Here is a 43867-nt window from a genome sequence, read left to right as displayed (position 1 = left end):
CACACGCCGCAACGACGCGCACAGAAAAGCCGATCACGGCCACTGTCAACCATCAGCTGGGACCGAACTGTCAAGCATCACCCGGGACCGGACAGACGATCAGCGAGGAGCGCGGTACAACTTTCCCTACATCATCAAGGCCCGCGCACGGCGCGGGCGCGCGCCGCCTCTGCGGCGCGGCCTGCCTCCCGTCTTCGCCCCGGCTGGCCGCGCCCGGCGGCGCGCTCGGCGGCTGCGGGCATGAAGTGGGGAGACACCCCCTCTGTGGCTGGGGCGGTCGGCTCCACGGCTTTAGGCAGCCACTTTGGGGCGAGCCTCTAAGATCATGGCCCCAACGTCGTACTTTACCGGGCAGGTCCACAGACTGCCCGACTCGCCATCAGCTTACGGGGCCATGATCACTCGCCCCAAAGCAGCTCCGTAAGTTGTTCGGTGGCCCGGGAGGGCCGGATGTGGCTTCAAAGCAGCTTGCCGACCGTGGCTCGGCTGGAGTGGCCGTCCGGTCCTTCGGGGCGCCCTGGTCGCTGATTGAAATACGCGGAACGCGTCGCTGTTTACGGAGCTGACGACGGGGTGTCCTACGGGCCGACGGAAGCAACTCGGCTGCGGGAGGGACGCGTGAGCAAACAGCGGGCCCGGATATGGGTCGGTATCGACGTGGGCAAGGGCCATCACTGGGCTGCGGTGGTCGATGAGACCGGCGCGACTCTGTGGTCGAAGAAGATCGAAAATGACGAGTCGGCAATCCTGACGGCACTCGGCGAGATCCTGGACCTGGCCGATGAGGTGCACTGGGCGGTGGACATCTCCAGCAGGTCCTCCGCACTGTTGCTAGCGCTGCTGGCCGCCCACGGGCAGCAGCCTGTCTACGTGCCCGGGCGGACAGTCAATCGCATGGCCGACGCCTACCGGGGCGAAGCCAAGACGGATGCCCTCGACGCCTATGTCATCGCAGAAACCGCCCGTCACCGCCGGGACTTCACCACCCTCGACGTTCCCGCGCAGCTGGCCGCCGACCTCGCGCTCCTGACCGCTCACCGCACCGACCTGGTCGCCGACCGGGTGCGGACGGTCAACCGGCTCCGCGACGTGCTCACCGGCATGTTCCCCGCCCTGGAGCGGTCCTTTGACTACTCGGCCCGCAGGGGTGCACTGGTGTTGCTGACCGGCTACCAGACTCCGGCTGCCCTGCGTCGGCGCGGCTCGGCCCGCCTGACCTCTTGGCTGGTCACTCGAGGTGTTCGCGACGCGGACAGCGTGGCCGCCACTGCCATGGAAGCCGCCCAGGCCCAGCAGACCGCGCTGCCCGGCGAGGACGCTGCCGCACAGATCGTCGCCGACCTGGCCACTCAGATCCTGGCCCTGGACGACCGACTCAAGCGCATCGACCGGCAGATCCGCGACACCTTTCGCGCCCACCCACAGGCCGAGATCATCGAGTCGCTGCCCGGCATGGGTCCCATCCTGGGAGCCGAGTTCGTCGTCGCCGCGGGCGACATGACCGCCTACGTTGATGCCGGTCACCTTGCCTCGGCCGCTGGGCTGGTCCCTGTCCCCCGCGATTCCGGCCGCCGCACCGGCAACCTGCACCGCCCCAAGCGCTACAGCGCCGTCTGCGCAGAGTCTTCTACCTCTCCGCGCAGACGAGCATCATCCGCGACGGCCCCAACCGGGAGTACTACCTCAAGAAACGCGGCGAGGGCTGCAAACACGTCCAGGCCGTCATCGCCCTCGCACGACGCCGAACCAGTGTGCTGTGGCCCTCCTGCGCGACGACCGAGCCTTCACCCCCGCCCCGCCCATCACACAGACGGCTTGACTCAGCCCGAGGCCACAAACCCGGCAGCGTGGTGGAGGCCGGTGGGGGTGCAGCGAGGCACACGCGCGCCTGATCGGCCAGCGTGCCCGCCGACGTGGCTGACTTTCGTCGGCACAGGCACAAACGATCTCCGAGTCGAGATGCCGCCCTCACTGGTGGAGGGCGTGCCCAACGGCCTTGACTGGGTCAAACTCCAGGCCAAAGTCGTTCCGCTGACCTAGGCTCTTCGCCGTCGGCGGTGGCCATGCGGGATCGCGCGTCGAGTGGTGCATGATCGGGTGTCGGCGGCGAACCAGGACGGGGGGCGGGGTGTGAGTGTCATGGGTGTGTGGGTCGTCGGGGCAGTGCCTGACGAGCGGATAAAGAATCTACTGTCCGCCGCGGTTCAGACCTCGCCGTGGGCACCGACGTCAACGCACGCTGATGTGACTGGAGGGTTAGCTTGGTGGCGGAGCAAGGCACGGGCGTCTCTGTTCACCTCGTCCAAGACCACTGCTGCCAGTTGGGTGGCTGAAGAGGACGCCTTCCGGCTGAGCGCATTCTTCGACAGCTGCTATGACGACTCCGAGCCGGTGGAGGCGCTGCGCGACGCCGTCATGGACCAGTTCCCGCCCGAGGGAGACGAGGGCCTGTTCGCGGCCGTGGCACGCAAGACCAGCCCGTTCTCGGCCTTGGCGTACGCGCTCGGTCCCGATGCGGTGTTGCGACTACCGGGCTGGTTTGGGGACTTCCTGCTCGACACCGCACAGGTCCGCGCCCAGCTCCCCGCGGCGGAGGAAGCCCTCACCTTGACCGGAACCCAGCGGCGGGACGCGGTCGAGCGAATCCATGCCTGGATGACCGGCTTGGGCGACGATTCCGACCATGACGTCGATGAACTCCTTGACGGCCCACTGCGCGTTCTCCGCCATGCTGCCCGTATCGGGCAGGGTGCGGCTGGCCAGGTCCGCTGGTATTGACGGAGTGGAACGCTCCTTGGACCACGGGGGAATCCTGTAAGGCACCGCAGGTCAGCGGCTTCTCAGGTCAGGCGCCATCCGCGTAGCGATCTTCCAAACTGGTGCTCCCAGACCCGACCACGGGGCGCTTGACTGGTCCATTGAAACTCCAGCCCAAAGCCGCTCCGCCGACCCGTCATTTCCACTACGATCTACCAACACAAGCACGAGCGAGTGGGGGAAACATGACGGGTCACGACGCTGCCAATGACAGCGCCGGGGGCGATTGGCCGGACGTCGATGAAGAAGTTCCTGAAGAGACCAGGGAAGAAGAAAGCGGAAGCGTGCGCCCAGATCTTGGCGCGCCCACAGACCTAGAAAGAATCTGATTCGAAAGCTCGCCAGTTACGAAATCGATTTCAAGCAAATCAAGCATGATCGTCTCATTTTTCAGCCGAACCCGAAGTGGGATGGCAGCACCTCCGATGAAACCCATCTGCCCCGCGACCGAGCCGCAGAACTACTGGAGCAGCTAAACCAGAAGCCACGTATCTCCACACGATGGGCCGGTATCGTAGTCGAGAACCAGGGATACATCGAGGTTCTACTCCGCCCGAACACACAATTCATGATTCGGGATCAGCTTGTGCGCTCATTCAACAAGCTCGTCACAGACGACTTTGACACGTGCCGCAAGCACAGCGAAAGCGATCAAAGCGCCTTTCCTACCCTCGCACTCCCGCGAGTCGGAGGCGACATTGAGGAATTCAGGCTGCATCTTGTCAACGAGCGCTGCTGCATGGAGCTTTCCAGCCCATCTCCACTTTGTCACGTTCTCGCCAATGAAGGCTTTACGGTCCGCCCCAGATACCTCGCAAGCCTGAAGATCGAGTTCGGTCGAGAGATGACCGTGACCGAGATCGAAGACGAAGCCGAACCGATCATCAACTCTCTCATCTACGAGCTTGACGTACGAAACAATGTTAAGGCTCGTATCGCTCGCTGGCCCTCCAAATCAGATCGCCGCCCCTTTCGGCGTGCTCGCCCAAACAGGGTCATACGCTTCCCTCAAACGAAAATCGACCCAGAAGTCTCCGTTCTCTTCGGATTTGCAGGAAGCGCGTCTGGCAATCCACCCTTGTCTTTCCTCTCCTACTATCAAGTGCTAGAGAATTTTTTCCCACTTGCGACACGTCGGAGCGCGATCCGAAAACTGGAACTGGAGCTTTCAGACCCGCGCTTCGATCGCCGCGATGACAAGTTTCTGATGCGACTGCTCACGGTCGGCGAAAATGCGGCAGCAGCATCAGAATCGATTCAACTGAGGACACTCCTGGGAGAGTTCGTTCGCGGAGCGAGCCTTGTCGACTTCTTCACCGAAAGCGACTGGGGGAAGTATTTCACGAAGAATGGACCAATCCAAGGTATTCTCGACAGCGTAAATCCCGAAAATCGAACAAAGCCGCTATCGCATCAAGTCGCCGACCGGGTTTACAGAATCCGAAACCGGATTGTGCACGCCAAGGATGATCCCAAATTCGAGAGCGTTCCGGCACTGCTGCCGCAAAGCGCAGAGGCGGAAGCGCTCTGGCCGGACATCGAGCTCGTTCGGTTCCTGGCATTCGAAGTCATTCTGAGCGCGCAAGCTAGAAGCAAGTAGACCAGGTGTGCGGGCGCCAGGAGCCGGGACATCAACGGCACCGAACAGAGCGCCCCCACACGTCCGACACGGTGAGGGTCCCATATGGCTCCGGGCGGTGCTCACGAATGAGCGCCCTCCCGGGCCGTCCTCGGGCCGTGGAAGGGCGCTCAACGATGACCAACGTCGACAGCTACCGACAGCTCAGCAGCAGGTCAGGACGTTGATCGATAAGGCGGCCGCAGGTCACGGCCGCCAATGATCAGTTGTGGCTGGACTGACGCCGCCAAGCCAGCCCGTGTCTCACGCCCCCTGTTCCTCGACCAGACCGCAGGCGAAGGGGAACGACGACAAGACCTCCCGTCGTCCGGGGTCAGGCTCTGCTTCGGCCATGTCCGCCAGCACCCGCAGGAAACGGCTTCGCTGGTCTGGTGGCAGCTGGAGCAGTACCCAGCCCACGCATTCCATCATCTTCACCGCAGAGTCGGGATCCACCTCGTCGTCCTCGCAGCTCTCCAAGAACCAAACGATGTCGACGACCAGGCCGGCAAGGACGGGAACCAGTGGGTCCATGTCAGTCATCCGTGCAATCTATCCGCCCCCTACGACGGCAGGAGCATCACCTCCAGCAAGCCCGATGGCAGCGACGGCAGCAACGGCCTGGGCCGTCTCCGGGCCGTCCGACACTGACCAACGTCGACAAGCAGCGACAGGAGGTAGGCACATCAGCGCAGGTCAGCCCAACACCCCACAGCATCAGTACACTTAAGCACCCATTGAAACCAGTTCTAGTTATAGTGGGCAATGGCCGTGGGACGGAGGGCAGATGACCAGCAGCCAGGTGCACCCCCCGACGTACGACCACGGCGGCGGCGTCCGCTCCCTCCGGGTCCCCATCCCGGACAACCCCCTGGGCCACACCCTCGTGTACGTCGTCGACACCGACCGCGGCCCGGTCCTGATCGACACCGGCTGGGACGACCCGGCCTCCTGGGACGCCCTGACCGCCGGGCTCGCGGCCTGCGGTACGTCCGTCGCCGAGGTGCACGGTGTCGTCATCACGCACCACCACCCCGACCACCACGGCCTCTCCGGCAGGGTGCGCGAGGCGTCCGGGGCGTGGGTGGCGATGCACGCGGCGGACGCCTCGATCGTGCGGCGGGCCCGCGGGACCCGCCCGGAGCGCTGGTACACGTACATGGCGGACAAGCTCGCGGCCGCCGGCGCCCCCGAGGAGCACGTGGCGCCCCTGCGCGCCGCCCGCCGCCGGCACCTCCCCGGCCTCTCCCCCGCGCTCCCCGACCGCGAGATCATCCCCGGGGAACTCCTCGGCCTCCCCGGCCGCCGGCTGCGCGCGATCTGGACCCCGGGACACACCCCGGGCCACGTCTGCCTGCACCTGGAGGAGGAGCACCCGGCCCGCCTCCCGGGCCGGGGCCGGCTGTTCTCCGGCGACCATCTGCTGCCCGAGATCACCCCGCACATCGGCCTGTACGAGGATCCCGACGACGCCACCGTCACCGACCCCCTCGGCGACTACCTCGACTCGCTGGAGCGCGTCGGTCGCCTCGCCCCGGCCGAGATCCTCCCCGCCCACCAGCACGCCTTCACCGACGCCCCGTCCCGCGTACGGGAGTTGCTCGGCCACCACGAGGACCGCCTGACCGGCCTCCTCGCCCTCCTCGCCACCCCCCTCACGCCCTGGCAGCTCGCCGAGCGCATGGAGTGGAACCGGCCCTGGCAGCAGATTCCGTACGGGTCGAGGAACATCGCCGTGTCGGAGGCCGAGGCGCATCTGCGGCGCCTGGTGAAGCTGGGGCGGGCGGAGGCGGTGACGGGGAGCGAGCCGGTGGCGTACCAGGCGGTGTGAGCCGGTGACGTACGTGGCCGTGTGAGCCGGCGGTGTACGGGACGGTGGGCCGGTGCGTCCCGAGGGTGTGAGCCGACGTCACCACAGCATTGGCCGGAGGTCGCCTTGTCGCGGGGCTCCCCGGGAATGCAGCATGAGGGGGTCGAGTTGCCGAAGCCGCTGCCGGAATACCCAGTACGGGACGACACAGTGCGGGTTCACGGTACTCCGGGGCGCATCACCCGAGGGGAACTGTCATGCACAGCGACGTAGTGAGCCGCGCCGCCGCACACGCAGTGGGTGAAGCCCGTCCCACCGGCAGCCACGCGGAGAGCGAGGTCACCGGGTCCGGGCGCGTGTCCCTGCAGACTCTCAGCCTCCGGAACGAGCGGAGCGTACTGCGGGCCGCCGCGGTCGACGACGACGTGACCGCGGGATTCCAGTCCCACATCTGAGACCGGAGCGGGGACGAGGTGGCGGTGCCGGTGGCGGCACGGCCCTTCCGGCAGTTCGTGGTGAAGGTCCACAGCCGGTGCGATCTGGCCTGCGACCACTGCTACGTCTACCGGCACGCCGACCAGAGCTGGCGCCGGCAGCCCAGGGTCATGGCACCACGCATCGCGCGGGCCACCGCCGAGCGCATCGCCGAACACGCGGCCGCCCACCGGCTGAGGCGGGTCACCGTCGTGCTGCACGGCGGCGAACCGCTGCTCGCCGGACCCGAACGACTGAGCTCCATGGCCCGTGAACTGCGGCGGTCACTGGACGGCGTCGCCGTGCTCGACCTGCGCATGCAGACCAACGGTCTGCTGCTCGACGAGGCGTTCTGCGCGGTGCTGGCACGCGAGCGCATCCGCACCGGAGTCTCCCTGGACGGCGACCGGGCCTCCCACGACCGGCACCGCGTGCGGGCCGACGGCTCCGGCAGCTACGACGACGTCGTCCGGGCGATCCGGCTGCTGGGGCGGCCCGCGCACCGGGCGGCCTTCGCCGGGCTGCTGTGCACGGTGGACGTGTCCAACGATCCGGACGCGGTCTACGAGGCCCTGGCCGAACTGCGGCCCCCACGCGTGGACTTCCTGCTGCCCCACGCCACCTGGGACCATCCGCCGCCCCGCCCGCACGGCGACGCGGACTACGCGGACTGGCTGATCACCGTCTACGACCGGTGGAACGCCGACGACCGGCCGTTCAGCATCCGCATGTTCGAGTCCGTGGAGGCCGCCGCCTCGGGCGAGGCGGGCTTCACCGAGGCGCTCGGGCTGGGCAGCCCCGATCTCGTGGTGATCGAGACCGACGGGTCGATCGAACAGGCCGACTGGCTCAAGACGGTGGGCGAGGGAGCACCGGCGACCGGCTTCCACGTCCTGTCCGACACGTTCGACGAGGCGTCCGCCCACACCGGCTTCCAAGCCCGCACGCTGGGCCTGGACGGTCTGTCCGAGCAGTGCCGTCGGTGCCCCGTGGTGGAGATCTGCGGCGGCGGGCTCTACGGCCACCGGCACCGCTCCGGCAGCGGCTTCGCCAATCCGTCGGTGTACTGCCCCGACCTGCTCCGGCTCATCCGGCACGTCCGGGCCGCGCCGGCCCCGCCGCGGGACACGCTGGAGCCTGCCGACTTCACCGCGCTCACGGCCGGCGGCGAGCGGGAGCGTACGGCCGTGCTGCGGCTGGCCGAGGCGCAACTGAACCTGCGGCGCGCGATGCTGGCCTATCTGCACCAGGGCGGAGCCGGCTCGGCCGGCGCCTGGCAGGCGTTGCTGGGCATGGACGGTCCCGCCCTGGACGCCGTGCTCTCCGACCCGGCGGTGCACGCCTGGGCGGTGGCCGCTTGCGCGGCCATCGCACGCGGGCTCGACGTTCCCGACACCGCGCTGCTCGACGGAGTGGCCCTGGCCACGGCCGTGCACGCCCGGCGGTCCCTCGAACTCCCGGTCCGCGTCGGTCCGTCCGGCGTGGTGACGCTGCCGACGGTGGGCCGGCTGCTGCTGCCCGACCCGGCGTCCCGCCCACCCGCGGGCACCGTCCCGGTGGTCGCCGACGACGGCGGGGTCCGCCGGGCCGACGGCGGCACGGCGGTCTGGGAGCCGGTGCGGCGTCTCGCGGTCGGCGGCATCACGCTACGGCTCGCGCACGCCGACGACCACCGTCCGACGGGCGCCGGGGGCGACCGGCGACCGGCGACCTGGAGGACGGGCACCGGACGGACCGACGCCGGACGGACCGTCGCCGAACGGGCGGGCACCATTCCGACGGACGCCGGGGGGACGGGCACCGGACGGACAGAGGCATGGCAGAGGTCCCTCGAGGCAGCCTGGGGCATCCTGTCCCCTCGGCAGCCGCATCTGGCGGCCGCGCTGGCGGCCGGCGTGAGCACCGTGGTGGCCGTCGACGGCGAACCGGCGGAGGGCGCACCCCGCCCGCCCTTCGGAGCGCTGGCCCTGCCCCTGTCCGCCCCGCCCGAGGACCTCGCGCTGGCCCTGGCCCGCGAGTGGCAGTACGCCAAGTTCGCGGCCCTGCGCGACCTGTACGACCTCGGGGGCGCGGGCCGGGATGCGCTGCGGCGGGCGTACGTGCGGCTGGCCGTGGCCCGGGCATGGCGGGCGCGTCCGGGCGACGCGGACCGGGAGCGGGCGGCGCACTGGCAGCGGGAAGCCATCGCCGCCCTGGGCTCGTTCGCCGACGAGGCGGGCGACCCGGCCGCGGCCGGCCGGCGCCTGGCGGCGGACATCGGGGCGGCGGCCCGCGCGCTCGACGAGGGCGCGTGACGGCGGTGCACACGGCCAAGGCCCTCGCGGACGACCTGCGCGGACTCGGACTGCGGCCGGGTGATGTCGTCCTGGTGCACAGCTCGCTGCGTCGTGTGGGCCCGACGGAACAGGGGGCGGCCACCGTCGTCGAAGGGCTGCGAGCCGCCACGGGAGCCGACGGCACGATCGTCGTGCCCACGTACACGGCGGGCAACTCCCTCTCCTCACCGCTGTACCGCGAGCGGGTGCGCGGCATGTCCGCGGCACAGGTCGCCGCCTTCCGTGAGGCGATGCCGGGGTTCGACCCGGCCACCACTCCCAGCACCGGCATGGGCGCCGTGGCCGAGTGGGTGCGCACCGCGCCGGGGGCCCGGCGCAGCGCGCACCCCCAGACCTCGCTGGCCGCGCTGGGGCCGCTGGCCGGACGGATCACCGGGGGCCACGCCCTCGACTGTCATCTCGGCCAGGCGTCCCCGCTGGGACACCTCTACCGGCTCGACGCGCGCGTGCTGCTGCTCGGCGTCGGCTTCGAGGCGTGCACGGCCTTCCATCTGGCGGAGTACCGTCTGCCCGCTCCGCCCCGGCGGGCCTACGACTGTGTCGTCGCCGACGGTGCGCGGACGGACGGGCGGCCGGGGCGGCGATGGCTGCGCTTCGAGGACGTGGCCCTGGACGACGGCGACTTCGGGCGCCTCGGCTCCTGGCTGGAAGACCGGCGGACGGACACCGGCCGGTACCTGGTCCGGCGGGGTCGCGTGGGCGCGGGAATTGCCCGGCTCCTCCCTATGGCTCTCTCGGTGGACTTGGCTGTGGAATGGTTCAAGGAACACCGCATGACCGGAGGGGGCAGCGCAGGTGACCGATCCGCACTTATCCGGCCGCCCGGCTGACGCCCAGGATCCGTATTTCTTCCACAGCTACGGCCATGTGCCCGCGCAACCCGGGGCACCGCGCGCCCCGGACGAGCGGCAGCAGTCGTTCCACGACCTGCTGTCGCAGTTCGTGATGCAGCTGTCCACGCACCCCGGGACGAGTCCGGTCGGCTTCCTCGACCGGCGCATGCCCCTGGGCGGCGAGTGGCGCAAGCATCTCAAGGAGGCGCTGGCGACCTGCCGGGTCTTCATGCCGGTGTACTCGCAGCGCTACGCCACCAGCCGCTGGTGCGGGATGGAGTGGGACGCCTTCGCGCGGCGGCAGGAGGTGCACCAGCGCTTCGCGCCGTACACCGTGAGCCCGATCGTGCCCGTGCTGTGGACCCCGCCCGCCCGGGTCACCCTGCCGGACGTCGTCCTGCCCTACCAGTACCACCACCAGGACCTCGGCGAGGACTACCGGCGGATGGGGCTGCTCGGCCTCATGGAGGCCGGGAAGTGGCCGAGCTACCGGCGCACCGTGTGGCGGATCGCGGAACGGGTCGTCGACGTCGCGACGACGGCCCGGTGGAGACCCTGCGACGCGAGTCTCTTCGACGATCTGCGCAACGTGTTCGCGCCCGGCGACCAGGAGGACACATGAGCCCCGTGACGGACTCCGGCCCGGTCTTCTTCCTCAGTTACGCCCGCACGCCGGGAGGCCTGTCCGGCCTCGACCTCGACCGGCCGGTCGTCGAGTTCTACGACGACCTGCGGCGGGAGGTGGCCAGACTGACCGGGGAGCGGGAGCCGGACGTCGGGTACATCGAGCGCCGGGACGCCCCCTCCGACGCGTGGCGGCCCGCGCTCGCGGCCAGCCGGGTCTTCGTCCCGCTGTTCGCGCCACGGTATTTCAGCGACCCGGTGTGCGGCCGCCAGTGGACGGCCTTCCGGCACCGGATGGGCCCGGACTACGACCGTGTGGTGGTGCCCGTGGTGTGGATCCCGCGCACCGCCGGCAGCGCGCTGCCCCTGGCCGCCCTGGACGTGCAGACCCAGCTGCCGCGCGAGGACGGTGCCGAGCAGCGGCACGCGCTGGAGCGGTACGCGGAGTCGGGTCTCTACCAGCTGATGGAGCTGGAGGACGACGACCGGCGCGCCTACCGGCACGTCGTGACCCGGCTCGCGGAGAGGATCGTGCGCTCGGCGGCCGAAGCGCCCGCGCGACCGGGCGGCGCCGAGCAGCCGGGCGAGCGCCGTGACCTGGGTGACGCCTTCGCGCCCCGGCCGCCGAAACCGGCGTTGCGGATCACGGTCCTGGCCCCCGTCACCAGCCGGCTGCCGCCCGGTCGTGACGCGGCCCGCTACGGCTCGGACGCCGCGGAGTGGCGGCCGTACGGCTCCGCCACCGGCCCTCTGTCCCAGCAGGCTGTCGCCGTGGCCCGCAACCTCGGCTTCGCGCCCGAGATCGTGCCGTTCGGCAAGGCCCGCGAGAGCCTCGCCACCGACGAGTCGGCGAACGGGCGGCACCGGCCCGTGGCACCCTGGGTCCTGGTGGTCGACGCCTGGGTGCTCGGTGATCTGAAGACCGCAAAGGCCGTGCAGCGCATCGACCGGGCGAACCGCGCGTGGCTGGCCGTGATGGCGGTCCTGGCGGACGACGATCCGCAGACCCGGCAGCACGGGGAGAGGCTGCGCTCCCTGCTGGAGGACACCCTGTCGCGGCACCGCAATCTGCGCGGCGGGCGCCTCACGGCCCGGGGCACCGCTGCCCGGGGCATACCGAACGCCGACGCGTTCGCCTGGCTCTTCGCGGAATTGGCGCAGAGCTGCTATATGCGGTATCTCGATGACATCCAGGATTTTTCTCCGCGCCTGCCGTCCAACAGGGCCCGGAGTCACGGTGGTTCGGAGGCCGACCAGTGACCGTCGAGAACACCAGGGCGCAGGCTTCTTCCCTCCCGGAAGGGGAGGAGGCGCCCGCGGGGAAGATCGTCACCTTCTACTCGTACAAGGGCGGCACCGGCCGGACGATGTCCCTGGCCAATGTCGCCTGGATCCTCGCCTCGGGCGGGAAACGGGTCCTGGTCGTCGACTGGGACCTGGACGCGCCCGGCCTCGACCGGTTCCTCCACCCCTTCCTGGACGCCGACCGGCTGCGCAGCTCGCCGGGGGTGATCGACCTCTTCCTGCACTTCAACCAGACCGTCGCGGAACAGCGCAGACAGCCGGAGAGCGACGCGCACGACGACTGGGAGCTCGCCGAGGCCGAATGGGTGGCCACGCAGGCCCGTTTCAACCACTGCGTCATCCCGGTCGACTGGCAGTTCCCCGGCGGCGGCCGGCTGGACTACGTCTCGCCGGGGACGCAGAACAAGGAGTACCTGTCGGCGTACTCGCAGTTCGACTGGCTGCGCTTCCTGGACCACACCTGGCACGGCCCGGTCTTCGTGGAGGCCCTGAAGCGCGAGCTGACGCAGAACTACGACTACGTGCTGATCGACAGCCGCACCGGGCTGAGTGACGTGTCGGACGTGTGCACGGTGCTGCTGCCGGACGTCCTGGTGGTCGCGTTCACCCCGAGCAGCCAGGGACTCGACGGCGCCCACGCCGTGGCCCAGAAGATCGACAACCTGTACGGCTACCGCGGGATCCGGCTCGTCCCGGTCCCCATGCGCGTGGAGGACGCCAACGGGGAGGCGGACCGTCTGGAGGCGGCCCGCGAACAGGTGCAGGCGAAGTTCGCCGACATCGTGCGCCGGCACTGCGCGGTGGACGCCCATGAGTACTGGGGCAGGGTGGAGATCCCTTACCGGCCCTTCTACGCCTACGAGGAGCTGCTGGCCCCGTTCCGGGACGCTCCCGGCAGCCCCACCTCGATGCTGGCCGCCTGCGAACGCCTGACCGAGGTCATCTCGGAGGGCGAGGTCAGGGCACTGCCCCGCATGGACGACGCGGAACGCAAACGGGTGCTCGCCCTGTACAAGCGGCCCAGGCCGATGGCCGACACCGACATCCACGTCAGCTTCGTGCCGGAGGACCGCACCTGGGCCGACTGGATCGAGTTCACCCTGAAGTCGGCGGGCTTCCGCGTGCATCTGCTGCCGGGCGGCGCTGCCGCGCGCACCGGCACCGAACGGGCGGTGGAGTCGGCCACCCGCACCGTGGCCGTCCTGTCCCACGCCTACCGGCGTTCCCCGGAGGCGCGCGCGGTGTGGGAGACGACCGACTCGCTCGACGGTCTGGGCAGCCGGCGCAGTCTGGTGACGGTCCGCGTGGACGACGTCCGGCTGAGTGCGCCGTTCTCCGATCGCACCGCCGCCGACATGACCCGCTTCGGCCCGGACGAGGACGCCGCCCGCCGGGCGCTGCTGAAGGCCGTCGACGCCCCCACACAGCCGCTGTTCAGCCCGGTCGTCTCGAGCAACGGCGGGCCTCGTTTCCCGGGCGCGGAACCCCCGGTGTGGTCGATGCCGCTGCGCAACACGGCCTTCACCGGGCGGGAGGAGCTGCTGGAGCTGCTGCGTGAACGGTTGCGGGCGGGCAGCGGCACCGTGCTCCTGCGGGGCATGGGCGGGGTCGGCAAGACGATGCTGGCGCAGGAGTTCGCCCACCGGTTCAAGGGCGACTACGACGTCGTCTGGCACATTCAGGCCGACCAGCGCAACCTCGCGGTGGAGCAGTACGCCCAGCTGGCCGGTGAGCTGGAGGTGCCCGAACGCAAGAACCCGACGGCGACGGCGGCCGGTGTGAAGGACGCGCTGCGCATGGGCCGGCCCTACAGCCGCTGGCTGCTGCTCCTCGACAACGTCGAGCACGTGAGCGACCTGTCCGATCTGCTGGTCAGCGGCAAGCAGGGGCACATCCTGGTGACCAGTCAGCGCTCCGAGGGCTGGGAGCGCTACGCGGAGATCATCGACGTCGGCGTGTTCGAGCGCGGTGAGAGCGTGGCGCACCTCCAGCGCAGGCTGACCGACTGCTCCACCGAGGAGGCGGACGAGGTGGCCGGCGCGCTCGGCGACCTGCCGCTGGCCATCGAGCAGGCCGCCGCCGTTCTCAAGGACAGCGGCCTGCAGACGCGCGAGTACGTCGAGCTGCTGCAGCGTCAGCCCGCCGCCGACACCGTCGGCCTGAGCGCCGAGGACCGGCTGCTCGACGTCTCCAAGACCTGGCAGGTGGCCATCGAGCAGCTGAACAAGAACTTTCCGCCCGCCGTGCAGCTCCTCAAGCTGGCCGCGTGGTTCAGCCCCGAGCCGATCTCCATGGACCTGCTGCAGAGCACGCAGATCGCGCAGGCCCTGACCGGCCACGACCGCCCCGCCGAGACGGAGAGGCGCCACCGGGCCTTCGACAGCACCGAGATGATCGCGCGGGCCTTCCAGGAGCTGAACCGGCTCTCGCTCGCCACGGTCGACCGCAAGTCCCGCAGCCTGCGGGTGCACCGCCTGGTGCAGATGTCGGTCCGGCTGAACATGACGGAGAAGGAGCAGGAGGAGACCCGGGACATCGTCTTCCGCACCCTGGTGGCCGCTCGCCCCGAGCAGGACGACCCCGAGGACCACCACACCTGGGAGCGCTACCGCATCATCTGGCCGCACCTGGGCACGCCCTGGGCGCTGACCGCCCCGGACTACGGCATCCGCAAGCTCATCGTGGACCGGGTCCGCCAGTTGCGCCGCCGCGGCGAGCTGAAGCAGGCGTACGACCTGAGCACCCGTGTCCACCAGGGCTGGCTCGAACACAGCGGGCCCGACGAGCGCTGGGTGCTGCACATGGGCTTCCAGATCGCCAACATCCTGCGCGCCCAGGGCCGGTACGAGGAGTCCCTGGCCATGGACCTGCAGGTGCTGGAGCGTCAGGAGGCGACCCTGGACAGCCCCAACGACCTGCACATCCTCATGACGTCCGGGGGCGTCGCCGCCGACCTGCGCGGCCTGGGCCGCTACACCGAGGCCCTGGAACGCGACCAGCTCAACCACGATCGCTTCCTGGAGTACTTCGGCGAGGACCACGAGCGCAGTCTGATGGCCGCCAACAACCTCGCGGTGTGCCTGCGCGTGTCGGGGCAGTACGCGGACGCCCTGCGGCTGGACCGCAGAACGATGGACATGCGGAAGGAGATCTGGCCGGATCACCCCTACACGCTGGAGTCGACCATCAGTTACGCCCGCGACCTGCTCGACTGCGGCGATTACGCGGGCTCCGAACTCCAGTTGCGACGCACCTACGACCGCTGTCTCGCCGGCCGGGAGTTCGGTCCGTCCGCCCCGACCACCATCAAGGCGGGCCGGGCCCTCGCGGGTGCGCTGCGCGGGCTCGGCCGGGCGCAGGAGGCGGAGGAGCTGAGCCGCACCGTGCTGTCCCACCTGCCCGCCGAGGAGGGCCCGGCCTCCCCCGACCGGCTGCTGCTGGAACTGGGGCTGGCGGGGGCGTTGGGCGCGCAGGGCCGTGCCGCGGAGGCCCGTGACCTGGCCTGCCGGATCCTGGACGACTGCCGTCGCCTCTTCCACGACAAGCACCCGTACACGGTGGCGTGTGCCGCGAACCTGGCGGTGCACCTCTACAGCGCCAACGAGGCCGCCTCCTCCCTGGCGTACGCAGAGCAGGCGGCGAAGGCCTTCGCCGAGATCTTCGACGAGGACCACCCGTTCACCCTGATGTGCCGCGTCAATCTGGCCAACGCCCAGGCCGCACTGGGCCGGCACGCGGAGGCCCGTACGGCCTACGAGGAGGTCCTGGACCAGTTGCGTCTGGTGCTCAACGACGATCAGCACCCCGCTCCGCTGGTCTGCGCGGCCAACCTCGCCGTCGTACGGAAGGAACTGGGCGAGACCGCGGCCGCCGAGCGGCTGCGGGAGGAGGTGCTGGGCGCGCTGACGACGAAACTGGGGGCCGACCACCCGCGCACCCTGGCACTGCGGGAGTGGAACCGTTCGGGCTGGGAGTTCGACCCCCACCCCATCTGACCGGCTCCCCGGGAGCGGGGACGGGCCGCGGAACGCCTACACCGCGGCCCCGAAGCGCTCGTGGGCCCGATCGCGGAGCCAGGCGAGGATCTCGGGTACGGCCGGCAGCGCGGCGAAGTGCGCCGCCCGCGGCTTCAGCACGGGCTTGGCCGAGGGGATGCGGTCGGCCAGCCAGCGGAAGTGGCCCACCGGCGAGAAGGTGTCGTGTTCCCCGTGCCACAGCAGCAGGGGGACCTCGACGATCTTGCCCGGGTCGAATCCCCAGTCCTGCCGGAAGGACAGCACGTCGTCGAGCCAACCGAAGGAGGAACGCACGGCGCTGGTCTGGTAGTTGGCGAGCAGCAGGCCCCGGATGCCGCCATGGCCCACCACCATCTTGTCGGCGGCGGGCAGCTCGGGGGTCAGCCAGGTCAGCAGCGATCCGGGGTTGTCACGGATGGCGTCCGCGTTGCTGGCCAGGTTGGCCTTGAGCCGGTCCAGGCATTCCGCCGACCCGTCCCGCATGGCCTCGGAAGCGGCCTTGTAGGCGATGACATTGGAGTTGGCCATGCCCTCGAACCAGTCGAGCCCGTCGGCGTTCGGGGGCGCGATGCTGACCAGGGCGGCGGCGCTGGCCACCCGGTGCGGCAGGAGCGCCGCGCAGGCCATGGCGTGCGGCCCGCCGCCCGAACGGCCGACCACGGAGAACTGCTCGATCTTCAGGTGATCGGCGATGGCCTTCACGTCGGCGGCGGCGTGCTCGACGGCGCGGCCCCTCAGCCGGCCGGACTCGCCGTATCCGGGCCGGTCGTAGGAGATGAGGCGGATCCCCAGTTTGTACAGATCGATGGCGCGCGGGCGCGGTCCGAACCTGCTGCCGGGAGTGCCATGCAGCAAGAACACCGGGTGCCCTTTCGGATCCCCCGACGTCTCGAAGAAGAGCAGCCTGTCACCGCCGCTCTTGACACTGCCCAACACCGGTGTGCCTCCCGTCGCCAGCGCCGCGGCCGCCCGGAGCGGGACCCAGAGAACCAGCATCCCGCCCGACAGGGCGCCCGTCGACACGCAAACCAGCCGTCTGCATGACGGACCGAGGGGCATGACACAACGTCAACAGGTGACGGTTGCGCCCCCTTGGATGCCGCTCACACCGACCAACGCTAGAGGATGTCTGCCCCGCACCGGGGCCATTCCGGCCGGGGTGCGGGCCATTTGGCGCAAAACGCATGTTTAGTTTGACATTACAGTGATCAACGGCGGCCACAGCGGCGAGAAGACGACACCACAGGCCGTAACGCCATGATCGAGCAGTTCACGCCCCCGCGCATCCTGACCTCCCAGTACGTCACCCTTTTCCCCTCGGGACCCTCCCGCGACCGCCATGCCCACGCCGTCGCATCACACGGAGAACGGCAACACAGAGCGACACCCAGGGGCGATTTCCGGCCGAACCGGCGACCAGCCCGATCCGGTGACGGAAACACGGCCCCGGGTTACGCCGTCGGGCGACGCTCCGCGACCTGGGCCAGCGAGCGCACCAACTCCTCCGCCTCGCCCAGGAGTCCCACTTCCTCCACCGTCATCGTCGGATTCGCCGCCCGCCGCCGCAGAGCCTCCGTCAGGCCCTCCCGCGTGAGGTCGGACGGGTCGGTGAGGAGGGCGGCGAGCATCGCGTGGGCCGGTGCGGCGATCGGCTCGGCGGAGACCGCGACCTGGGCGAGGATCACCGCGGACATGCCCCAGTCCAGGCCCGGGTCGCCCTCCTGGGCGGTGGCCCAGTCGATGACCCGCGGACCGTCGGGCATGAGGACGACGTTGTCCGGGTGCAGGTCGAGATGGAGGACGCTGGGGCCGGCGCCGGGCGCGGGGACGGCGTGCAGCGCGCGCAGCAGCCCGGCGAGGGTGGCGCCCGCCTCCGCCGCGTCGAGCGCGCCGGCCGCGAACGCCTGGAGCATCGTCGGCCCGTCCAGCCGTTCCATCACCAGGTCGGTGCGCGAGCCGGAGGGGCGTACGGCGGGCGCGGGGTAGCCGTGGGCCCGGACGTGCGCCATCACCGCCCCCTCGGCGGCCGCGTCGCCCCACCCCTCGCGGTCGCGGCGCAGCACCCACGCCCCGTCGAGCTCGTAGACGTCGGCCGTGCGGCCCGAGCCGAGCAGGCGGCCCGGCTGCCTCCCCGCGATCCCCCCGGTTGTCATGCCCTGAACCTACCGCGCGCAGCCCCACCCACCGGCACCCCTCAGGGCCTTCCCTACGGGCGAGTAGAGTGGCCGAGTCGTCATCACACCCGTACGGGGGGAAGCCGGTGCGAATCCGGCGCTGACCCGCAACCGTGAACCGCCCTCCGGGGCCGGTGAGCCGGACTGCCCCGGACAGGAACCATGACCGGCTCACGTGCGCCGGCAGCCCGCCGCCGCACGGCACCGTCGAGGTTTACGGAGCCGAGCCGCCGGGGTGTCCCGTGCTGCCCGGCTCCCTGACAGGGAGAGGCACCCGCCGATCATGAACGTCCGCCGCAGCGCCGCGGTCCTGGCCGCCACCGCAGTGATCGGCGCCGCCACGCCCGCCGCAGCCGCCGACCCGACCCCGTCCCCGTCGCCGTCCGTGGTGATCCCCTCCGGCCTGTACGGCAGCACGGACCCGACGTACGACGGCGTCTGGCGCCAGTCGCTCGCGCTGCTCGCCCAGGACACGGTCGGGGTGAAGCCGGCCGACAAGGCCGTGGACTGGCTGACCGGGCAGCAGTGCGCCGACGGCGCCTTCGCCGCGTTCCGCGCCGACCCGGCCAAGGCCTGCGACGCCAAGCTCATGGTCGACACCAACAGCACCGCCGCCGCCGTCCAGGCCCTCGCGGCCCTCGGCGGCCACGAGGCCGAAGTGGCGAAGGCGGTGACCTGGCTGAAGTCCGTGCAGAACGCGGACGGCGGCTGGGGATACGCGGCCGGCGGCGCCAGCGACACGAACTCGACGTCCGTCGTGGTCGGGGCGCTCGCGGCGGCGGGCGAAAAGCCCGCGGAGGTCGTGAAGGGCGGGAAGTCGCCGTACGACGCCCTGGTGAAGCTCGCCCTCCCCTGCGACGGCGCCGACGCGGGCGCCTTCGCCTACCAGCCCGACAAGACGGGCAAGCGGGCGGCCAACGCGGACGCGACGGCCGCCGGTGTCCTCGGCGCCCTCGGCAAGGGCCTCGCGCCCGCGGCCGGGACGAAGTCGGACGCCGCCACCTGCGTCGACGCCGGCCCGAACCCGCAGCAGGCCGCCGCCAACGGGGCCGCCTACCTGGCGAGGACCCTGCAGAAGGACGGGTACCTCACGTCGGTGCTCCCCGGCGCCGAGAACCAGCCCGACCACGGCAACACCGCCGACGCGGTCGTCGCGCTCGCCGCACAGGGCGGCGCGGCGAGCGCCGACAAGCCGTTGAAGTGGCTCCAGCAGAACTCCGCCGCCTGGGCGAAGCAGAGCGGCCCGGCCGCGTACGCGCAGCTGATCTTCGCGGCCCACGCGACGGGCACCGACCCGCGCGCGTTCGGCGGCACGGACCTGGTCACCGCCCTCAACGCGACGGGACCGGCACCGCAGTCGACCGGGGAGGCGACCCCGCAGAAGGCCGACGACGCGGACAAGGGCGACTCCGACGACGGCTTCGGCATCTGGTGGACCATCGGCGTCTTCCTCGTCGCCGGCATCGGCATCGGTTTCCTGATCAGCGGCCGCAGGAAGCAGCAGCCGTGATACGCCGCACCGCCGCACTCGTCCTCGCCGCCCTGCTCCCGATCCTGGCCGGTCCCGGCCAGGCCCAGGCCGCCGGCTACCGCTACTGGTCCTTCTGGGAGCGTGAGGGCGACCGCTGGATCTACGCCACCGAGGGCCCCGCGACGGCCCGCCCCTCCGACGGCGCCGTCCAGGGCTTCCGCTTCGCGGTCAGCGAGAACTCCGCGGACGCGTCCCAGCCGCGCGGCATGACGTCCTTCGCCGTGATCTGTGCGAGGACGCCCGCGCAGGAGGGGTCCAAGCGGGTGGCCCTGGTCCTCGACTTCGGCACGGCCGCGGACGCCCCCGCGGGAGAGAACCCGCCCGCCTCCCGCGCATTCTGCGCCCGCGTGCCCGAGGACGCGACGACCGCGGAGGCCCTGGCCTCGGTGGCCGAACCCCTCCGCTACGACACCAACGCCCTGCTGTGCGCGATCTCCGGTTACCCGAAGACGGGCTGCGGGGAGCAGGTGACGGCGGGCGGGAAGCCCACGGCGGGCGAGAAGCCGACGGCGACGGAAGAGCCCGAGAAGGACGGGGGCCCGTCGGTGGGCGTGTACGCGGGTGGCGCCCTGATCGCCGCCCTGGCAGCGGCGGCGGTGTGGCAGGCGCGGCGGCGCGGGCGTGGATAGCCCCGCTGCCGACGCGACGCAGCCCACGGGCAACGGCGCCACGCACCCTGCAGGCAGTCACGCCCAGCAGCCCACGGCCAGTCGCTCCGCGCAGCCCGCGGGCAGGCGTGCCGCTGGGGCGGCACGGGTGGGCGCGGGCGGCACCCGGCAGGCGCCGGTGAGCGCCCCCACCCCCCGGCACCAGCCCCGGCACCACCCCCACCCCACCGTGCACCCGGGAGCCTGGTGGCTCTGGGCCCTGGCCCTCGGCACAGCCGCCACCCGCACCACCAACCCCCTCCTCCTGGCCCTGCTCCTCACCACCTCCGCCTACGTCGTCCTCACCTGCCGCCCGGACACCCCCTGGTCCCGCTCCTACTCCGCCTTCCTCCACCTCGCCCTCGCCGTCCTCCTCATCCGGCTCCTCTTCGTCGTCGCCCTCGGCTCCCCCGTCCCCGGCACGCACGTGATCGTCACCCTCCCCGAAGTCCCCCTCCCCGACTGGGCGCAGGGCATCCGCCTCGGCGGCAGGGTCACCGCCGAGGGCGTCCTGTTCGCCCTGTACGACGGCCTGCGCCTCGCCACTCTGCTGGTCTGCGTCGGCGCCGCGAACGCCCTCGCCGGCCCCTCCCGGCTCCTGAAGTCCCTCCCCGGCGCCCTGTACGAGGCCGGGGTCGCGGTCGTCGTGGCCCTGACCTTCGCCCCGCACCTCATCGCCGACGTCCAGCGCCTGCGTGCCGCCCGCCGTCTCCGCGGCCGCCCCGACAAGGGCCTGCGCGGTCTGCTCCAGGTGGCCCTGCCCGTCCTCGAGGGCGCCCTGGAACGCTCCGTCGCCCTGGCCGCGGCGATGGACGCCCGCGGCTACGGCCGTACCGCCGACGTCCCGGCCGCGGTCCGCCGTACGACGGCCGCCCTCACCCTGGGCGGCCTGCTCGGCGTCTGCGCGGGGACGTACGGCCTGCTCACGGCGGCCGGCGGCACGTACGGCCTCCCGGTCCTCCTCGCCGGACTCGCCGCGGCCCTCGCCGGACTCCACCTCGGCGGCCGCCGCTCGCCCCGCACCCGCTACCGCCCCGACCGCTGGACCCCACGCGCCGGCCTGATCGTCGTCTCCGGCGTCGCGGTCGCCGCCCTCCTCGCCCTCGCGGGCGCCGCGGACCCCGCGGCCCTCCACCCCACCATGGTGCCCCTCACCGCCCCCACCCTCCCCCTCTGGCCCGCGGCGGCGATCCTCCTGGGCCTCCTCCCCGCCTTCCTCGCCCCGCACGCCGCAAGGAGCCGTAAGCCGTCGTGATCCGCTTCGAGAACGTCTCCGTGACCTACGACGGCGCCCGCGAACCCACCATCAGGGACGTGGACTTCACCGTGCCGGAAGGCGAACTGGTCCTCCTCGCCGGGCCGTCCGGCGTCGGCAAGTCGACGCTGCTCGGCACGGTCGGCGGCCTCGTCCCGCACTTCACCGGCGGCACCCTGCGCGGCCGTGTCACGGTCGCCGGACGGGACACCCGCACCCACAAGCCGCGCGAACTCGCCGACGTCGTGGGGACGGTGGGCCAGGACCCCCTCTCCCACTTCGTCACCGACACGGTGGAGGAGGAACTCGCCTACGGCATGGAGTCGTTGGGCCTGTCCCCGGCCGTGATGCGCCGCCGCGTCGAGGAGACGCTCGACCTGCTGGGGCTGGCCGGGCTCCGCGACCGCCCCCTCGCCACCCTCTCCGGCGGCCAGCGGCAGCGCGTGGCGATCGGCTCGGTCCTCACCCCGCACCCCTCCGTCCTGGTCCTCGACGAACCGACCTCCGCGCTCGACCCGGCCGCCGCCGAGGAGGTCCTCGCCGTCCTCCTCCGCCTCGTCCACGACCTCGGTACGACGGTGCTGCTCGCGGAGCACCGCCTGGAACGCGTCCTGCAGTACGCCGACCAGGTCGCCCTCCTGCCGGCCCCGGGCGCGGCGCCCGTCCTGGGCACCCCGGCCGACATCATGGCCGTGTCGCCGGTCCACCCGCCGGTGGTGGACCTGGGCCGCGTCGCGGGCTGGTCCCCGCTGCCCCTGACCGTGCGGGACGCGCGCCGCCGGGCGGCGGGCCTGCGCGAGCGGCTGGCGGAGCCACATGAGCGCCTGTCGGCGAAGCCCGCGCGACGGCCGGAGACGGCGAGCGCCGTGACGGCTCCGGGCCGGAACACGGCCGCGACGACCGGCCAGAGCCGGGGCACGACCGCCGCGACGGCCCCTGGCCACGGCGCGGTCACCACGACGAACCCGAGCGGGCGCCCGGGCGCCGCGGACCATCCGGGCCAGGGCGGCGCGGGCACCACGACGAACCCGGACCGGGACGCCGCCGCCGACGCGGCGCGGTCCTCGGCCGCCTCCGCGCGGCCCACCGCCGGTCCGGCGGACGCGACAGCCGACCCGGTACCGGCGGACAGCGCGCCCCGGCGGCCGACGACCGGTCCAGCTGACCCCGCGGCCGACCCGGTACCGGCGGACGGCACACCCCCGCGGCCCGTGCCCCGTCCCACCGCCGTCCTCCGGTGGTTCCGGCGCGGGCGCGCACGCGCCCTTCCGGAAGCGGCGGGCCCGCTCCCGCCGCCCGCCGAGACCCGCGCCCTCGCCGTCCGCCGCGCCCACGTCGAGGCCCTCCGCCACATCGACCTCACCGTCTCCCCCGGCGAGACCATCGCCCTGATGGGCCGCAACGGCGCCGGAAAGTCCACCCTCCTCAACACCCTGGTCGGTCTGGTCGAACCGTCCGCCGGCACGGTCCGGGTCGGCGGCGCGGTCCCCCACCGCACCCCGCCCCGCGAACTCGTCCGCCGCGTCGGCCTGGTCCCGCAGGAGCCCCGCGACCTCCTGTACGCCGACACGGTCGCCGCCGAGTGCGCCGCGGCCGACCGGGACGCGCAGGCCGCCCCCGGCACCTGCCGCTCCCTCGTCTCCGGCCTGCTCCCCGGCATCACCGACGACACCCACCCCCGCGACCTCTCCGAAGGGCAGCGCCTCGCCCTCGCCCTGGCCGTCGTCCTCGCCGCCCGTCCGCCCCTGCTGCTCCTCGACGAGCCGACCCGGGGCCTGGACTACGCGGCCAAGGCCCGCCTGGTCGCCGTGCTGCGCGAGCTGGCCGCCGCCGGTCACGCGATCGTGCTGGCCACGCACGACGTGGAACTGGCCGCCGAGCTGGCCCATCGGGTGGTCCTGCTGGCCGAGGGCGAGGTGATCGCGGACGGGCCGACGGCGGAGGTGGTCGTCTCCTCCCCGTCCTTCGCCCCTCAGGTGACGAAGATCCTCGCTCCGCAGAAGTGGCTCACGGTCGCGCAGGTGAGGGAGGCGCTCGCATGACGGCCGTGGAGCGGCGGAAGCCCGCCGCACGAGGGCAGGCGACCGCCGTCCACCGGCAGGCCCGTGCCGTGCGCCTGGGCCCCCGCTCCTGGTCGGCCCTCCTCCTGGTCAGCGCCGTGGGAGTGGTCGCCTTCACCTGGCCCTTCCTGGCCCCGCCCACCTCCACGCTGAGCGCCCACGCCCAGGACGCCCCCTGGCTCTTCGCGGGCCTGCTGGTGCTGCTGGTCGCGGTCGTGGCGGCGACGATCTCCGAGTCGGGACTGGGAGCCAAGGCGGTCGCGATGCTGGGCGTGCTGGCGGCGACGGGAGCGGCCCTGCGACCGATCGGGGCGGGCACGGCCGGCATCGAGCCGATGTTCTTCCTGATGGTGCTGAGCGGCAGAGTGCTGGGCCCCGGTTTCGGCTTCGTCCTCGGCGCGATCACGATGTTCGCGTCCGCGCTGCTCACGGGCGGGGTCGGTCCGTGGATGCCGTTCCAGATGCTGGCGATGGGCTGGTTCACGATGGGCGCGGGCCTGCTGCCCGGGCCGGACCGCCTCCGCGGCCGTACGGAACTGGCCCTGCTCGCCGCGTACGGCTTCCTGGCCGCCTTCGCCTACGGCACGGCGATGAACATGGCCGGCTGGCCCTTCATGGGCGAGCTGGCCTCGCGCGTCTCCTTCGACCCGGACGGCACGGTCCCCTCGAACCTGGCCCGCTTCGTCGCGTACTGCGTCACGACTTCCCTGGGCTGGGACCTGGGGCGGGCGCTCGTGACGGTGGTCCTCACCTGCGCGCTGGGGCCGGCGATCCTGCGAGCCCTCCGCCGTGCCACGCGGCGGGCGGCTTTCGAGGCGCCGGTCACATTCGAGCCGCCCCAGCCGTGAACGTCCGTGCGCGGTGGGTGAGACGATCACGCTCCACCGGTGAAGCACCCCACATGACCCACATCACCTACTATGTCCCTTAGTTAGACATTTCGGACGCCATGTCCATGCAGAAACCCCGTCCGACCTGCACATTGAGAGCCAGATCACAGAGGCGACCTTCCTCCCGCATGCGGCCACAACTAGTAAAAGGGGTCATTGCGGACGCCCTTCCGGCCTGCTTCTCTGGATGACGTCGCACGGCGCCGACAGGCCCACGGGTCTCGGCGCCGACGCACGCCAAGCCACCCACCGCACATCACGCGGTGCGGCCACGCACCGCGTGATTCCGGCATGCCCCGCGACGCCACTGTCCCCGAAGAAAAAAGGTTCTCCGTGTCCGTCTCCTTCATCCGCCGCATCGCCTCCCCCAAGAAGACCCTCACCGCCGTCGCCGTGGCCGCCGCCACCGCCGGCATGGCCCTGACCACGGCGCCCGCCCAGGCGGCCACCGGGTCCTCCGCCTCCGAGGCCAAGGCGATCGCGCACAAGATGATCCCGGACGCCGCGCAGTTCAACGCCTTCAGCAAGATCGTCGAGCACGAGAGCGGCTGGGACGTCGACGCGACCAACGCCTCGTCCGGTGCCTACGGCCTCGTCCAGGCCCTCCCTGCAAACAAGATGGCGTCCGCCGGCTCCGACTGGAAGACCAACCCCAAGACCCAGATCAAGTGGGGCCTGGACTACATGAACGAGCGCTACGGCAGCCCGACCGGCGCCTGGGCCTTCTGGCAGGCGAACGGCTGGTACTGAGCCAGCCCGGCACCCACGCGCAGCCTGTGACACACGTACGTGGTCCGGCACCCACAGGTAGCCCGGCGTACACGTAGCCCGGCCCACCAGCGGCCGGCCCACACACGTAGAGGCGGCGGCCCCCCGATCCCCGGGCCGCCGCCTCTACCTGTCAGCCCGTGTCCCGCGCGGCGTGACGGTGCGTGAACGACGGCCGCGCACATGGTCCACTGTGCCGGTGACCACCGAGCCCGAGACGACGTCCGCCCCGGAATCGGGCGGCCTGCCCCTCGTCGCCGTCCTGCTCGCACTGACCGGTGTGAGCGGGCTGATCGACGCCGTGTGCTTCCTGGGCCTGAACCATGTCTTCACCGCGAACATGACCGGCAACGTGCTGGTCCTGGGCTTCGCCGCCGCCGGGACCGCCGGCTTCTCGGTGCCGCACACCCTCACCTCGGTGGCGTTCTTCCTGGTGGGCGCGCTGGCCGGTGGCCGCCTCTTCGCCCGCACGGCCCGCACGTCGCGGCGGACGTGGACCCGCGTGTCCCTGGCCGTCGAGGCGGCGCTTCTGGCGGCGGCGTCGGCGGTGGCCTTCGCGGCGCCGGACGCCGACGGGACGACGTACGCCCTCATCGCCGTCACGGCCGTGGCGATGGGCCTGCGCAACGAGACCGTCCGCACACTGCGGGTCGCCGGCCTTCCCACCACCACGGTCATCACCTCGCTCCTGACCGGCCTGGTCGCCGACTCCCCCTGGGGAGACGGCTCGGGCTCCCGCCTCCCCCGGCGCGCGGCAGCGATCCTCGCCCTCTTCGCGGGCGCCCTCGTCGGCGCGTGGCTGGTCGACCACCACGGCCTGGGCGTCCCGCTGCTGGTCGCGGCGGTGGCGTCGGCGGGGCTGGCGGTCACGGCGTCGGGGCGGGACTGACACGTCAGCCCGTACTGACCCGCAGCTCTTTCACTCCGTTGATCCAGGCGGACCGCAGCCGCCGGGGATCCTCCACGAGCCGCAGCCCGGGCATGGCGTCGGCGACGGCGTCGAAGATGAGGTCGATCTCCAGCACGGCGAGCGACTTGCCGAGGCAGAAGTGCGGCCCGCCCCCGCCGAACCCGAGGTGGGGGTTGGGGTCCCGGGTGACGTCGAACTCGTCGGGCCGGTCGAACACCTCGGGATCATGATTGGCGGAGGCGTAGAAGAGCCCGACGCGGTCGCCCTTCCTGATCCGCTTGCCGCCCAGCTCGGTGTCCTGGGTGGCGGTGCGCTGGAAGGCGAAGACGGGGGTGGCCCACCGCACGATCTCCTCGGCGGCGGTGGAGGGCCTGTGCGTCTTGTACAGCTCCCACTGCTCGGGATGGGTGAGGAAGGCGTGCATCCCGTGGGTGATCGCGTTCCGGGTGGTCTCGTTCCCGGCGACGGCGAGCATGAGCACGAAGAACCCGAACTCGTCGGAGCTGAGGTTGCCCTCGTCCTCGGCGGCCACGAGCGTGGAGACGATGTCGTGCGCCGGACACCGCTTCCGCTCGACGGCCATGGTCATGGCGTACGCGATGATCTCTGCGGCGGAGCGGGCGCCGACCTCCTCGGTGACGGCGTACTCGGGGTCGTCGTAGGCGATCATCCTGTTGGACCAGTCGAAGATCTTGGCCCGGTCGTCCTGGGGTATGCCGATCAGCTCGGCGATGGCCTGGAGGGGCAGCTCGCAGGCGACGGAGGTGACGAAGTCGAAGGGCCCGTCGTGATCGCGGGCCCCGGCGGCGATGTCCCGCGCCCGCCGCCGCAGCCGCTCCTCCAGCGCCCGGACGGCCCGGGGCGTGAAGCCCCGCTGCACGATCTGCCGCACGCGCGTGTGCTCGGGCGGATCCATGTTCAGCATGATCAGCCGCTGGGCGTCGATCGAATCACGCTCGATGTGCTCGTTGAAACGGATGATCGCGGTGTTGAGGGTGGAGGAGAACAGCTCCGGGTGGGTGGAGACGTACTTGACGTCGGCATGGCGGGTCACCGCCCAGTAGCCCTCGTCCTGGAAGCCGGCCACGTTCCCCGACTGCGGGATCCAGCGGACCGGTTCGGCGCGGCGCAGCTCGGCGAGTTCCGGGAGGGGCACACGGTGTTGCAGCAGGTCGGGGTCGGTGAAGTCGAACCCGTCGGGTAGCGCTGGACAGGGCATGGGCGGCTCCAGCCAGAGGGCGGCTTGGCGGGCACGTTTCCGACGGCCGCATCTGACGATCCATCAGAAACGAAGTGCGCCGAAGGTAGTTCAGGTACCTGAAGGCTGCAAGACCCTTGCGGTGACCCACATCACGTCAGCAGACTGCAAGCCGGAAGAACTAGAACACGTACTAGTTCGAGAGGATCCGCACCCATGGCTGCCGAACCCGTGATCGTGGAAGCCGTCCGCACCCCCATCGGCAAGCGCGGCGGCGCGCTCGCCAACCTGCACCCCGCCTACCTCCTCGGCGAGACCTACCGCGAGCTCCTCGGCCGCACCGGCATCCCCGCCGACGCCGTGGAACAGATCGTCGGCGGCACGGTGACCCACGCCGGCGAGCAGTCCATGAACCCGGCGCGCACCGCCTGGCTGACGATGGGCCTGCCGTACGAGACGGCCGCGACGACGGTCGACTGCCAGTGCGGCTCCTCCCAGCAGGCCTCGCACATGACGGCGAACATGATCGCGGCGGGGGTGATCGACGTGGGGATCAGCTGCGGGGTGGAGGCGATGTCCCGCGTCCCCCTCGGCTCGGGCTCGAAGCACGGCCCCGGGAAGCCGTTCCCGGACGAGTGGAACGTGGACCTGCCGAACCAGTTCGAGGCGGCGGAACGCATCGCCAGGCACCGGGGCCTGAGCCGGAAGGACGTGGACGAGCTCGGCCTGCTCTCGCAGGAGCGAGCGGCGGTGGCCTGGTCGGAGGAACGCTTCAAGCGGGAGACGTTCGCCGTCCAGGTCCCGACGACGGAGGAGGAACAGGCGGCCGGCCAGGGCATGTGGCGCCTGGTCGACAAGGACGAGGGCCTGCGCGACACGTCGGCGAAGGCCCTGGCAGGCCTGAAGCCGATCATGCCGAAGGCGGTGCACACGGCGGGCAACTCGTCGCAGATCAGCGACGGCGCGGCGGCGATCATGTGGGCGTCGAAGCGGATGGCGCGCGCCCTGAAGCTGAGGCCGAGGGCGAGGATCGTCGCCCAGGCCCTGGTCGGCGCGGACCCGCACTTCCACCTGGACGGGCCGATCGACGCGACGAAGGCGGTGCTCGGCAAGGCCGGCATGTCCCTGAAGGACATCGACCTGGTCGAGATCAACGAGGCGTTCGCGTCCGTCGTACTGAGCTGGGCGAAGGTCTTCGACGCCGACATGACGAAGGTGAACGTCAACGGCGGCGCGATCGCCCTCGGGCACCCGGTCGGAGCGACGGGGGCCCGTCTGATCACGACGGCGCTGCATGAACTGGAGCGGGCGGACCGGGAGTTCGCACTGATCACGATGTGCGCGGGGGGTGGACTGGCCACCGGGACGATCATTCAGCGGCTGTAGTTCCACCGGTCCAGGAGAGGAACGCGGTGAAGGCGGCGGGCTGGAGGGTGAGGGTCGGGCCCGCCGGGACCTTGGAGTCGCGGACGGCTACGGTGGCGCCGGGGAGTTCGGCGACCTCGACGCACTCGCCGCCTTGCTCGCCGCTGTAGCCGGACTTACTCGTCCCGTGAACGAATACCTTCCCTCCAGCCTCGCCCGCCCCGTCTCGACCCAGTACGGCCTGACCCCCACGGTCGGCGCCCGGCTTCCGACACCGCCGGAATCGGCGCCGGAGTCCGAGAGCGGCCAGGGCCTCTCGTTCGGCAGGCAGCGCTCGCCGGTGGTGAGGTCGACCTTGGCCAGCGCCTTAACCGCGTAGGCGGAGAGCAAGCTCACCGGGGCAAGCCCGCCCAGGCGGCGAGACCCTCGTGTTCTGGGCGTGCCGGTGGTCAGCCTCGCCGCCTCGGCCGCGGCCCACCACTGGGTGGAGCACCCCGCCGAACGATGGCTGCGCCGGATCGGCCCGTCCGTCCGTTCGATCCCTGGCGTGGGTGCAGAACCCGCGCGTCCGCACGCTGTTCGCCTTGACGGCAGTGCTGTGGACCGGCGCCACACAGGCACCGCCGGCGTGACCGCACTCACCGCCGCGCAGCTCCGCAGCGGGCGGCAGACCCCGCACGATTGACGCAGCCCTTGGACGGGCCCGCCGCCGCAATCCGCCGCGGGCGACGGCCCGTCCACCAGTCCCGGCGCGCCCGGCTCCAAGAGCGGCCGACCGGGTGTGAGTGATCAGCCGGCGGGCCGGTCCTGTGCCACAGCCGCGGCGACGCCCCGACCGCGTCACGAGCGCTGCGCGCCCCCAGGCGGTCGATCTGCCACGCCGGCAGGTCCTGAGGGAGCGTTCCCTCCTGCGCCGGCAGATTCCCCAGGAAAAGGGCCCCCGAGGGGCACGGAGCAGGCCCCCGTGCCCCTACCCCTGTTCAGCTCCCCTCCCCCGGCACCTCCCTCATCCCGTCCACCACCGCCCGCTTCACGATCGCGCTGGTGTAGTTGATCGTGCCGGGCTTCACCAGTCCTCCGTCCTCGCTGGTCGCCTTCACCTGGACCTGGCGCTGGCCGAGGAAGACGTGGGACTTCGCGTCGAAGATCCACTCCTCGCGCGCGCCGCTGGTCTCGTCCAGGCGGGCGACCGCCACGCCGGGGCGGCCGATGGCGTCCTTGACGTTCGGGACCACGACGACGCCGGGGATCTTCGCGGCGGCCTTGAAGAGGGCCGAGTAGAGCTCGGCGGGCGGGTAGGACTCTCCCAGGAGGTCGCCGATGGTGGTGAAGGCCTGCTGGTCGGGGCTGTTGCCGTGGCCCTCGGCCGCCTTGTAGATCATCGTCAGCAGCTTGTCGGGGTCCGTGGTCAGCTTGGTGAGGAAGTCGTAGGACGGGTTGTTGAGGCCGGCCACCGGGGTGTTGCCCTGCTCGTCGGGGAGGCTGAGGGTCTCTCCCTCGGGGTCGTCGTTGACGGCCGGGTCGATCAGCCAGCCCTTGGTGCCGTCGGCGGACTGCCAGATCTGGCGCCGGTGCAGGGCGTGGCTCTCCAGGGACGCCTTGTCCCCGTCGTAGCGCACGTACGTGTCGGCGGACTTGGACTCGATGTAGACGTACTGGCCCGGCTTGATCACGGGGTTGCGGGTCTCGGCCGCCACGAGGGAGATCTCGTCGAGCAGTTGAGGCACGCCCTTGGTGGTCGGGGTGCCGAGCTGGGTGGTGAGCGCCGGTCCGGTGGCGAGGCCGCCGGCCCGGACGCCGTTTCCGTCGTTCAGCACCGTGCCGAGGGTCACCGCGCCGGCGAGGGCGAGGGCCAGGGCGGGGAAAGTGATCGCCGGGCGCGGCAGGCGGAGGCGGCCTGCCTTCGGCCGGGTCGTCGACGGCATGCCCGTCGTCGTGGGGTTGTCCCCTTGCTGCATGTCGTTTTGCTGGATGTCCTGCTGAATGCGAGCCATCAGGCGCTCCTTGTGGAACTGGTGACGGCCCGTCGGCAGGTCGCGCGCCGTCTGCGGCAGGAGGAGTGCTGTCTCCTCCCACTCGGCCGGGCTCTGCCGGGACGGGGTCGCTTTCATCGACTTCCTTCCGATACGGGCCGGATCGCGTGGGTACGTTCTCCTCTTGTCTGGCGATCCGGCGGGCCGAGTTCCCGTTTTCCGTCGACGAGTTGGGCGGGCGGGGCTCCCCGGCCGGCCGCCAACAGCTCGGCCTCGGTGAGTTTGCGCAGCTTGGCGCGGGCCCGGGAGAGGCGGGAGCGGACCGTGCCGACCGGGATGCCAAGGGCCTCCGCAGCCGCCGTGTACTCCAGGCCCTCCCACAGGCAGAGCGCCAGCACCTCGCGTTCCGGTCTGCGCAGGAGGGCCAGCGCCCGGAGTGCGGCCGCGATGCGCCGGCGGTCGTCGAGCCGGCCCGCGACCTCCTCGGCGTGGTCGGGCAGCGCGGTCTCGGCCTCGGCGGCGGCGTTCGCGGCGGCCCGGTAGCGCCGGTTGCTCCGGTGGTGGCCGCGGGCGACGTTGGTGGCGACGCCCAGCAGCCAGGGCCGCAGGGAGCCGCCCTCGGCGTCGACACGGTCACGCAGCCGCCAGGCCTCCATGAAGGTCTCCGCCATCACGTCCTCGGCCGCCGACCAGTCGGCGGTGAGCCGGAAGGCATGGTTGTAGACCGTGCGGGCGTGGCTGTCGTACAGCTCGGCGAAGGCGCTCGGATCCCCGGCCCGTACCCGGGTACGCATATGAGTGCTCACCTCTGTTGGCTGCCGCCGCGGCCACCCCAGTTCCCGTGATCCGCGTCACGCTAGGGGGCGGGTCACGACCGCTGCGCCTCCGTCAACCGCTCCACCTGCCACTCCACCAGGTCCCGGGGGAACGTGGCCTCGTGGCCGGCCTCCGTCTTGCGGAACGTGGCGGTGACGTGGCCGGTGCGGACGACGACGTGGTCCTCGTGCATCACCATGCCGTCCTTCGTGGGCGTGGCGGTGCGGAAGGTCAGCGCCTCGTCCCCGACCCGGCCCGCCTCCGCGGCACTCACCCCGGTGACCTCGGTGAAGTACTCGCCCGCGTAGGACACCCCGGAGTAGGCGACGCAGGTCCTCAGACCCTTCTCGAGACGGTCGAAGGCCTGCTCGGCGCCCGTGCCCCGGTAGGACGCCAGCGTCGACGCGCCGCCCCAGAGGTCGTCCTTCCAGTTGAAGACCTGGCGTACGACGGCGGAGGCGCCCTTGGCGTCCAGGACGTCCAGGACGCTCTGGCAGGACGCGTCGGAGACCGGCGGGTAGGTCCGCTCGCTCTTCTTGACACCGGGTTTCTGGACGGGGGCGGCGTGCGTGGTGGGGCCCTCGCCCTGCTTGAAGGCCAGGCGCCGCAGTTCCTCGTACGTGAGGGTTCTGCCCTGCGCGTCCGTCGTGTCCTGCGACGCCGCCTTCGCCGTGTCGCCCGCGGCCGACACGCCGGGATGCTCCGTGGACTCCTGGCCGGAACAGCCCGTCCCGGACAGCGCCACTGCCACGACCGCAGCGGCGCCGGCCAGCAGCCTTCGCGCGTTTCCTATGTGCATGTGTCCCTGTCCCCGCCCGGCTGACCGCAGTCCGGTCAGCTGGGCGCCCGATCCTTCTCCGCCCGGTCCTTCTCCAGGAGCGCCGGCTCCCCGCTCGGGGAGGCGGCCTCCGTCACCAGAGCCGCCCGCGCCCGGGGCCCCTGCACCACGTACGCCAGCCCCAGCCCGGCCAGGACCACGACGGCGCCGCCCACCGCGTCCAGCACCCAGTGATTGCCCGTGGCCACAATGGCAGACGCGGTGAACAACGGGTGCAGCAGCCCCAACGTCTTCATCCACCACTTCGGCGCCACGACGGCGATCACCACGCCGCACCACAGCGACCATCCGAAGTGCAGCGACGGCATCGCCGCGTACTGGTTCGTCAGCGCCGTCAGCGTCCCGTAGTCCGGCCTGGAGAAGTCCTGCACGCCGTGGACCGTGTCGATGATCCCCAGCGTCGGCATCAGCCGCGGCGGCGCCAGCGGGTACAGCCAGAAGCCGACCAGGGCCAGGAGGGTCGCGAAGCCGAGGGAGGCCCGCGCCCAGCGGTAGTCCACCGGCCGCCGCCAGTACAGGACGCCCAGCACGGACAGCGGCACCGCGAAGTGGAACGACTCGTAGTAGAAGTCGAAGAAGTTCCGCAGCCAGTCGACGCCGACCACCCAGTGGTTGACGGTGTGCTCGATGTCGATGCGCAGGAAGCGCTCCATGTCGAGGATCTGGTGGCCGTGGGCCTCCGCCCGGTCCCGGCCCCCCGAGATCGTCCCCCCGGTCGCCGCCAGCCGCACCTGCTGGTAGGCCGCGTAGGTGACACGGATGAGGAGGAGCTCCATCAGCAGGTTGGGCCGGGTCAGGACGCGGCGCAGGAACGGCAGCAGCGGTACCCACGTCCATCTGGCGGGGACCGGCGCCGCGTACTCCGTGGGAATCGGCGTGCGGTAGTACGGCGAGGTCCGGGAAAGGAACGGGACGGCCGTCGCGGCGGCCACCGCCGCCAGCAGGACCACGTTGTCCCGCAGCGGGTACAGCGCCGGCATGTCCGGCAGCATCATCTTCGCCGGGAGGGTCATCACCAGGACGACGGCCACCGGCCAGACGTAACGGTCGGAGGCGCGCTTGCCGACGCGGCCGACGACCGCCAGGAGGACCCACAGAAGCTGGTGCTGCCAGGTCGTCGGGGACACGGCGATCGCCGCGCAGCCGGTGATCGCCACCGCCAGCAGCAGCTGGCCGTCCCGGGCGTAGCGCACCGAGCGGTTGACGCCGAGCGCCGCGACCGTCACGCCGAGCACCAGGAACAGGCCGATCTCCAGGGGGCCCGAGAGGCCGAGGCGGAGGAGGGCGCCGTGCAGGGACTGGTTGGCGAGGGCGTCCGCCTTGCCGCCCAGACCGACGCCCGCCATGTGGTGGACCCAGTAGGTGTACGAGTCGTGCGGCATCGCCGCCCAGGCGAGCACGGTCGAGGCGGTGAAGGTGACGCCCGTGGAGACGGCGGCCTGCCGGCGGCCCGTGAACCACAGCAGCGGGGTGAAGAGGAGCACCGTCGGCTGGAGGGCCGCCGCCAGGCCGATCAGGACGCCGCCCGCCCGCTGGCTTCGGGCGACGAAGCAGCCGAGCAGGACGAGCAGGACGGGGATGATGCTGGTCTGGCCGAGCCAGAGGGTGTTGCGCACCGGCAGCGAGAGCATCAGCAGGACGATCGCCACGGGGACGGCGAGCAGCGAGGTGCGTCTGCTGACCGGCTGCGGCAGGGCGCGCGCCGCCACCAGACCCAGCGCCACGACCAGCAGCAGCGTGCCGAAGGTCCAGCCCCAGCCGAGGGCCTGTTCCGCCGCCCGGGTGAGGGGCTTGAGGACGAGGCCGCCGAAGGGTGTGCCCGTGAAGCGTGTGGAGTCGTAGAGGGAACCGTTGACGTGCAGGACGCCGTCCGGTCCGACCCACGTCTCCAGATCCGTCAGCCGCTCGCCGCGCGGGGTGCCGAGGACGACGGCCACCTGACGGACGGCGAGGAGCGCCGCGACCAGCCAGAGGCCCAGGCGGGCCACGCGCAGGCGTGCCCTCGCCGTGTCGACCGCCGCCGCCCCGAAGGCTTCCGCCGGTCGCCCGCTCCGCTCCGCATTCGCCACGCCTCGTCGGCCTCCCGCCCCGTCGTCCCCCCGCGTCCCATGCGTGAGGTGCCTCCACGAACCCTATGAGGCTCGCACCACCCCCGGACAGAGACGCAGGCCTCCCCGGCTTCACCTGACGTCCGTTCTCCTTTTGTCCGAAAGACGATAGTGCTCCGGAGGAGGGATCGCCTCAGCGGGGTGCGAGGGTTACGGCGCGTACGGGAACCGGATCTTCGCCCGCACCGTCGTAGGCACCACAGGCGGTGACCGGTGACAAAGGGGCTGCGCGGCATGGTCGGTTTCCTGCGGGAACGGCGGGCGGGGCGGGAGCGCGATCGGCAGGTGCGGGGGGTACGGCGCGGGCGCGATCGCCAGGTGCGGGGGGTACGGCGGGGGCGTCTCCTCACCGTTCTCCTCGCTCTCGCCGCCACCCAGCTCGGCTCCCTCGCCGTCCCTGCCCACGCCTGCGGCTGCGGCGCCCTCGTCCCGGGCGGCGGGCAGCGGGTCGCCGTGCACCGGGAGGCCTCCGTCGTGCGCTGGGACGGGGAGCAGGAACAGATCGTGATGCGCCTGTCGGTCGGCGGGGACGCCGACCGGGCCGCCTGGATCATGCCGGTGCCGAACCGGGCGACCGTGAAGCTAGGCGACGCGGAGGTCTTCTCGCAGCTCACCGACGCCATGGCCCCCGAGGAGCGCACCCGGTACCACTTCTGGCCGCGGGACGGCGACTGGCCGCTGACCACCGACGACGGCGCGGGTGCGGCCCCGCCCCCGCCGGGCGAGGGGGCCGGCGTGGGCGTGGTGGGGCGGGAGCGGCTCGGGCCGTTCGACGTGGCCCGGCTGACGGCCACCGACCCGGCTGCCCTGGACGACTGGCTGGGCGACAACGGCTTCACCTTCCCGCCCCGTCTGGAGACGGCCCTCCAGCCGTACGTCGACCGGGGCTGGGAGTACGTGGCGGTACGGCTGGCCCCGGAGACCGCCGGCACCCCGCTGCGCGGCGACCTCGAGCCGCTCCACCTCACCTTCGCCAGTGACACCCTCGTCTACCCGATGCGGCTGTCCCGCCTGGCGACGACGGCGCAGTCCCTGAGCCTGTACGTCCTGGCCGACCACCGTATGGAGCCGGTGTCGCGGATCGGCGGCGAGCGGCCCCGGGTCACCTTCGCGGGGCGGGTCGACACGGCGACGGGGCCACTCGGCGAGCTCGCGGAGGGGGCGCCGTTCCTGACGGCCCTGGCGCAGGAGTTCCCGGTGCCGTCGTCGATCTCCGGGGACCACGAGCTCCGCCGGACGGCGAAGGACGCCACGTTCCGGCAGGTCGTCTACCGGAACCGGCTGCCCACGGTGGCCGGGATCCCGGTGTGGCTGCTGACCGTCACCGGAGGTCTGGCGGCGCTGGTGACGGGGGCGGCCGTGCTCGGCGTACGGCGGAGGCGGGCGCGTCGGCAGTACGCGTGGGGGCAGCCGGTCGGTGGAGTCCAGCGGGTCGGCGGGGTGCGGCGGGTCGGCGGGGAGCGGATCGGAGGGCAGCGCCTCGCCGGGCAGCCGTCCGGCACGTCCCCGGTGCCGGGCACGCCGCCCGCCCCACCCGGCCCGAACCCAAACACCTCTCATATCTCTCAGGCTCCTCAGAGCCCTCGGGTCCCTGCTGTGCCGCCGCGGCCGCCCGGCTCTACCGCTCCCCCGCCGCCTCCTGGGCCGAACGGCTGATTTCGGCCGGTCGGCGCCTTGTGAAGCCCGGGCCGACGGGGAACTCGGGCACGGCGGGCGCCGTTGGCATGACGCGGTAGACATGACTGGTTAGCGTTCTGACGAGATGTTCCACGCATGTCCGGGTTATGCCAGGTACACGAGAGGCAGAGCGCATGAGCGAGTCGCAGGTCTGGGACGCCGTCGACGCCTACTTCACCACCCACCTCGCCCCGGACGACGAGGTGATGGCGGCCGCCGTGCGCGACAGCGAGGCCGCGGAGCTCCCGCAGATCCACGTCACGGCGAACCAGGGCAAGCTGCTCCAGCTGCTCGCCGAGATCCAGGGGGCGCGCAACATCCTGGAGATCGGCACGCTCGCCGGCTACAGCACCATCTGGCTGGGCCGCGCGCTGCCCGCCGACGGCCGCCTGATCTCGCTGGAGTACAACCCCCGGCACGCGGAGGTCGCCACCCGCAACATCGCCCGCGCGGGACTCGACAAACAGGTCGAGGTGCGGGTCGGCCCGGCCCTGGAGTCGCTGCCGCTGCTGGCCGACGAGAACCCGCCCCCGTTCGACCTGGTCTTCATCGACGCCGACAAGGCGAACAACGCCAACTACCTGGAGTGGGCGCTCAAGCTCACCAGCACCGGCAGCCTGATCGTCATCGACAACGTCGTCCGCGGCGGCCGGGTGGCCGACGCCGACAGCGACGAGGGGGACGTGCTGGGCAGCCGCGCCGCGATCGAACTGATCGGCTCGCACCCGAGGTTGAGCGGCACGGCGATCCAGACGGTGGGCACCAAGGGCTACGACGGGTTCGCGCTGGCCCGCGTCCTGGCGTAGCGCGGCCGGCCCCCTCAGGCCTCGTGGTAGAAGCCCACGTTGACGCTGCGCGGCCCCGTGCGGTCCACCACGACGATCTCGCCGTTGCCGCCACGGGGCAGCTGGACGGTCCCGCCGTACGCGATGGTCTGGGCGTACTCGCCGACCACCAGCCGGACCTCGGAGGACGGGTCCGGCTGGGAGCCGCGCAGCCAGGTGACCTGCCAGACGCCGTCGGGCCCGCACAGGAACTCCAGGTGGACCCGCGAGACGAACAGCCAGTCCTCGGGTGTCACGAGGCGGCAGACGGACTTGTCACGGCCCACCCGCAGCACGGCGCCCGGCTCGCTGGGCGCGTCGGCCATGAGCATGCCTGCCGTGGCACCCTCCTCCGTCCCCGAGACGGTGGCCATGGTGAGTTCGAGCACGTGCGCTCCTCGTGAGGTGTCCGACAGTGGCATGGTGAGGCGGCCGTGAGTGACCTTGTACAGCCGCCGCATACTAAATCGCCCGGGGCCGTCCCGTCCGGCACAATGGACGCATGACCGAGCGAAAGCCACCCGGCGTCCCGTTCGAGTCCTGGGTCGACAAGCAGATCCGTGACGCGCAACGACGCGGCGACTTCGACCAACTCCCGGGCGCGGGCAAGCCGTTGGCCCCGGAGCTCGACACCTCGTACGACGAACTGTGGTGGGTCAGGCGCAAGATGGCGCGCGAGGGGCTCTCGGTGCTTCCGCCGGCGCTCGCGTTGCGCAAGGAGGCGGAGGACGCCCTCGCGGCGGCGTACGCGGCTCCTTCGGAGCGTCTCGTCCGGAAGATCATCACGGACGTCAACGTCAAGCTCCGCGACATGATGTTCAAGCCGCCGCCCGGCCCCCCGCTGGGCATGAGGCCGTACGACGTCGAGACGGTCGTACGGGAGTGGCGGGCGCGCCGGTCGGCCTCCGCCGGAGCGGCGGAGGCCGACTAGTCGTACATGTCCGGCCGCCCGTCCGGCGGTCCGGCGATCGTCGGGCCGGACCAGGGCCGGACCAGCGCCGGATCAGGGAGGCCAACCGTCGGGACCGGGCGGGATCAGGGATGGATGTGCCGGCCGGGCCGTCACATGTGCAGCAGCCGCTCCGTCAGCTCGCGGTAGTCCCGCAGGGCCAGGCGGAGTTGCTCGGTGTCGGCGGTCGTGGCGGCGTCTTCCCTGTCGTCCGTGAGCTGCCAGGAGCCGCGCAGCGTACGGCGGCGGCTGTTCACCGCGTCGGTGAAGCGCGTGGTCAGCTCCTCCAGGACGTGGTCCGCCTCCTCGACGGCGTCCCGGGGGCGCTCGACGAACTCGGCCACCGCGTGCTGGATGCGGGCGGTGAGCTTGTCGCACTCCTCGTGCGGGAGCAACGGGGCACCTGTCCGCGTGGCCTGGGCGGACTCGGTGCCGCGGGAGGCGTTGGCGTCCTGCGCACCGGCGTCGGCCGTCGACGGGCCCCGCAGCTCGCCTCCCTCTCCGGCGGCCCGGGCTCCCCGGGCGTCCCTCGTCATCTCGGTGAACGCGCTCCGCCGCTCCGCGGTCGTCGCCGGCGCCTCCTGGCCACCGCTCACGACGGACGTCGGCTCGGCCCGCTCGGCCCGCTCGGCCCGCTCGGCCCGCTCGGCCCGCTCCTGGGGCCGCGTACCGCGTCGGTCGTCACCGCTCGGTGTCACGTCGGGCATTCCTCTCACCCCTGCTTCGTCTGATGCCGGTGGAAGCCCCACGGCAGGTGGTGGCCCTTGCGGGCCCTGGTGTCCCGGCTCTGCGTCTGCCGGGGCTCTGCACGGTGCCGGCCGGAGTCGTGCCGGCCCTCGGTCAGGAGATCGTCGAAAAGGGCGCGGGCTTCGACCAGGGCGGACCGCAGGTCCTCGGTGCCGGGCGCCTGGCCGCTGCGCGCGCCGCCGTCCGTGTGGAAGCGGGCGACCTGGTGCACGCGCCGGTAGCCGTGCACGTGGCGCGCGTGGTGCACGCTCAGTGCGGCGACCTGCTCCTCGTACTGCCCGCCGTCCGGGAAGCCCCGGGCGCCGGCCACCTCCGCGAGCAGCTGGTCGGCCTCGGTGATCGCCTGGCGGGGCGAGTCGACGAAGTGCTCCTGTGCGGCCGTCCAGCGGGCCTCGAACCGCTCGCGCTCCGCGGGCTCCAGCGGCCGCTCGCGCAGCCCTCCGTGCCGCTCCACGAGGGCATCGAGTTCCCGCTCGGCCGCCTTGACGTCCCCGTCGTGCCGGGCCACGGCCCGGTCGTACTCGGGACCGAAGCGCTGCTTCAGGCCGCGTCCTGAGTGGGACCCTCGCGCCCGCACGGCCAGGACGGCCGCAACGGCGATGACGGCCGCCACGATCACGATCAGAGCGATGATCAAGCCTGTGGACATGGTTGCCTTCCGGTGTGTCGGCCCCACGGGCCGGTTTACGGATCGGGTTGCCCGGACGGCGCGGGACAAACGGCGGCCGGTCCCGCCGCGCCGTCTCCGCCCCCGGTGGCGGCGCATATTCGGTTGCGCGCGGGTCCCGTCCCCTCCCGACAATGGCCGCCATGAGCTGGACGATCGCCCCGGAACCCGTGAACTCCCCCGCCGCTGCCGCACTGTGGCGGGCGTACTACACGGAGGTCAGCGACCGCTGGTACCTGCTGCACGAGGGACGCCGGACCCATCCGGACGAGCTGGAGCGGGAGATCGCCGCCGATACCGGCGACGGACTGGCCCCGCCGCGCGGGCGGTTGCTCGTCGCACGGTACGGCGGTGAGCCCGCGGGAAGCGCCGGCGTACGCCTGCTCGACGCGGCGACCGCGGAACTCAAACGGGTGTTCCTGCTGCCGCGGATGCGCGGGAAGGGCGGCGCGGCCCTCCTGGTCGGCGCCGCCGAGGACACCGCCCGCGAGCTCGGCGCCGACCGGATGATCCTCGACACCCGCGGCGACCTGACCGAGGCGCGCGCCCTGTACGCCAGGCTCGGCTACACGGAGACCGAGGCCCACAACGACGCCCCGTACGCCGAACACTGGTTCACCAAGGACCTCGGCGCCACCGCCGCCCACAGGGGTTCCTGACCCCCAGGCGCTCGCGGCGGCCACGGTGGCGGCCCGAGGGGGCCGCCCAGGGCCGCGACGCGTCTCGCCGGTGGTGCCGGTCGCCGTCGTCACCGTCCACTGCCCGAGGTGTTCGCGCTCGTCGCGTTCCGGGGCGTCGCCGGGCGGGAACGCCCGCAGGCGTGCGCGGCCTCACGGCCGACAGCATCCTGTGCCACCCCCTCGTCCCGGACTTCGCCTCCGATGTCGCCACCCGGGCGCCGACGACGGGCCAGTTGCCCGACCTGCGCCAAGAGGCCGGTCTCGCCGGACCTGCCGACGGCCCCGCCCACGCCGTGGCGGTCCTGACCGCGTCGCGGGCGGCCGCCGGTGTCCAGCAGCCCGCACGGGAGGTCGCCCGGGGCCTCCGCGACGGGCCGGCGAGCGAGGTCGGTACACCGGGGCCGACGGTCCGCGGTTCCGGGCCCCGCAGACCCCGCAGGACCCGCGGGACCCACGGGACGGGCGGGACCCACCGGCGCCCGCCGTGCCGTCAGCCGACCCGCGCCGCCGGTCGCACCTCGCGCGGCTGTTCACGGTCGGAGCCGCACAGCTCGCTGTTGAGCTCCTTCACCAGTTGGACCAGGTCCGTGGGGCGGTCGGGGCCCCACCAGTCGCCGAGCAGTTCGGCGAGCGACTCCTCGCGGGCCCGGGCGAGCCGGTCGGCGGTCTCGCGGCCCTCGGGGGTCAGGAGCAGGTCGAGGCCCTCGCGCACGGCGAGGCGGCGCTCCTCGATCTGGCGCGCGGCCTCGAGGACCGCGGGCAGCGGGACGTTGGTGCGCTCCGCGAGCGCGCCGGGCTCGACACTGCCGTAGCGCTTGATCCGCAGCAGCATCCAGCTCGCGGCCGGAAGGAGGTCGTAGCCGGCCCGGGTGGTGATCCTCTGGTAGATCTCGCGGCGGCCCTCACGGGTGCCGAGGACGGACAGCGCCCGGCACACCTCGTCGTACGACGACCGCTCGACGGGGTTGCTGGCGAGGGTCTCGGTGAGGTCCGGGGCGGTGACCGAGCCGCGCAGGCGGTCCTCCTTCAGGAACCAGGCGAGGAGGAAGCCGAGGAGGGCGACGGGCGCGGCGTACAGGAAGACGTCCGTGATGGAGGTGGCGTACGCGTGCAGGGCCGGCGGGCGCAGGGCGGCCGGCAGGTCGGTGACGATCCGCGGGTCGGCCTCCAGCGCGCCGACGGAGACGCCCGGCGGGAGGTCGACGCCGCGGAAGGCGGCCGCGAGCTCGTCGCCGAGGCGGTTGGCGAAGACCGTGCCGAAGATGGCGACGCCGAAGGACGCGCCGATGGAGCGGAAGAAGGTCGCGCCGGAGGTGGCGACGCCGAGGTCCTCGTAGGAGACCGCGTTCTGCACGATGAGGACCAGGACCTGCATGACCAGGCCGAGACCCAGGCCGAAGACGAAGAAGTACGCGCTCGTCTCGGACGTGGGGCTGTTCTCGTCCAGCTGGTGGAGGAGGAGCAGGCCGAGCGTGGTGACGGCCGTGCCGGCGACCGGGAAGACCTTCCAGCGGCCGGTGCGGCTGACGATCTGCCCTGAGGTCGTCGACGACAGCAGCATGCCGAACACCATCGGCAGCATGTGCACGCCCGACATGGTCGGCGAGACGCCCTGGACGACCTGGAGGAAGGTCGGCAGGTAGGTCAGCGCGCCGAACATCGCGAAGCCGACGATGAAGCTGATGACGGCGGCGAGGGTGAAGGTGCGGACGCGGAACAGCTTCAGGGGCAGGACGGGTTCGGCGGCCCTGCGTTCCACGGCCACGAACGCCACGGCGAGGAGGACGCCCAGGACCGCGAGCCCGACGATCTGCGGCGAGGCCCAGCCCCAGGTGGTGCCGCCGAGGGAGGCGACCAGGACCAGGCAGGTGGCGACGGAGGCGATGAGGAAGGTGCCGAGGTAGTCGATGACGTGCTTCGTCGCCTTGCGCGGGATGCGCAGGACGGTCGCGATGACGGCGAGCGCGACGACGCCGACGGGGAGGTTGACGTAGAAGACCCAGCGCCAGCTCACGTGCTCGGTGAACAGGCCGCCGAGGAGAGGGCCGAGGACGCTGCTGGCGCCGAAGACCGCGCCGAACAGCCCCTGGTAACGGCCGCGTTCCCGCGGCGGGACGATGTCCCCGACGATCGCCATCGACAGCACCAGCAACCCGCCGCCGCCCAGGCCCTGCACGGCCCGGAAGGCGATCAGCTCGGGCATGTTCCGCGCCATTCCGCACAGCGCCGACCCCACCAGGAAGATCACGATCGCGGTCTGGAACAGCCTCTTGCGCCCGTACTGGTCACCGAGTTTGCCCCACAGCGGGGTCGCCGCCGTCGACGCCAGCAGATACGCCGTGACCACCCAGGACAGGTGGTTTATGCCGCCGAGGTCGCTGACGATCGTGGGCAGCGCCGTCGACACGATCGTCTGGTCGAGGGCAGCGAGCAGCATGCCGAGCAACAGCGCGCCGATGGAGACCAGGACGTTGCCGGAAACGTGCTCCTGACGGGGATGGCGTGGATCCTCCGTCCTGGCGTGTGCGTCCCATGCCATGGATGCCTCCCGTGGCTCGCGTGACACCTATCCATCGTGATCGGTGTGTCCCGTTATGGCCTCTCGAGTCCTGTCGGAACCCCTCGTTCCGGGGGCCGTGGGACGGCGGCTGTGTGGAGGATCTGCATAATCTCTGGAGTTCGCATGGGGAGGGACGAACAGGTGAACGAACCGACGGAGCAGCAGGGGCGGCCGGGACGGCACGGGCTGCGGTGCCCGGAGTGCGGGGCGCTCCGGGCCGCCGACAACAGGCCCTCCTGCACCTGCGCCCAGCGTGCGTCCGAGGCCCTGCGCGACACCCGCGAGGCGGAGGCGGCCGCGGCGGAGGACTTCGATCCGCTGCGGATACGTCCGTACGTCGAGATCGAGGTCGGCGACACCGGCGAAGCCGGCGAAGGCACCGCGGGCCAGACAGGAGCCAAGGGCCGTGCAGGCACCGCGGGCCAGACAGGAGCCAAGGGCCCGGAAAGGGCGGCGGTCCCCGGGGGAGTGGCGGGCCCCGAGGGAGTGGCGGACGCCTCCGCGGCCGACGCGACGATGCCCTTGCCGCCGGTGTCCGACGCGACCATGCCGCTGCGCGCGGTGGATCCGTCCGGCCGTCCCGACCCGCGGACGGCGGCATTGCCGACGCCCCTCGCCCCCACCGCCTCCGCGCCCGGCGCCACCGACCTGAGCCTGTTCGACGCGGCCGACTCCGACGAGCACGGAGCGTACGCCGACGGTGAGCGGCCGCGCGGGCGACGCCGCCGCACGCTGCTGATCGCGAGCGCGGGCGCGGCCGTGGCCGTCCTCGCGGCGGCCGGGTTCGCGAGCGGGCTGTTCTCCTACGAAACCCCGACCCGGAACGGCGCAGCCCCCGAGGGCGTAAGGGCGGCCGTACCGGACCCCTCGGCGAGCACGGCCTCCGGGTCGCCGTCGGCGAGCCGCTCCACGTCCCCGTCGGCGTCCAGCGCCTCGCCGTCCGCGTCCGAGAGCGAGAGCACCTCACCGTCCCCGTCGGCCTCCAGCGCCTCGCCGTCGGCCTCCCGGACGGCCGAAGCGAGCCCGACACCGACCGCGCGGGCCACGGGCTCCCTGACCCCGGAGAACGGAGCCGACGGGGCCGACGGGAGGGACGAGAGCCAGAGCAGTCCCGGCGTCACCGTCCTGCGACGCGGGGACAGGGGCGCCGAGGTGACCGAACTCCAGCTGCGTCTGCGGCAGTTGTACCTCTACAACGACGACGCGAACGGAGTCTTCACCAGCAGGGTGGAGGAAGCGCTGCGCAACTACCAGTGGTCGCGGGGAATCAGGGACGACGAGCTGGGCGTCTACGGACCGGCCACCCGCACAGAACTGGAGTCGGAAACGAAGGAGCCGTAAGGCGGGCCCCCCGACGATCGGCGACCAGCCGCACCGCCAGCGGCGACACAGGCAGG

35 protein-coding genes, 1 pseudogene and 1 riboswitch are annotated in these 43867 nt (G+C 72.0%); of the genes and pseudogenes, 23 read left to right on the top strand and 13 right to left on the bottom strand.

All coding sequences use genetic code 11. The annotated features are described in order from the left end of the window. The first annotated feature begins 618 nt into the window (after positions 1-618). The 3 genes and pseudogenes from ACIHAR_RS04955 to ACIHAR_RS04945 all read left to right on the top strand — a co-directional run bounded on the left by ACIHAR_RS04955 (position 619) and on the right by ACIHAR_RS04945 (position 4417). Positions 619-1819: pseudogene (locus ACIHAR_RS04955) on the top strand (IS110 family transposase). 506 nt (positions 1820-2325) lie between these two features. Then, positions 2326-2778 carry a hypothetical protein gene (locus tag ACIHAR_RS04950; RefSeq protein ID WP_400016943.1) on the top strand — a complete coding sequence of 151 codons (453 nt, stop codon included), beginning with the start codon at positions 2326-2328 and terminating at the stop codon, positions 2776-2778. 778 nt (positions 2779-3556) lie between these two features. Further along, positions 3557-4417 (top strand): hypothetical protein, encoded by an 861-nt coding sequence (locus ACIHAR_RS04945; RefSeq protein WP_400016941.1) that lies wholly within the window; start codon positions 3557-3559, stop codon positions 4415-4417. A 282-nt stretch (positions 4418-4699) separates the two neighbouring features. On the opposite strand, the gene ACIHAR_RS04940 is transcribed toward ACIHAR_RS04945, so the two are convergent. Beyond that, a complete protein-coding gene (locus ACIHAR_RS04940) occupies positions 4700-4978 on the bottom strand; it encodes a hypothetical protein (RefSeq protein ID WP_400016939.1) in 279 nt (92 codons plus the stop codon). 244 nt (positions 4979-5222) lie between these two features. Between ACIHAR_RS04940 and ACIHAR_RS04935 the strand changes: the two genes are divergently transcribed. The 7 genes from ACIHAR_RS04935 (at position 5223) to fxsT (ending at position 15812) form a co-directional block, all read left to right on the top strand. After that, complete coding sequence (locus tag ACIHAR_RS04935; RefSeq protein ID WP_400016937.1) at positions 5223-6266, top strand: MBL fold metallo-hydrolase; 1044 nt, start codon at positions 5223-5225, stop codon at positions 6264-6266. Positions 6267-6502: 236 nt separating this feature from the next. Next, a complete protein-coding gene (locus tag ACIHAR_RS04930) occupies positions 6503-6700 on the top strand; it encodes a hypothetical protein (protein ID WP_365454918.1) in 198 nt (65 codons plus the stop codon). Positions 6701-6730: 30 nt separating this feature from the next. Beyond that, complete coding sequence (locus ACIHAR_RS04925; RefSeq protein WP_400016934.1) at positions 6731-9013, top strand: FxsB family cyclophane-forming radical SAM/SPASM peptide maturase; 2283 nt, start codon at positions 6731-6733, stop codon at positions 9011-9013. Further along, complete coding sequence (locus ACIHAR_RS04920) at positions 9010-9885, top strand: aminoglycoside N(3)-acetyltransferase (protein ID WP_400016932.1); 876 nt, start codon at positions 9010-9012, stop codon at positions 9883-9885. Before ACIHAR_RS04925 ends, ACIHAR_RS04920 begins: the two co-directional genes overlap by 4 nt. Continuing rightward, entirely contained in the window at positions 9851-10510 is a 660-nt protein-coding gene (locus tag ACIHAR_RS04915; protein WP_365454909.1) for a TIR-like protein FxsC, read from the top strand. Before ACIHAR_RS04920 ends, ACIHAR_RS04915 begins: the two co-directional genes overlap by 35 nt. Beyond that, positions 10507-11772: a TIR-like protein FxsC gene (locus tag ACIHAR_RS04910; RefSeq protein WP_365454906.1), complete on the top strand. Its 1266-nt coding sequence runs from the start codon at positions 10507-10509 to the stop codon at positions 11770-11772. The genes ACIHAR_RS04915 and ACIHAR_RS04910 overlap by 4 nt, the downstream gene beginning before the upstream one ends. After that, complete coding sequence (fxsT, locus tag ACIHAR_RS04905) at positions 11769-15812, top strand: FxSxx-COOH system tetratricopeptide repeat protein (protein ID WP_400016929.1); 4044 nt, start codon at positions 11769-11771, stop codon at positions 15810-15812. Before ACIHAR_RS04910 ends, fxsT begins: the two co-directional genes overlap by 4 nt. 36 nt (positions 15813-15848) lie before the next feature. On the opposite strand, the gene ACIHAR_RS04900 is transcribed toward fxsT, so the two are convergent. Together ACIHAR_RS04900 and ACIHAR_RS04895 are read right to left on the bottom strand one after the other, a co-directional pair. Beyond that, the gene (locus ACIHAR_RS04900) at positions 15849-16694 is read right to left on the bottom strand and encodes an alpha/beta fold hydrolase (protein WP_365454900.1); all 846 of its coding nucleotides are present in this window, start codon (positions 16692-16694) and stop codon (positions 15849-15851) included. 590 nt (positions 16695-17284) lie between these two features. Beyond that, on the bottom strand, positions 17285-17986 hold the full coding sequence (locus ACIHAR_RS04895) for a phosphotransferase family protein (RefSeq protein ID WP_400016927.1): 702 nt from the start codon (positions 17984-17986) through the stop codon (positions 17285-17287). A 97-nt stretch (positions 17987-18083) separates the two neighbouring features. Then, positions 18084-18157, top strand: a riboswitch (cobalamin riboswitch). A gap of 133 nt (positions 18158-18290) precedes the next feature. Between ACIHAR_RS04895 and ACIHAR_RS04890 the strand changes: the two genes are divergently transcribed. From ACIHAR_RS04890 to ACIHAR_RS04860, 7 genes are all read left to right on the top strand, one after another. Continuing rightward, on the top strand, positions 18291-19517 hold the full coding sequence (locus ACIHAR_RS04890; RefSeq protein WP_400016924.1) for a prenyltransferase/squalene oxidase repeat-containing protein: 1227 nt from the start codon (positions 18291-18293) through the stop codon (positions 19515-19517). After that, positions 19514-20167: an SCO2322 family protein gene (locus ACIHAR_RS04885; RefSeq protein WP_400016922.1), complete on the top strand. Its 654-nt coding sequence runs from the start codon at positions 19514-19516 to the stop codon at positions 20165-20167. Before ACIHAR_RS04890 ends, ACIHAR_RS04885 begins: the two co-directional genes overlap by 4 nt. Positions 20168-20324: 157 nt before the next feature. Then, positions 20325-21440: an energy-coupling factor transporter transmembrane component T gene (locus ACIHAR_RS04880; RefSeq protein WP_365454888.1), complete on the top strand. Its 1116-nt coding sequence runs from the start codon at positions 20325-20327 to the stop codon at positions 21438-21440. Next, the gene (locus ACIHAR_RS04875) at positions 21437-23482 is read left to right on the top strand and encodes an ATP-binding cassette domain-containing protein (protein WP_365454885.1); all 2046 of its coding nucleotides are present in this window, start codon (positions 21437-21439) and stop codon (positions 23480-23482) included. The genes ACIHAR_RS04880 and ACIHAR_RS04875 overlap by 4 nt, the downstream gene beginning before the upstream one ends. Further along, positions 23479-24348 carry an ECF transporter S component gene (locus tag ACIHAR_RS04870; RefSeq protein WP_400016919.1) on the top strand — a complete coding sequence of 290 codons (870 nt, stop codon included), beginning with the start codon at positions 23479-23481 and terminating at the stop codon, positions 24346-24348. Before ACIHAR_RS04875 ends, ACIHAR_RS04870 begins: the two co-directional genes overlap by 4 nt. A gap of 375 nt (positions 24349-24723) precedes the next feature. Then, entirely contained in the window at positions 24724-25140 is a 417-nt protein-coding gene (locus ACIHAR_RS04865) for a transglycosylase SLT domain-containing protein (RefSeq protein ID WP_365454879.1), read from the top strand. A gap of 217 nt (positions 25141-25357) precedes the next feature. Next, the gene (locus ACIHAR_RS04860) at positions 25358-26047 is read left to right on the top strand and encodes a YoaK family protein (RefSeq protein ID WP_400016916.1); all 690 of its coding nucleotides are present in this window, start codon (positions 25358-25360) and stop codon (positions 26045-26047) included. A 4-nt stretch (positions 26048-26051) separates the two neighbouring features. Here the strand turns inward: ACIHAR_RS04860 and ACIHAR_RS04855 are convergent, their stop codons facing one another. Next, positions 26052-27287, bottom strand: coding sequence for a cytochrome P450 (locus ACIHAR_RS04855; RefSeq protein ID WP_365454872.1), 1236 nt, complete (start codon positions 27285-27287; stop codon positions 26052-26054). A gap of 195 nt (positions 27288-27482) precedes the next feature. Between ACIHAR_RS04855 and ACIHAR_RS04850 the strand changes: the two genes are divergently transcribed. After that, positions 27483-28652 (top strand): steroid 3-ketoacyl-CoA thiolase, encoded by a 1170-nt coding sequence (locus ACIHAR_RS04850; protein ID WP_365454870.1) that lies wholly within the window; start codon positions 27483-27485, stop codon positions 28650-28652. On the opposite strand, the gene ACIHAR_RS04845 is transcribed toward ACIHAR_RS04850, so the two are convergent. The 5 genes from ACIHAR_RS04845 to ACIHAR_RS04825 form a co-directional block, all read right to left on the bottom strand. After that, positions 28636-28866: a DUF397 domain-containing protein gene (locus tag ACIHAR_RS04845; RefSeq protein ID WP_400016968.1), complete on the bottom strand. Its 231-nt coding sequence runs from the start codon at positions 28864-28866 to the stop codon at positions 28636-28638. The two genes, ACIHAR_RS04850 and ACIHAR_RS04845, sit on opposite strands and share 17 nt — an antisense overlap. Before the next feature lie 745 nt (positions 28867-29611). Then, positions 29612-30742: a CU044_5270 family protein gene (locus ACIHAR_RS04840; RefSeq protein WP_400016912.1), complete on the bottom strand. Its 1131-nt coding sequence runs from the start codon at positions 30740-30742 to the stop codon at positions 29612-29614. Continuing rightward, positions 30739-31398: an RNA polymerase sigma factor gene (locus tag ACIHAR_RS04835; RefSeq protein ID WP_365454864.1), complete on the bottom strand. Its 660-nt coding sequence runs from the start codon at positions 31396-31398 to the stop codon at positions 30739-30741. Before ACIHAR_RS04835 ends, ACIHAR_RS04840 begins: the two co-directional genes overlap by 4 nt. Positions 31399-31472: 74 nt before the next feature. Continuing rightward, a complete protein-coding gene (locus ACIHAR_RS04830) occupies positions 31473-32219 on the bottom strand; it encodes a hypothetical protein (protein WP_400016909.1) in 747 nt (248 codons plus the stop codon). Positions 32220-32254: 35 nt separating this feature from the next. Continuing rightward, positions 32255-34327, bottom strand: a complete 2073-nt coding sequence (locus tag ACIHAR_RS04825; RefSeq protein WP_365454858.1) for a phosphatase PAP2 family protein — start codon at positions 34325-34327, stop codon at positions 32255-32257. Between the two features lie 252 nt (positions 34328-34579). Here ACIHAR_RS04825 and ACIHAR_RS04820 point away from each other — a divergent pair, with 252 nt between their 5' ends. Continuing rightward, complete coding sequence (locus ACIHAR_RS04820) at positions 34580-36022, top strand: DUF2330 domain-containing protein (protein ID WP_400016906.1); 1443 nt, start codon at positions 34580-34582, stop codon at positions 36020-36022. Between the two features lie 155 nt (positions 36023-36177). After that, a complete protein-coding gene (locus ACIHAR_RS04815) occupies positions 36178-36849 on the top strand; it encodes an O-methyltransferase (protein WP_365454852.1) in 672 nt (223 codons plus the stop codon). Positions 36850-36863: 14 nt separating this feature from the next. On the opposite strand, the gene ACIHAR_RS04810 is transcribed toward ACIHAR_RS04815, so the two are convergent. Then, positions 36864-37256, bottom strand: a complete 393-nt coding sequence (locus tag ACIHAR_RS04810) for a hypothetical protein (protein ID WP_365454849.1) — start codon at positions 37254-37256, stop codon at positions 36864-36866. Positions 37257-37369: 113 nt separating this feature from the next. Between ACIHAR_RS04810 and ACIHAR_RS04805 the strand changes: the two genes are divergently transcribed. Further along, positions 37370-37798 (top strand): DUF1992 domain-containing protein, encoded by a 429-nt coding sequence (locus tag ACIHAR_RS04805; RefSeq protein WP_365454846.1) that lies wholly within the window; start codon positions 37370-37372, stop codon positions 37796-37798. Between the two features lie 131 nt (positions 37799-37929). On the opposite strand, the gene ACIHAR_RS04800 is transcribed toward ACIHAR_RS04805, so the two are convergent. Then, positions 37930-38523 (bottom strand): hypothetical protein, encoded by a 594-nt coding sequence (locus tag ACIHAR_RS04800; protein WP_400016902.1) that lies wholly within the window; start codon positions 38521-38523, stop codon positions 37930-37932. A gap of 5 nt (positions 38524-38528) precedes the next feature. Then, positions 38529-39212: a hypothetical protein gene (locus ACIHAR_RS04795; RefSeq protein ID WP_365454840.1), complete on the bottom strand. Its 684-nt coding sequence runs from the start codon at positions 39210-39212 to the stop codon at positions 38529-38531. Positions 39213-39373: 161 nt separating this feature from the next. Between ACIHAR_RS04795 and ACIHAR_RS04790 the strand changes: the two genes are divergently transcribed. Then, positions 39374-39889, top strand: coding sequence for a GNAT family N-acetyltransferase (locus ACIHAR_RS04790; protein WP_400016900.1), 516 nt, complete (start codon positions 39374-39376; stop codon positions 39887-39889). Positions 39890-40400: 511 nt separating this feature from the next. Here ACIHAR_RS04790 and ACIHAR_RS04785 read toward each other — a convergent pair. After that, positions 40401-42449: a DHA2 family efflux MFS transporter permease subunit gene (locus ACIHAR_RS04785; RefSeq protein ID WP_400016896.1), complete on the bottom strand. Its 2049-nt coding sequence runs from the start codon at positions 42447-42449 to the stop codon at positions 40401-40403. A 144-nt stretch (positions 42450-42593) separates the two neighbouring features. On the opposite strand from ACIHAR_RS04785, the gene ACIHAR_RS04780 reads away from it, so the two are divergent. Continuing rightward, a complete protein-coding gene (locus ACIHAR_RS04780) occupies positions 42594-43811 on the top strand; it encodes a peptidoglycan-binding protein (protein ID WP_400016893.1) in 1218 nt (405 codons plus the stop codon). Positions 43812-43867: the final 56 nt, after the last annotated feature.

It is taken from the genome of Streptomyces sp. NPDC052016, assembly GCF_044548445.1.
GTDB lineage: Bacteria > Actinomycetota > Actinomycetes > Streptomycetales > Streptomycetaceae > Streptomyces.
Note: the sequence above shows the minus strand (reverse complement) of the source record. Positions and strands in the feature narration are given on the sequence as shown.

Bases quoted from the DNA above. Each gene is read 5' to 3' on its own strand.
- ACIHAR_RS04945 (WP_400016941.1), top strand. From the start codon at position 3,557: ATGGAGCTTTCCAGCCCATCTCCACTTTGTCACGTTCTCGCCAATGAA.
- ACIHAR_RS04940 (WP_400016939.1), bottom strand. From the start codon at position 4,978: ATGACTGACATGGACCCACTGGTTCCCGTCCTTGCCGGCCTGGTCGTC.
- ACIHAR_RS04935 (WP_400016937.1), top strand. From the start codon at position 5,223: ATGACCAGCAGCCAGGTGCACCCCCCGACGTACGACCACGGCGGCGGC.
- ACIHAR_RS04930 (WP_365454918.1), top strand. From the start codon at position 6,503: ATGCACAGCGACGTAGTGAGCCGCGCCGCCGCACACGCAGTGGGTGAA.
- ACIHAR_RS04910 (WP_365454906.1), top strand. From the start codon at position 10,507: ATGAGCCCCGTGACGGACTCCGGCCCGGTCTTCTTCCTCAGTTACGCC.
- ACIHAR_RS04895 (WP_400016927.1), bottom strand. From the start codon at position 17,986: ATGACAACCGGGGGGATCGCGGGGAGGCAGCCGGGCCGCCTGCTCGGC.
- ACIHAR_RS04890 (WP_400016924.1), top strand. From the start codon at position 18,291: ATGAACGTCCGCCGCAGCGCCGCGGTCCTGGCCGCCACCGCAGTGATC.
- ACIHAR_RS04870 (WP_400016919.1), top strand. From the start codon at position 23,479: ATGACGGCCGTGGAGCGGCGGAAGCCCGCCGCACGAGGGCAGGCGACC.
- ACIHAR_RS04855 (WP_365454872.1), bottom strand. From the start codon at position 27,287: ATGCCCTGTCCAGCGCTACCCGACGGGTTCGACTTCACCGACCCCGAC.
- ACIHAR_RS04850 (WP_365454870.1), top strand. From the start codon at position 27,483: ATGGCTGCCGAACCCGTGATCGTGGAAGCCGTCCGCACCCCCATCGGC.
- ACIHAR_RS04840 (WP_400016912.1), bottom strand. From the start codon at position 30,742: ATGAAAGCGACCCCGTCCCGGCAGAGCCCGGCCGAGTGGGAGGAGACA.
- ACIHAR_RS04835 (WP_365454864.1), bottom strand. From the start codon at position 31,398: ATGCGTACCCGGGTACGGGCCGGGGATCCGAGCGCCTTCGCCGAGCTG.
- ACIHAR_RS04830 (WP_400016909.1), bottom strand. From the start codon at position 32,219: ATGCACATAGGAAACGCGCGAAGGCTGCTGGCCGGCGCCGCTGCGGTC.
- ACIHAR_RS04815 (WP_365454852.1), top strand. From the start codon at position 36,178: ATGAGCGAGTCGCAGGTCTGGGACGCCGTCGACGCCTACTTCACCACC.
- ACIHAR_RS04805 (WP_365454846.1), top strand. From the start codon at position 37,370: ATGACCGAGCGAAAGCCACCCGGCGTCCCGTTCGAGTCCTGGGTCGAC.
- ACIHAR_RS04800 (WP_400016902.1), bottom strand. From the start codon at position 38,523: ATGCCCGACGTGACACCGAGCGGTGACGACCGACGCGGTACGCGGCCC.
- ACIHAR_RS04795 (WP_365454840.1), bottom strand. From the start codon at position 39,212: ATGTCCACAGGCTTGATCATCGCTCTGATCGTGATCGTGGCGGCCGTC.
- ACIHAR_RS04790 (WP_400016900.1), top strand. From the start codon at position 39,374: ATGAGCTGGACGATCGCCCCGGAACCCGTGAACTCCCCCGCCGCTGCC.
- ACIHAR_RS04785 (WP_400016896.1), bottom strand. From the start codon at position 42,449: ATGGCATGGGACGCACACGCCAGGACGGAGGATCCACGCCATCCCCGT.
- ACIHAR_RS04780 (WP_400016893.1), top strand. From the start codon at position 42,594: ATGGGGAGGGACGAACAGGTGAACGAACCGACGGAGCAGCAGGGGCGG.